This is a genomic window from Algoriphagus locisalis (assembly GCF_900116615.1).
GTDB classification, from domain to species: Bacteria; Bacteroidota; Bacteroidia; order Cytophagales; family Cyclobacteriaceae; genus Algoriphagus; species Algoriphagus locisalis.
Genome location: NZ_FPBF01000012.1, coordinates 1 through 57671 on the forward strand (window position 1 = coordinate 1; position 57671 = coordinate 57671).

Genomic DNA, 57671 nt, shown 5'->3' on the forward strand with positions numbered 1-57671 from the left:
AACAGACTGGAAAGGGAACTACCGAGACCAGGTACTATATAACTTCCCTGAAAGCGGATGCAAAGCTGATCCATGATGCGGTAAGGAGTCACTGGGCGGTGGAAAACAACCTCCATTGGAGTCTGGACGTGATCTTCAGAGAAGATGCCTCACTAAAGAAGAAAGACCACTCAGCACTCAACTTCAATATAATCGCCAAAATGGCGCTTACACTGATCGATCAGGAGAAATCAACCAAAAATAGTAAGCCCTCCAAAAGACACCTGGCTGCACTGGATGACGGGTATAGAGCTAAAATCCTTAAAATCTAAAAGCGATTTCCCTGCCTAGAGCTCCCTTTCAACCGTAAAGGAATAGTATTCTTTGGCGTTCAGAATCAAATGATCTCTATCCCCCCGAGCAACCGCGTCCTGACTTACTCTAATGTTTTTACTAGTGACAGTTTGTAATTTATCGGCAGTAGTTCGTGTATTTTCTGGATGTTTGTATCCATAATATTGTAGAATACGTGCTTGAGCCATTGCTGTGGGTTTACTTCTTCGATTTTGCACGACCTGTCCCGAATATCGGGATGGCGAATAACGAGTAGAGCATTGCTGATCGCTGTGGGGCATCATGTGACCCTGCTTGTGTCAAATTACAAAATGGCATTACAAGTTATTTTCTTCTGGGCATCAAATTGTGGGTTTCTACAATATACAACCTGATAGATCTAAATTGATTGCTTGATTTTGTTTAAGCCTCCTTTAAGCGCAATTACCTCACCATTGTATTCCCAAGTACCATTTAAGTTTTTTGGCAATTCTATGCTTGCATTTAATTCATTCCCGGAAATTTCATACGTAACGGAAATAAGCCCTTCAGTATGAGGCATAGTAGCTTTCACCGAGGTTAAAGATCCCAAATGAGGAGAAATCACCACTGATTTAAAACCGACTTCAGCTGGTTTGATTCCACAAACTGAGTTGAGCATATAATAGGCTGGATGCGCACTCCAAGCATGACTGTCTGATCTATCATGAGTAGCAAAGCCTGTTTCCCCGGTTGTAGTTAGTCCTCTTGCCAGGAAATCGTACCAAAAATCCAGATTTTCCAAAAACAAATCTTCCTGATCGGTTTTCTGCATGGCTTTAAACAAGAAAAAAGAAAAATAGGAACTGGCCATTTCATCAAATCCGTCATAGCTCAAAATTCTATTCAACAATTCTTTTTGCTGATTTTCAGGCACGACATCGCAAAGAATCGCAAGAATATTGGTTTGCTGAGAAAAAATATCTCCGCCAGGATAGTCCGTGAATAGTTGTTTTTGCTCATCCCAACTAGCTTTGAGAACAGATGATTTAATTCCTTCTGAAAGTAAAGCCCAACGTTTTGACTTCTCTTCTAATCCAATTTCATTGAAAAGTCTAACTGTACAATCCAAGGTATGAGCAAAATATAAGGTCAACATAGTGGATTGGATCATTTCCTTTTGTTCGTTTGATCTGGGAAGACTACCCTTACCAATGCTCCAGTCAATAAAATTTTGGTTATTCACCACTCCAATTAAACCTGTTTTTTCATCTAAATGTCTGTCGTAGAAACTTAAAATCTTTTCAATATTTTCGACAAACGGAATAATGAAATCATCATCCCCTCGAATTAAGTAGTAATCAAGTAAGGTCTGTATCCAAGCCATCGACCAACTTCCTTGGTCAAAATCAAATGTAGAAGGATATGCTGATTTGAAAAGACTAGTTTCGGTGTTCTCAGATTGAGCATACAATCGCAGCATTTCCCTCAAAAGCCTATCATCCAATGAATTATAAGTAGAAATACTTGCAATTGGCCTATTATCCCCACCATAATTCAATTGTTCATAATATGGAGTATCATAGTACGTCTCAGCAGAGCACATTTGAAAGGTGCGTTGGCTATTAGTAAATATCTCATTGAGAGTTTGATCATTACTTACAAAAGTTGCCATTTCAGGATAAGGATATCCAGAATATTCATTTAAAAAAGATAAGATATCCAATGGTTCCTCCTTGGTTTCAATTTCCAATTTAACGTACCGAAAAGCACGTTTCCACAAGGGTCTAAAGGTTCTTGATCCATTTCCATCCGTTTCAAAGATATCCCAAACCCCAAACATGGTTTTTCCTGAAACTGAATCTCGATGCGCTTTCAAGTTGACCCCTTCGTATAATGCTTCTGCATATTTAATTTTAATGGAACTGTTTTCACCACCCGAAACAGTTAATTCAGGGTATCCCATCGTCAATAGGTCAAAATCTATCAGGATCGATGCTGTTAGGTTTGCAGGAATAGTTATTTTACTGGATCCATTCCAAGCTCCAACTATTTCAGTGAAGCCCGTATTCTCTCTAATTCTAGCAGGATAAACAATATGGTCAGCCATAAATGGAATATTTCTGGGTACCAGATTCCAGGGAGCACTTCCTTCAAAATGGAGTCTTTCAGCATTTAACCAGCCACTTTCGTCAAATTGAATCTCTTCCCAGCCCCAAGGGTATTGATTCCCATCCAAATGATCCCCGCCACCACAAGCGTAAAAGCCATAAAACCATTGATCACTAAAAAGCATTTCATCATAGGAAATAACTGAATAAGCCGGATTTTTAAAGACTTTCCAGTTAGTATCAGTCCTCAAAAAAGCATATTCTGTATTCTCGACATCCAACATAAAAGCCGTTTGAACAGATATAAACGCCAACGGCCTATCTTTGCCGCCATTATATACCAAAGCTGCAATCACATTCTCACCTTGGACAAGGTACGGTGCTATATCAACTATATCATATTTATACGTTTCCAAATCTCCCTTTGCAGGCCCGTAGGAGACACGATGTCCATTCACAAAAAGGTTATATCTGTTATCAGCAGAAACATGGATATTCAGATTGGTAGGAATTTCCTTTAGGTCAAATGCTTTTCTGAAGTGATACACTCCATAGTCTGTCACATTCGCTGAAGGATAGGAAATCCAGGGGGCATCCTCATTGGTTTGAGATTGAACCACAAATGGTATCAAGAAGAGGATAAGAATTGAGAGATATTTTTTCGCCATTTTGAATTACGTTTAACTGTAGTTTAAAGTGAGTCTGTTGAAGTGAAAAACAAGGTGTTATTGTATTAAATAGATAACTGAAAATTGTCCTATCTTTTTATCAGAATATTAGAATAGAATCTAACTCTAGCCATAGACCTATTTTTTTAGTAAAATTTTTATCAAAAAATTCCTTACGGGTAATTATCATGAGTTCAATTTTTATGATGCATTATAAATTCACTAGTGGGAAAAAAATATCTAATCCCGGTTCATACTATCAAAATTTAACCTGTTGGTTTTGGAAAACATCCCCGGCAATCACTTGCTTAATAAAATCATAGACAGGCTTTTGATTACGATAAAAGTGAGCCCCCGCCACGCTATGAGTACCCCCGACATAGGTTAGTAGAGATGCAGCTCCGTCCAAACTAAGAATATGGTCATAGATAGATTTAGAGCCAAAAAGCATCAACCAACCACTGGCATTGGTGGGGCAATAGTGATGTGCCGCAGTCGCATACGGAACAGTTGGATCTGAATCCCCATGAAACATCATCACCGGAACCAAGGATCCTGCTGTGATTAGATTTAAGTCCATAATAGCTCCTGCACCAGATATAACACCAGCGTATTTGAATTTTTCAGGCAAGCTATTTTCGTATAGGTTCATCATTTCCCTATCCCAAAAAGCAGCATGTAAGGCAGCTTCAGCACCGGCACTACTTCCTGCCACAAAAATCTTTTCCCTATCAATAGTAAACTTATCATGATTATTAAGGAAGAATTCTGTGCTCAGCCAAATCTGATTTGCAGCCAGCTGGATAGCTTTTATCTTTTCGGGAAGCTGCCCATCACAACTAAAATTCTTATCCTTCATGTAAAGCGTATAAGAAATGGATGCAACTGCTACATTTTGCTCCTTTAGAAATCTCCCCAAATCATGACCGCCAGTTCTATTTCCAGTTGAAAAACCACCTCCATGAACATAAATCACCAGGGGTATTGCAGCATTAGTCTCAGATTCGGGAAGGAATAAATCGAGTTCCAGCTTAAGGGAATCGTCTTCATAATAAGTCAAGGTTTGAAATTCTTGCGCGCTTAATAATGTGTATGTATTACTAAATACAATCAAGCTTAGTATTGTAAAGATTTTACTGGTCTTCATAGAATAGAATGTGTTTTTTATCTGAAATAATTTTTTATCCTGAATTTCAAGTAGTTAAGTATTTAATTCATAGATATTTAGGCTCGGAAAAAAATAACTGAACTATTGAACCCAGCTAATTTTCATGCTCCCAAACTAACTCATAATAAAAAGTTTGATGAACCATTCCCGACAGCTTTGCATATCCGTGGTTCATTTCTAAAGTTTCTCCAGTCCTTATACCTGTGTGGTCTAAGATGTGGATTGTTGCATTGCGCGCTGACTTAAAGTTCAGAGTCAGCTCTACTGGTTCTAAAAGTATAGGAGACGTTCCTACTTCGATTAACTCACTTTTTTCAGTACCGTATTTCATACCGGTATTCCGGCTTCGGGCCAGGGTGGTAATCAAGATAGATTTCGACTCTTCTATTCCTAGCTTTCTATCCAGACTAGTTAGAAAAATCACAGCATATGGGGTATCAGTTTCTATGTCGAGTATATCGTATTCATACGTTACATCCTTCTCTAAAAATCCCACTAATCCAACTGTCGCAGAAGTATTGACTTTAAAGAAACCCTTCTCAGAAGTGTGCCAAGTCAATTCTCCAGTCGCTGAGACAATTTCTTTCCCTTCTATTTTTTCAGTATCAAAAGGAATGGTTGTTTCAGGCTTTTCAGTGAAATCTACCACTACTCTCCCATATGCTAAAGATTCAAGCGGAAGATCACTTTTAAAAGATTTGACATCATGCTCTTGGATAACCTGTTCGGAAAAACCTAAGTCACCAGACGCTAACTGCATTAAACTAACGTTTCTAGTATGAATGACCGGGCTTTCTTTAATATCTCCTCTATAAATCATTCTGGCTAACGCCGGATAAAGTCCAATTTGGGATGGAACATCAGTGTTATATACACCTCCTCCGGGAGAATGTATTGTTGGTGTAAAATAAGGATGATCAGAGCCAAATGAATACGAGGCATCCCAACCCTGTAAACCCATGCCATACACAGCAATCAAAGGAGAGGCCTCTATCGTAAATTCGTTCGGAATCAGGCTCATCCATTCTGAAAAGGCAAAAGGTCGATCTAAAACCTGCTGAAACCCTGTACTTAATAAGCCCGATCCAGGTTTTGTCATCATGGACTCGGATTTATATTCTCCTACCTGCATTCTATGCCCTCCTACCCCTCCTCCAAAATAATTGTGGCGATCAATGAATCCTGTTTTGTAGTCAGCATATAAATTATAGAAATGTGTCAGTCCGCTACCTGCCTGCCAGCATGATCCTACTATGGTGCCTTTATATCCTGTGTTTCGAATAGCTTCTACAAACCGATTGTAAAAATCCATCTGCTTGGTGTAAAGAAACTCTGCTTTGTCCAGGTAATGTTGAGGTAACTCCTTTCCACTATTTTCAGCTTCAAAATAAATTGCGTCAAATTTTGAATGATTTGGAACTGGGTAAACAGTCCCTTCTTCCAAGGACTCATGTGAGGGCAGGTTCTCAACTCCCCAACTCTCTTTAAGTTGTTCTGTTGATTTGTATTTTATTAACAACCAATCTGAAAACTGCCGGCAAAGTAATTTACGATAGCTGGGTGTTTGATTTAATGTCTCTTCCATCGCTCCCCAATAAATGTTATCCTCATTCTGAAGCTCAATAAAAGTCAAAGCTGGGTCTTCCGCATATCTAAGCCCCGTGTTAGGATTGACATGATTCAACATGTTCACAGTCAATTCAATATTCAATGCCTGCAAATCAGGGGCAAAATTGACAAGACTTGCCGAGGTACCGTTGAGATGAGACCATGGGAATTTTGTGTTCACTATTTCCTCATATGCCAACACACGGTTTTTATCTGCAGGGCCCAACTTATGCCCATAGATATGTGACCATCCATAATAAATTCCGTTCTCTTTGAGCGCAGCTAAGAAATAATCCATTTTTCCATAGAGATCTTGCCTGATCACAGTAGAGGAATCCCCCTTAGAAGCATACCAGGTAAATTTGTGAAATCTAACTGCGTTTACTCCGTATTTTGTGAGGTAAGAAACGTACTGATCAGCTATTTCAGCATCAGAAAATATTCTTTCCGAAGATATATTCACTCCCCAAAACTTTACAGGGGTACCATCTTCAAATTCAAAATCAGAACCTCTCATCTTTAGGAAACCGTGCTTCCCAGCAGGTTTATCAAGCCAATCTTTCATTCCAACGACGGAAGGAATATGGTGCTCATCGACCGAATTAACTAAAGGATACCAGTTGGTTTCAACCTCTTGCGAGTAAGTAGCTTCTTCAACAACCATAAAGGTTGATAAGAAGAGGCAAAGCGTTTTTATATAAATCCTATTCTTCATTTTACTTTGGGTCATATCTTTATAAATAGACACTGGGATTCGAAGATTATGAGTTAACATAACATTTAAGAAAAAAGCTGTCTCCAAGCAGAGACAGCTTTAAAGAAATAATAAACCTCTATTTATTTAGTATCCAGGATTGTTGTTAGTAAAAGACGAATTCCGGTCCATTTCAGTCTGCGGGATAGGAAGCAACATGTGCTTTGGATATTCAAATTGCATAGTCGCTGATAGGTCTGTACTAAAATGTTCTATTCCACCTCCCCAGTTCTGAAGGCTAATATCACCTCTGGCATCCCATCTTTTGAGATCATTGAAACGCATATTTTCCTCACCGCAAAGCTCTACGAAACGCTCGTCCATTATCCATTTCAGAACTTTTTGAGGATCAGATTCCGAGGTAGAATAATCTGCAGGAAGTCCGGTAGAGAATTCAATTGATTCTGCCCAATTTCTTGCGCGTGTTCTCACCCGATTTACCAATTCAATGGCCTCAGCATTTGATCCACCAGACTTTACAATAGCCTCTGCAGTAAGCAAGATCAAATCTGCATACCTTAAAATCCTAGGGTTGTTAAGGGAAGTAGGCATAAAGGAAGTAGCCGGTTCATCGAAAGGAGCTTTTCCATATTTGGTGAAATAACGATCGCCATCAATGAAAAAAGAGATTCTGGGATCATCACCATACATATTGAACAGCTTCTCTGTCACTTTCCAGGTTTGTCCACCAATATTATTGTTGCTTACGTTATTCCCAGTATCGAAGAATCCCCAGTAAGCAGCCATGGATTCTACACCTCTCCATGCCCCGTCATTTTGGAGATATGCATTACTCAAGCCTCCGGGAGGACGTCCTGATTGAAACTCAAACAGAGATTCCTCATTATTTACTTCAAAAGCGGAGAAGTTATCAGTGTATGCATCTGTAAGGTTTCTGGAAATAGATCCGAATAGTTGAATTGCTCTGGAGTAATCAGCAGAATTCCCAGTATAGTCTCCTCTGAAAACCAAAGATTTAAGCAGGAATCCATTCGCAGAATTTCTTGTAGCTCTGCCATTGTCTTCTGAAGGCCAGGATTCCGGAAGCAAAGTAGCAGCTTCCTCGAAATCCAGAATTGCCTGATCTAATAATTGAGTTCCTTCGGAAGGTGGTGTATTCACCTTGTCTCGTTCAGATATACGCTCGGTGACCAACGGAGCTTTGCCATACAGGTTATACAAGTTGAAATAGGCCAAACCACGCAGAAAAAGCGCTTCACCTTTATTTACCTGCACCATATCTGGATCTTCAAAACCACTTGTATCAATTGTCTCAGACTTTTCTATAATGACATTGCATCGTTGAATCATTCGATAGGTACGCTCATAGTAATAGGTGACCTTGTCATTAGAAGCCGTAAGTCCTGCAAAGAGCTCAAATGCAGTTCTATTTCCCCTATCTTCCGTGATATCGTCACCACGCATGTGATAGATTTCATGAAGAAAGTTGTTTCCACGGAAAAAGTAATAGTCCGTCAATGTCGCGTACGCACTGATTACAGTCAGTTCAAACTCCACATTGTTTGTGAAGAAATCATTTTCTGTCACACTAATAGGCTGAGCATCGATTCGATCAATATCACAGGAAGAAACTGAAAGTGCCAATAGAGCACTTAGCATATAATATTTTATTGATTTTTTCATATTCTTAGAATTAAAAGCGTGCATTAAGACCAAAACTGTAGCCTCTAGGCAATGGATAGGTATCATTCAGCGGATCTATTCCCTGCCAGTTTGTAAGCAGAATGTTATTTTGTCCGCCGAAGTAAATTCTACACCTTTTGATGACATTAGATTTCTCCAATAATTTTGAAGGAAGGGAATACCCCACCTGCCATGTATTTAATCTAAGGAACCCAGCCTGATCCACAAAACGATCAGAATACCGGTTATTTCTGGCAGGATCTCCTGCTACAGCCCTTGGAATTTCTGAATTTGGATTCTCCGGGGACCATGCGTCCAATACAGTCGGCCAGTAATTTGATCCTGCACCACTTGCACTCTCAAACGAGGCTCTAACTCCATTGTATTTATCTACATCACCCTCTCCATAGAAATTGGCAGATACATCGAAATTCCAGATGGTCGCCGACAAGTTTATGCCATAGACATGTCCCGGAATAGTGTTTCCTATCTCGGTGCGGTCATATTCATCAATAAATCCGTCAGGAGTTGTGCTATAGTAGGGCTCTGTTTCAGTTCCTTGCCCACCTATGTCTCTGAAATACAAATCACCTGGAGCTACATAATCAGCGTCCGGGATATTTCTGTCTTCAAGGTTAGAATAGTACTCCTGTATTTCCGCTTCACTCAAAAACAAACCACCTACTTGATATCCCCAGATATGGCCAATTGACCTCCCTTCTTCTACTCTACCAAATCGGGTATCCAGTGGCTGCCCTTCGTATAAGCTCAATACCTCATTGTTTAGGAAAGTAATATTCCCAGTCAAATTCACAGAAAAATGTTGATTGAACTGGTGCGTGTAGCCCAGGTCCAGCTCCAAGCCTCTATTTCTCAAAGATCCCACATTAAATGCTGGTGAATTAGTCCCCACAGAAGGCGGAAGGTTTACATATTGAAGAATTCCGTCAGTTTCCCTGTTGAAATATTCTACTGTAGCATTTACCTTATTGTTTAAGAACAAGCCTTCAAATCCAATATTTGTAGTTGTTACCACTTCCCAGGTAAAGTTCCGGTTTGGGAAGCCAGGCACAGTTCTACCTGTATTATAATTTCCATAAATATTGAATGGGTCCTTTCCTAAAGTATAAGACCCTTGATCTACGACGGTAGATAAATAAGCAAACCTGCCTACTACAGCCTCATCATTACCTGCTTGTCCCCAGCCTGCTTTAAACTTCAAATCATTGATCCAAGCTACATTACTCATAAATTCTTCTGAACTGATTCTCCAGGCTCCGGATATTGCATAAAAATTACCCCATCGCAAATCCTTATCATCTGGAAAACCAGAGCTACCATCTCTTCTAAAGGATAAATCCAAGTAGTATTTACTGTCGTAATTGTAGCCTGCTCTTCCCACATACCCATACCAAAACCGCTCATTGTTCCTACTCGCAAATCCACTTACATATTGTACCTCATTTGGAATGCTTGCCCTATAAAAATCGTCTGTCCCAACATTTGTGGTAGCCAGATCCTTATTAAACTGCTTGATAAACTGCTCTTGAATCCCCACTAGGAAATCAACATTATGCTTACCAAAAGCCTTTCGGTAGGATGCGGTGAAATCTCCTTGGAAATTAAAAAACCTATTCATCCTATAGCCTAAAGTCGCATAAGAAGCACCATTTCCAATTGAACTAGGATCTTTTCCATTAATTTGATAATACTCAGCATCCACAGGTTCAAAGTTTGTTCTTGTCTGGTCGGTCAAGTCCAAACTCAATCCACCTCGTAATACTAATCCTTCAAATGGAAGAATTTCTACATAGCCCTGTGCAAGGTTTCTGAGCAATTCAAATTCCTTTTGTTCAATTTCCAACAAGGCAGGAAAGTTATTCCGGGTTCCTGCTCCATAAAGTCTCACTGGACTCCAGGTATCGTCTCCATCAGGATAGGGATCGGAAGGTCTAGCATAGCCATATTCATCATTCGGATCATAAATAGGCTGCCAAGGCAAATAAGCTGCTGCACCAGTTAGATCACTTCCACCATTGGTGGATTGTGAGGTCTGATAGGACCCTCGATATGTGATACCAACATTTATGTAATTTCCAATCTTTGAATTAATGTTAAACGTCAGGTTAAATCGATCAAAATCACTTCCCTTCAACACGCTTTCCTGGCTATTGTAGCCAATCCCCACCATATAATCAGTATCGTCATTAGCACCGGAAATCCTCATATTGTAAAGCTGGTTCAAGGCATTGATTTGTCTTATTTTTTGCTGCCAGTTGTAGTCTCCTGGATTTTCACCGATGTAGAATTGGCTCATCGGATCCAACTGCGGATGAAAACCATTCCTTTGGTTATTTACATTGCTTTCATTTCTCCCATAAAGGTTATTCTCCAGAGTTAAGTCTGGATTTGAGTTTGCACTAAACATCTTTCTATAAAAAGGAATGAGTTGCTCTGAGGTCAAAACATCGAATTGCGGAATATTCTGAACTGTAGTAACTGCATCAAACTCAACCACACTTTTACCCTTTTTTCCTTTTTTTGTGGTAATCAACACTACACCATTTGCTGCCCTACTTCCATAAATAGCCGATGCTGAAGCGTCTTTCAAGACCGAAATACTTTCTATGTCTTGTGGGTTGATCATGGAGAACGGATTGATAGATCCAATTAAATCCGTATTTCCGGCAGTAGGTGTAGATAAGATTTGGCCATCTACTACATAAAGTGGCTGAGAGGCGCCGTTCCAAGTACCTATCCCACGGATGAAAACCGAAGGAGCATCGGAGGGATTACCACTCGTATTTACTACCCGTACGCCGGGAGTATTTCCCTGCAGGGCAAATTGCGGGGAGGTAAAGGGAACTCGTTCAATTGCCTCTGATTCTACTATACCAATTGATCCGGTAATATCCTTTTTCTTTCGCTCTCCAAAGCCCACTACCACGACTTCCTCAAGGGCCTGGGCATCTTCATCCATTGTGACATCAATAACAGATTGAGCCCCAATTGTCATTCTTACTGTCTCGTATCCTATAAAAGAAAATACCAAGGAACTCCCTTCTTCGGCATTGATTTCATATTTGCCGTCAATATCTGTGACAGTCCCATTTGTGGTTCCTTCCACAAGTATGGTCACGCCAGGAAGTGGCATCCCTGTAGCATCCCTTACTTGCCCAGTGATAGAAATTGCATATGGTTCTTTTATTGCCACATTTTGATTATTACCATTCGCGTTATTCTTAACATGGATATTATTGTTGACTTGAACAAAACGTAACCCCGTTTGCTTAGCAATGTCTTCCAGTGTTTTATATACACTCTGTGTATTACTTTTTGTAAGTACCTCTAAAGAGATATCTATATTGGAAGAGTTGTAAGTAAACTCAAAACCAGATTGCCTTTCTATTTCCAAGAAGACATCCCGTAAGGCAGCCTTCTGCATACTTACAGTTATCTTTACTTTTTCGATATTTTTTCGCTGAGCATTGCCAGTATTTGCAAGTAGTACTGTGCAAAAAACTAACTGGAAAATGAACCCATATAGTAATCTTTTGGATATCATGATGAGTTGTCCCCGTATATTTTTTTTCATACTATTGTAATGGTTTAAGTGATGATTCGCTTGAATTTTTGCCTGAAATGGTTAGCGCTACTACAGGCAAGTGGAATTAGGCAGTTAGGAATTCTCCCCAGAATTTCTTCTGCCTTTTTTTAGGGGCTATTCGTAGAGTATGACATGTTTTTTAGGTTTGGGTTAATTGTATATTTCGACTTTTTTACCATCTATCCGAAAGCGAATATCAGATGTGAGTTCTATTCCTTTGAGCACATTTTCTAGACTCTCGTCGTAGTATTTTCCGGTATATTTCCAGCTATTTTTAAAAGTACCTTTCACCTCTATATCAATTCCGAACCAGTTTCTCAGCTTGGATTCGACGGTTTTAAAATCATCGTTATTGAAAATCAAGTAATTATCCTTCCAACCAATTACTTCCAAGGAATCGAAAGAGCTCTTAAAAAACTCTCCATTGTTTTTCATCACCAGCATCTCCTGCGGAGCTAGCATTACCTGATTGCCGATCTTATCATTGACTTTTACTTTCCCTTCCAATAGGGCAATTTCTACATGATTGTCAATCGATTGATTCACATTAAAACTGGTACCTAAAACCTCAATTTTTGAATTAGCTAGTTCTACTATGAAAGGTCTAATTCCCTTCTCTACTTCAAGAAAAGCTTCACCTTTTAAAAAAACGGTACGAATGGAATCACCAAAAACTTCCGGATATGTAATCTCAGAATTAGAATTCAAATGAATTTTTGTCCCATCAGAGAGACCGATGATAGTTTTCTTGCCTCCAGGGTTAACGCTTGTCACCCACTCAATTTCAGAATTAGGAGTGAGCAAATCCTTGTTGAAAACAGAGAACAATACAAAAGAACAGAAACTTAGTAGGATCGCCGCAGCTATATTGCGAAGCGAAAAAAAAGATTTCCACAAGGTTCTCTTTGGGCTAGCTATCTGGATCTCCGAATCTGAATTTAAAATAGCCTCATAAATCTCAATATAGGAGTCATTACCAAACTCAAGTTTTTCTTTATAGTGGATAGCCCTAGCGAAATTAGCGGCCTGAGTCACTATTCCTCTTTTATTAGGGTTTGAACTCAACCATTTCTCCCAAAAATGAGAATTGTTTTCATCAGGTGACTTTACCCACTGAACAAAAAACTCATCAGCGAGAAGGTCCTCGACATCAAAATCCTCGTATTTTTTATAATTGTTATATTTCGACATAGCTTTATTCTCCCGTTGTTTTAATATATTCTTTGAGACTAGCTAAGGCTCTATAAATTAATTTTCTGGCAGTCTTCACTTCACTGAAATTCATAATTTCCGCTATTTCCTTGTAGCTAAGTTCTTCCTCATAGAAAAGGAGGATAGCCATTCGTTGCTTTGTGGTTAATTGATCAATCCCATCTTTGACCAGTCTATTACGCTCAACTTCTGATTCATTCTGAATTAAGCTTACTTCCGGAGAAACCTCAATTTCAAATTGGCCTTCTAAAAAATCATCTTCAACGCCTTTTAATGAGGTATTTGCCTTGACATTTTTTATGATCTCTCGCTGGATCGAACGGAACAAATAGCCCTTGATATTAGTAACCTCACTCAACTCCCCCCTTTTTTTTCTGAGATAAATAAAGAGATTTTGAATGCAATCTTTAACTAAGCTGGGGTCACGGGAATATTGACTACCAAATTGATAGAGCTCTTGTACATAGGTCCTGTACAAATAATTAAATGCCATTTCATCTCCCTTGTTAAATGCATTCCAGATGTCACAATCAGATTTCTTTTCAAAAACTTTGATTGTTTCTAAATGCTTAACTGGAATAAAAATGGAATCAGACTGTTTTTTTGGGTTATTGTTCATTGAAAATCTGAATTCCTTCTTCTTTCTAAAATAAAGAGGAAGTAAATGACCAATATGACCCCATAAAATTCTAAAAAATTTCTCAAACGAAGGGAATTTGAGGAAATTATCAAATTATCGCCTCCCAAGATTATTAGAAGGCTATTAGCCTAAAAAATATAAGGATCACTCAACTACCCCTCTTTCGGATTCCTACTTTAAGTTCACCGTCTATGCCCCTCGCTTCGCCTACCGTATCCAAGGGAAGAAGTATAAACGGGTCAAATTACCAACTACAAAACATACTAAGAAGCTTCCGGTCGTGCCCAGCCAGGAGGATTACACAGATTCCTTAAAGCCCTCAAACTTCTTAATTACCGAGTCCTGATAGCCAAGCTTTACGGCTGTAGACTTCCCTGCTTTGAGGTCAGAAATCTCAGGATTGCCGATTTGGATTTTGAAAAGGGCTGAGCGTAAAAAGAATATCCTGCGGACATATTTAGCAAGCAGCCAGAATGCAGGGGAGCTTCACGTAAGTGATGGGAAAGGAAAGAAGTACCGCTATGTTTCGATACCAGGTAACCTGACACGGGATTAAGACTTAACTGGAGGCCGAACAACCCATAGAGTGGTTGTTCAACAGAAAGGTGAGCAGATTATCAGTCGTGCCGGAGGACACTTTGACGGATCATATACCGTAGGTCTTTAAGCTTTTTTAGGTTCTACATGAAATTTCTAAAGAATACCCTGCTAAAACAGTAAAAAATTACCACTGAGAAGTATCATGTTTTGGTACAAATCCAAAGCCCCTAGTTTAGGCAAAAAGAAGAACCTCCCATTTTATAAGGAGGCTTTATAAACAATTCTACTGTATTTTTTGATAAACCCTCACGTAATCAACTTGATAGTGCCTTGGAAAGTTAGTGTTCTCAAGATTTCCACCGTTAGAACCCAACGCTAAGTTCAAAAGCAAGTAATGCGGTTGCTGGAATGGGTTGAATCCATCAGGGTTTGTGGTTTGAGAGAGATCGACTTCATTCAGCAGCTCTCCATCCAGGTAGATTTTGATGTACTCAGCTGTCCAGTCCATTTTCCAAGTATGGAATTTTGATGGCCATTCCGGATCTTTTGCCAGAAAATCAGCAAAGGGAATCTTTGCTTCATCCCATTCAGCACGTTTTTGCGCATGTGCCCAAGCTGCATTCGCCAGAATAGTCGATTGTCCTTTCACCATGTAATATTCCATGATATCAATCTCACCATTTGCAGGCCAGGGTTTGGAAACTCCCAGCGTCCAGATGGCTGGCCACATGCCACTGGCAGTATCGATCTTCGCCTTAACTTCAACTATGCCATACTGAAATTCAAATTTACCCCGTGTATTGATACTGGAAGAGGTATATTCTGCATATTCCCTGCTTTTTCTCCAATCCTTACTATTGCTTTCAAAAGTAGGGTTCTTCACATGTTCCCTGCGTCCTTCTATCACCAGCAGACCATCTCTGACACTTGCATTAGCAGATTGATACCATTGCATTTCATTATTACGCTGGAATCCTTCTTCATGTGACCAAAACTTTTCATCAGGCACACCTTCCTTGTCAAATTCCTCTGACCATATTAGATTATACCCTTCGAGCTCAGCTGCATTCGAACCGTTTTCTTTCATGGATTTACAACTCCCCAATGTCATTGAAAGGATAAGGAAGCTGAAAATAGAATACTTCATATAATTATAATTTATCTTTTTATGCCAGGACGAGCTATTGAAAAACAACCTCGCGCGAGCCACATTCATACGCTGTCGCGAGGGTATCTTTCATGCAATTCTGCCTCAGGCAGGCTGGATTTATTTAATAAAGTGGAAGGGTAAGGCCTGTAAAGACCTTACCTAAATGATGTTTAATTATTGGATTTTTTACTTATCAAAATAGCTGAGATCCCAACTGTCCTGCCATTCTAATACTGGTCGCCCTTCTTTCATCTGGATAGGAAGCCACACATAGCGCCCATCGATTGCATTCTCTGGTCTCCAACGGTCTGCCATAAAAATAAAAGCATCGGTTTTACCCTGAACAGGAACAATAAAGGTACTCTGGGAATCAAATGTGAGATCTGCCCCTTCTCCTACGGCAGGATTTCCCAGAGATGTCCAAGGTCCCATCAAGTCATCAGCAACAAAAGAACGTGCAGCGTTAGGATCCCAACCCGTACAACCTGACGTGATAAGGTAATATTTATCATTCTGCTTAAAGATCGCAGGAGCTTCATTGTGGCCTGCAGGTTCAATAACTGCCCATTTCCCTGTAAAACCTAGGTAATCATCCGTCAATTCTGCAATATGTAAGGTGAGGTTTTCTTCGGCTGAGTAAATGTGATAGGCTTTCCCATCATCATCAACATACAAAGTCATATCTCTTGCCATCTGACCGGTATGAAAATCACGTCTGATAAAAAGACCCTCTGCTACCTCCTTTTTCCATTCCTCAGACCAGCCTTCCAAATCCTTTTCAGTTATGGATTTCTTTTTCCAGGACTTCTCAAAGTTAACAGGCCAGGTTCCGGGATTTGGCCGAAGGGATTTCTGAAATTCATAAGGGCCTGTAGGATGATCACTGGTAGCCAAGGCAGTTCTGGCAGCATTGTACCCTTGGCCTTTCAGTTCCAGATGAAACCACATGACAAACTTCCCAGTCTTTTCATTGTAGATTACCTTCGGACGCTCGATCACACTACCTTTCTCTATGTCCGAGCCACTTCCTTCTTCATGTACTGCCAGTGCTACCCCTTCTCTTTTCCAGTTGAGTAGATCCGTGGAAGAGTAGCAGCTTACCCCTACCATGGCACGGTTTCCTGTCCTACCACCGGTTTTATGCTCACCAAACCAGTAATATTTACCCTCATGGAATAATATTCCCCCACCGTGGGCATTGATATGGACACCATCAGTATCAGTCCAGACTTCTCCTGGCTGAAAAGCCTGATGACTCTCTGAGGTGGATTGTCCCAGTACACAGGTAAGTGCACCGGCAATAATTACTATAAAACTTACTAAACGTTTCATTACAATTTTTCTATGTTTATGCTAAAAGGGATTTACCAAAGAGGAGTCTGCTGAAGAGTCCCTCCTGCTTTATTAATCTCCTCTGCTGGAATAGGGTAACGGTTCATTTTTTGTAGAAAAACGCGTTCCTCAGCGTTTTGATAAGAATACGAAAACATTCCGTCTGAATTTTTCTCAATCACTGCAATCCTGATTGGCTCGGACAAAACTTCCTCAGCATCTTCCCAGCGACGAAGGTCCCAGAATCTATGTTCTTCAAAGGCAAGTTCGACTCTGCGCTCATTCTTAATTCTCTCTCTGAAGTCCTGGGTTGAAGAAGCCGCAATATCAGGCATGTTGACGCCTGGTCGCTGACGCACTTGGTTCACAACCTCTCTAGCTGTCATGGGCAATCCTTCTGCGGTAGCATCCGGACCAAAAGCCTCATTCATGGCTTCGGCGTAATTCAATAGGATTTCAGCATAGCGGAAATAAATCCAGGTATGAACGCTTGATCTATTTTGGAGCAGATCCAATCCTTCATCCACATATTTTTTTAAATAGTACCCTGTCTTGGTAGCTCTTGCATTCCCGTAACCATCGATTCCTCCTACGAAGCTTTCCACTTTTCTACCTTTGTAGTCAGAATCATTGACAATGATACTCATCTGCAGCCTCGGGTCACGATTTACATAAGGGTTCTGTGCATCATACTCCGGATCTTCCAGTATGGATAATCCATTAATCGTCTCATAGGCATCCACCAGATTCTGGCTGGGATTCGTACCACCCACTGCACCTGTAAACCCAATCGGGAAGTTGTTTCTCTCCAAGCCGTTGGATGCCGCATAGCTTCTGCCGAAGATTATCTCACTGTTATTGATTGATCTGAATAAGTTGCGGTAATTATCCACTAAGTTATACTGGTTCAGGGCAATCACTTCGTACGCTGCTTCTGCTGCTTTGATCCATTTACTCTCATCCCCCGAAGGATTGTTCAGCGGGCTGGCGGCATAAAGCAGAAGTCGGGATTTCAGGGAAAGTGCTGCACCTTTGGTCGCTCGCCCGATCAATCTATCTCCGTCGAATCCTACCCAGGTTTCACGTAGGTCCGGCATAGCAAGCTCCAGTTCAGATTCGATGTAGGCCACCACCTCGTCGAAACTGCTGCGGGTGTAGTCAAAGCTACTTTCCGCATCCAGCACCTCTGTTATGATAGGAACTCCTCCATATCTTTTCAGCAATTCAAAATAGAAAAAGGCGCGAAGAAAATGGCTCTCAGCCCTAAGCCACATCAAATCGTTGCTTTGGGTAAGGTAAGCCTGTTTCCCCTGCTCTGTCACCGTATCCTGTACAATGATGGCTCGATAATCCGCAGAATTTTCCAAAAACAGGTTTGCTTTCCGGATTCCTGAATACATCCTTGACCATTGATCATCTGGATTGCCAAAAGCTCCCCAGTTGCCGTTCCCCAGTTTCTGTACTGTATTATTGGCTCCTGCGTGAGCTGCGTCATCAGTAGCAGCTGCCAGCATCCCTCCACTAAAGCGGTCGAAGCCATGTGGAAGATTGTCATAAATCCCGATTCCGAAGTTCCTCATTGTCGTGTAGGAGGAAAATACCTGTTCTTCGGTATAATTGGTATCCATCCTTCTGTCCAAAAATTCATCCACACAGGAGGAAAACAGGACTATCATACTGATAAATAATAAGCTATATTTTTTCATCTTGCTTTTCAGTTAAAATTGTACACTAAGTCCCATATTCACTGACTTCAATGGTGGGTATCCGCCATAAGCTTCTGCATCCACCATTTCCATTTTGTCCCAAGTGAACAAATTCACAGCATTCACAAATAGCCGAAGATTTTCTACTTTAATCTCCTGCGTCCAATTGGAAGGGATAGTATAACCCAGTTCTATATTTCGCAGCCGAAGCACGTTACCGGATTTCATCCAGAAAGTGGATGGTCTAAAATTGTTTTCGTTTGGCATGGTGGTCAATCGGGGAAAGGTGGCATTTTCCTGATTTTCAGGTGTCCATCTATTAAGTGCATTGACGCTTAGATTTGCATCATTCTGCAATCCCCAGAAGTAAGTTCCGTTCAAGTTGACAGAGCGATTGGTCAATCCATAAAAGAAAAGCTCCAAATCAAATCCCTTATACTGAGCACCGAGATTGAACGTATAGGTGAATTCAGGTTGCCAGGTCTTACCGATTGCTGTTTCATCGTTTTGATCTATCACCCCATCACCATTCTGATCGATATATCTGATATCACCAGGCTGCACCTGACCGAATGAAGATACTGGAAGTCCATCCTTCAATTGACCATTGGCATCAAAATCCTCCGGTGAGTAAAACCCGTCAGCTTCCCATCCAAACGACTGACCAATTGAATGGCCTGTTCTGTACATATAGGATTCAGGGCGCATCATTTCTCCCATTTCGAGAATCTTATTCTTGGCATAGAACCCACTGGCTCCTACAAAATATTGGAATGAGCCGATCTGATCCGTATAGCGTAGATCAAGTTCAAAACCCCTGTTTTTAACCTTTCCTATATTTTCATACGGGGGAAGCACACCGATATAGCCAGGGAAAACATCCGCCATATTCACCGGTACATCCGTTCTTCTGTTGAAAAACAAATCCATTACTACTTCGAGTTTATCATAAAGTTTGGCCTCCACACCTACATTGAACTTGAGGTCTTTTTCCCAGGTGATGTCCGGATTTCCTAGTTGCCCGTAAGTGATGATCCCATTGGAAACATTCTCCAATCCTAAGCGGTAATCCCCAGAGTAGTAGAAATCCTGTGTATAGGCAAATCTACTTCCGCCAAAGTTATCATTACCTGACAAACCCACTGATGCACGTGCTTTCAGGAAATTCACAGAACTACTGTTTACCAAAAAATCCTCTTTACTCAATACCCAGGCCCCTGACAAAGTAGGAAAGAATCCAAATCTATTCCCTTCAGGGAATCGCTCAGAACCACTGTAAGCCATGCCCAGTTCGGCATAAAATCTAGACTGGTAGTTATAAGTAAACCTACCCATCAGACTTTGGTTGGCGTAAGGGACATTATTACCTGAGACATTCAACACATCCTGATGATACATGATCATCCCGGTGAATCCATGATCACCGAGCTGTTTTTCGTAATCAAAAGCCGCCTGAATATTGACGCGGTTCCATTGGTCATTCCCCCCCTCATCTACACTGAAACCGGTGTCAAGACCTCTCTGATAATAGATATAAGGTTGTTCGCTACCGGGATCGCCTGCTCCAAGCTGATAGTAGGCCAGCGATCTTGTTCTGTTATAGTTACCCCGGTGCCAGTTGTTAATACCTATGGCCTGGGAAAAACGCAATCCCGGAATCAGATCACTTAGGTTTTCCGAAAGCCTCAGGTTTGTCATGATGTTGCGATCATGGGAAGAAGTATATCCCCTTCCAAGCACAGATGCAACAGGATTATCAGGATAGCTGGAATTCCCTCCCCAAGATCCGTCAGGATTAGTAACAGGAAATGCATTGGCAGGATATCTGGCCATGTTTTCCCAAAGTGCGGGACCACTGAAGTTAGGATACGATCTGTTTTCTATCCTTCCTCCAAAATCCAGGGATGCACTTACTTTGGGGGAAATAGCCACATCTATATTTGAGCGAAAATTCACTCGGCGAAAATCCGCATTGGAACTCTCCTTTCTCTTGGAATCTGTGTTAGCATATAACCCCTGATCCTGAAGATATCCGAGTAGAATAAAATATCGGGTAGTCTCTCCACCACCAGAGAAGGTTAGGTTAAGGTCGCTCATCGGTGCATTTTGCTGAAGCACCTCATCGTACCAATTGACGTCAGGGTAGAGAAAGGGATCACTGCCTGTACGGTAATTATCCAGATCTGTTTGACTATAGCGTGCGGGGAGGCCATCATTTGCCAACGCCTCATTATATAACACACCATAATCGTAGGCATTTACAAACTCAGGCAAACGTGTGGGCTTTTGAAAGCCTGTTCTTGCAGTAAATCTGATTTTAGTCTCTCCGTCATGTCCTCGTTTGGTAGTAACCAAAATCACCCCGTTTGCACCGCGTATTCCATAAAGGGCGACTGCAGCGGCATCCTTAAGTACCGAGACACTTTCGATTTCCTCCACTGAGAGATTATCAAAAGAAGCTTCGAATCCATCTACCATTACCAGGTAGTCGGCACCATTGAAAGTACCCATACCCCGAATCAGCATACTGGGCTCGTCAAAACCCGGTTCTCCTGATCCGCTCATCACTGTCAACCCAGGCAGCCTGCCAAACAGCGTATTGCTAAGAGATGGAGTAAACGTCTTACTCATTTCATTTCCACCAACTGTGGAGATAGCACCTGTAACAGATTCTCTGGTTTGACTACCATAAGCAACATTTAGCATTTCATTGTTGGAATTCCCAACAGCTTTCACACTGTCCACCATCAAAGGCTGTTGCTCGGCTACTTTGGGAATCAGAGACTGGGCCTGCGCTGCCTGAGAAGAAAAGAAAATCCCGAGGGCGCAGAATTGCAGCTGTCTTAGCAGGTGAGATTTCTTGTTAATATATTTTATAAATAGTATCATTTGTAGCAATTTTAAATACAGCACTCTTGTATTGTTTATCGTCTTCTGGAACAGAAGTACACTTACCAACCTGGGTTTTGAACCAGATACCCTTTATCTATTTCTGATTGCGGAAGAGGATACAGGTACATTCTGTCATCCCATACACGGGACTCAAAAGGCTCCTTTCTATACACATACTCATCATCTGAGAGTTGATAGATATTCAATCCCCACATTTCTCCTTGCATCACACCTTCTTCTCCTGCAATCCTCCATCTTCTGACATCAAAAAATCTATGCTCTTCAAAAGCCAGCTCCACTGCTCTCTCCCTTCGGATCGCTTCCCGCAGTTTTTCCTGTGTATTATATCTCGGATCATTGACTGAAATTGGTTCAAGGCCGCCTCTTTGCCTGATGGCATTTAGCGCATCGAAAGCAGCAGCATCTAAGGGAGAAGCTTCATTAAGTGCTTCAGCATAGTTAAGGTAAAACTCTGCAAGACGGAAAATAATCCAGTTGAACTGACCCCCATTCCAGTTGGCTCTCCCCAGAAACTTCTTCATGTATCCCACGCCGTTTACAGGAGCCCCATCAGACCATGACCCATTGCTGTTCTTATAAAAATTACGTACACCGATTTCATCATTCCACTTGGAACCGGAATAGAAAACCGAATATTGGAATCTTGGCTCCATGGCCTGCATTTTTTCCAGGAACTCACTTCTTGGCCCTTCTTCCGACCATTCTTGATCTGTTCCATCGACCGTATGATACTTTTGGGCTTGCTGAAGTGTAACCCCATGGCCATACCATCCGCCATAAATGCCGCGGGGCATTACGAATTGTTGAAACATAGGATTCCATGCACCCCACCAGCCATTTGACTGGTTGTAAAGCAACATTTCAGAGTTTCCCTGAGATTCCACTGCCGTCTGATAATTCACTGCAGGATCATCAGAAGAGTTTACCAGACTTACTCCTGCCGATGCAGCCCAGTCAAGGACAGCTTTGTTGGCATTGGCAGCACTCATCCATCTACCTGCATCGTAATTCCCGTAACCGGTCAGTTCTGGATTCTCAGGAAGGTATGGAGTAGTGGTATTGTGCAATGGACTGGCTGCATAAAGTAATACCCTTCCCTTCAGAGCCAAGGCAACTCCTTTGGTGATTCGACCTGTGAAACTGGTAGGGTAAGTATCCGGTAACACGGCTGCTGCCTCATCGCAGGATTGCACAATAAAATCGACGACTTCCTGATAGGTATTACGGGGAAGCATGATCTCTCCTGTAGAAGTCAATACATGATCCACAATAGGTATTGCTCCATATCGCTTCATCAGTTCATGGTGCTGTAGCCCTCTGAGGACTTTGGCTTCAGCCTTCATTTGGTCTTTTTCCGCTTGGGGAATGTCTTCGACCATATCTATGTTTTCCAGAAAGATGTTTGCATTACGGATGCCTTTATAGTGGGTTCCAAATTCATCTTCCCGATTGCCTGTAGGCCCCCAAACACCGGTATTGTGATCATTGGAAGATGGCCAGGTGTCATACACGTCTCCTTCGTCGCTGGCTGCCATCACCATTGATGCATACATACCATTATGTAGACCCCAATCTATTGGAAATCCCAACGGCATACTGGTTCGGTAGCTCTCCCAGAGGAAAGATTCCGCAGTTGCCCTTTCGGAGAAAATATCTTCTACAGTCACGTCATTGCTTTCCGGTTTTCCCAGAAACTCATTGTCACAAGACATAAGAAGTATGGATAATCCCAACATCGAACGAGTCAGGGATTTATAGGATAGTATCATTTTTTTTTAGATTTTGGGTTTAAAACTGGACGTTTACACCTAGGTTGTACACACGCATCTGCGGATAAAAACCACCTCTTCCTGCCGGAGCTTCCGGATCATAGTTTTTCATATCACTCCAGGTAAGTAGATTGTTTCCGTTTACAAATACCCGAAGACTGCTCACTCCGATTTTGCTTAGCAAAACCGGTTGAAAACGATAAGCAACCTCCATGTTTTTCAACCGGATATAGCTTGCGTCCTGAAGCCAGAAATCAGAAGGTCTGTAATTATGCTTACCAGCAGTAGGCGACAACTCCACCCTTGGATAGGTGATCGGCAGCCCTTGCTCAAATCGCTCCGGAGTCCATCTTTCCAGGTGGCTCGTGGTGGCATTTCTCCAGTCGGTATCAAATGCCCATGCTCCCATTTCACCTATGTAAGTGGACACTTTATCGGCTCCTTGAAATAAAATCGAAAAATCAAATCCCTTATAGTCACCGCCAAATGAAATCCCGTAGATCACCTGGGGGAAATTGGAATAACCAATAGGTACCTCATCGTTCTGATCGATAGTGTTGTCACCGTTTTGATCTACATACCGGATATCTCCAGGCCTAACTTCAGCAGTAAAGGCAGATGTGGGCGCTCCGTTAAGCTCTTCAGCAGTATTATAGAAACCGTCACTTACCAATCCCCAATACTGACCTACTGGCTTGCCTGTACGCTGGAGCCAAGGATGTGCCCTATTGGGCTCATCCATATACTCTATGTTATTCTTGGCAAAGGAATAGTTTGTTTTTACCCAGTAGTTAAACTCTCCAATGTTATCATTGTAGTTTAACTCAAGTTCGAAACCATGATTCCGCACCTTTCCGATATTTACCGGAGGAAGATCAGCCTGGACTAAAGCTGGAATTGTTCCCAGATACCAGAGTATATTGTCTCTGTTTTCATTGAACACATCTACATTAAACCGAAGTTGATCATTGAAGAACCCAGTCTCAATGCCGATATTGATCTTCTTGGCACGTTCCCATGTCACATCGGGGTTTCCCACACGCCCTTCCTGAGCTCCTGCATACCACTGGTAATTTGAGCCATAGTTTCCGAAGTTATATCCTCCGCTATTCGGGTAAAATACGGAAGGCAAATACAGGAATCTGGCACCGCCAATCTTGTCATTGCCCACTTCCCCGTAGGATCCGCGGATTTTGAAAAAAGATAGTACACCGTCTTTAGGCATAAAATCTTCCTGTGTCAGAATCCAGCCCAATGAGAAGGATGGGAAGAAGCCATAGCGCTTGCCTTCCGGAAAATTTTCTGAGCCATTGTAGCCCATGTTCACTTCAGTAAGATACTTCTCCTTGTAGTTATAGGTCACTCTTCCCACAAAGCCTTGGTAACCTCTCGGTACATTGTATTCCTGGCCTGGAGCAGTGTATCTTTCCTGCATATAAAGGCCCATAGCTGTCAGACTGTGTACCCCAAAAGTTCTGGCATAATCAATCGCGCTCTCCAAATAGACCTTTCTGTTGCGCCCAAAACTTTCACCAAAGGAAAAAGGTGCATCCAGCCCCTCTCTTATAAAAACTGGTTCAGTAGGGTCATTTGGATCCTTTACAATTCTGTAGGTTTCGTTTTGCTTGTTTCTCCGAACTGAATGCTGGTAGTAATTATCGTAAGCCAGCATACCACGGACACTTAGTCCTTCGGTCACAAAGTCCAATTTATGCTTTAAGGCAATGTTTGAATTGATGGTACTGTTGAAGTTTCTTTGGTACCCATTGTTTACTATCGCACTAAGCGGGTTTCCTGAACTCGAAGGAAGTCCTTCTACACCTGAAATCAATCTACCATCAAGTACACCAGGATTCATGAGTGGATTGGAATTCAGAATCCTGAAAAATATCTCGCCTGCCCCGAATCCCGGATAATTGGAATCGGCAAACTGGGCACCTACTTTCACTGAGGCTGAAAAATTCTTATTGAAATCTATATCAAAATTAGACCGGAGGTTGTATCGCTGATATTTCGGATTTGCTGAATACGCTGTAGCCAGATCATCCACATCATATGCCCCGTCCTGTCCAAAGTAGCCCAGGGAAATGAAATAACGGGTATTCTCTGCTCCACCACTAATATTAAAATTATGTTGCTGCTGAGCAGAAAAATCCTTCAGCACCAAATCAAACCAATCCACATCAGGATGAAAGTAAGGATCACTGCCATTCCTATAGAGTTCCAGAGATTCCTCAGAAAAATAAGGAGACTGCCCTGAATTTATACTGGCTTCATTATGCAAAGAAGCATAGTCGTAGCTGTTCAGCATCTCCGGCAGACTGTTCGGGCTTTGCACACCATAGTTAGCGGTATAACTTATGGTGGGCTTCCCTTTCGACCCTGTTTTTGTAGTGATCAAGATCACTCCATTTGCTCCTCTCACACCAAAAACTGCTGTTGCAGAGGCATCTTTTAAGATACTTAGCGTTTCGATCTCGTTAGGGTCGATTAAGTTTATGCTGGAACGTTGTACCCCATCCACCAAGATCAGGGGATCGGATTCCGCCCCGGTATTTAATGTTGCTATCCCGCGTATTTTCAGGCTGGACTGATCATACCCCGGTTCACCGCTTGACTGTACTGCTATCAGTCCAGGTAACCTTCCGACCAGAGAATTACTAATATTGGAAACCGGCGACTGGATGAGTTCTTTGGTCCCCACACTGGAAATCGCACCTGTCATAGTAGCCTTTTTCTGCTCCCCGTATCCAACTACCACAAACTCATCCAAGGCCTGTGTGTCTTCCGCCATGGTAATATCTATGGTTGTCTGGTTGTTCACGGCAACTTCAGAGGAAACAAATCCAATAAAGGTAAACAGCAAAGTTGCTCCACTGGAAGGCACAGAAATAGAATAGTTTCCATCTATATCCGTCACAGTTCCCTGACCTGTTCCCTTGATCAGGACATTAACACCTGGTAAACCCAACCCGTCCTCCTGAGCTGTCACCGTTCCTTTAATCAATACCCCGCCACTGTTCTGTGCATGGGCTGAACCAAGGAAGCAACAAATCAAAAGAATAAGGGTGAGCCACCTTTTCCCTAACGTTTGTAAAGTTTGTTTCACGAAATGTTTTTTTAGGCTTGTTGATAATTTATTTAGTTCGCTATCCTTCCGATACTGAAGAATAAGGAGCTTCAAATAAGTCACTTTGCCATGCATATACACGGGGCAAATTCATACCATGAGAGGGGTAAATTCATTTAGGGATAATTAAAAAATAACCTTTGGGTAACTCTAAGGAAGAAAATCGGGATGGAGGGGTGCTATTCACAGTACTGCCGGAGATCAAAAATCCGATTCACATCTATTCCCGACCGACATGTTCCCAACATAAAAAATGTAGCTGTCGCCTTACCCTTAGAAAAATGAAATGTATGTGGAATACTGATGATAGATTGTCAAACATACTAAGAGCTACCCTATCAAAGGGGATGTATAATTTTGCTGGTGCAAAAGCTCACCAGATTATACTTGGAGAAAAATGTGGATACAATCCAAAGTAGATTCTGAATCCCAAACTTCGATTAGTCCAGAATTCTACTACTGTTTTTATCCCGCTGTTATTTGTCAATAATCCGGATCAAGTTATAATTCTTTTCCTGAAAGGATCCCTTGTATTTTTTCTGAAAATCAGAGGGATTCATCTCGTATAGTAGTTGAAACTGCTTCCTAAAATATTTCAGATCATTAAATCCTGTAAAAAACGCTGCCTCGTTGACCTGCATATCTGAAGTAATCAATAAAATAGCAACTTTCCTCAGCCTAATAAAACGAATCATCTCGTTGATTGACTTACCTGTCAACTGTTTGATCTTCTTATATAACATAGAATGGCTCATCCCCATCTGTTCAGTCAATGATTTTACGGTAAATGAATCGTCGTTAAGGTGCGTCTCGACCAAATGCTCTAACTGCTCCAAAAATTGTTTGTCCTCCTCTGAAAGTTTGAAATCTGAAATCTTCTGGGTCACCCCGTCCATCAGATGATCCTGAAATACTTTTTGCTGTTTTAATATCCCTTTAACCCGGGCAACAAGGTAGTCCTTATCGAACGGCTTTGTAATGTAATCATCGGCTCCCACCTCTATTCCCTTAAGTTTTACCTCTTCTGAATTCGTACCCGTGAGCAAAATTACCGGTATGTGAAGATAACTGGAACTGCTCTTAAGGAATTTACAGAACTCCACTCCCGTCTCTCCCTCCATGACCACGTCGGAAATAATCAAATCCGGTAACAGGTTCTTCAAAGTCTGCCTTGCAGCTTCTGCACTGTCAGTTTCTATTACTTTAAAAGAATCGCTTAGAATACCGGATAAATAACTGCGGATTTGCTGGTTATCATCCACTACTAAGACAGTCTTCGTCTGATCAAGTAATGGTAACTGGGCATTTGACTGCTGTTCTTTTATCGCTTGTGCAGCGGACGGCTCTTGTGCACCCAACAATTCTTCAAGAAAGACTGAACGTTCATTAAAGTCCTCATGAATCAATAGATGCTGTAAATGCGCCCTCCCCGTCAATAGCCTTAGTGTAAACACGGTGCCCCCAGATTCTTTTGAAGAAGAAGTAACCTGCCCTGCATGAAGTTGGACAAATTGTTTTACCAAATAAAGGCCGATCCCAAATCCGTTTTTATGGTTTTTATGGTTGTTTTGAGATTGGAAAAAAAGATCAAATACCTTATCTCTTTCATCTTTTGGCACTCCTGCACCATTATCCTCTATGGCAATGCAAACGCTCTTTTTTTCATCGGAATAAAGTCTCACCACTACTTCTCCCCTGGATTCATTGGCAAATTTCAATGCATTTGATATCAGGTTGAAAAGAGAAATCTCTACTTTCTGCCGATCAGCATAAATATGGCAATCCTCCATTTCAATATGTATATGGTAGCTGATCTGCTGTGATTCTGCATGGTGTAGAAAACAAGAGTACACCTCCTTTACCAAGGCAACCAGATCGATTCTCACAATCTTTAGCTCACCCAATTCACTTTCAGTTTTCCTAAAAAGAAGCAACTGATCCACCAAGCTCAGCAGTCTCCTTGAGTTACGATACACTACTTCTAGTTCTCCATTCCCCAAACCTCCGCCTTTACCATAGATCGCATCCTTCAATGGGTTAATGATCATCGTAAGAGGAGAACGGAATTCATGGGAAATGTTTGTAAAGAAATTAAGCTTCTTCTCATTCAGCTCTTTTTCCTTCTGGGCCAAATTTTTGGATAGCCTGATTTCATATTTCAATCTAGCTTGCTTACGCTGGTGACTAACTATAACAAAAACTACAACTGCAAGACATAATAAGTAGGATATATAGGCAAATGGAGTCATGTACCATGGAGGCAAAATAACTATGGGAAGCCTTGTGGTGGCCGTGTTCCATACGCCATCAGAATTGGTGGATTTTAAATGGAGAGTATAGCTTCCATCATTTAATTTGGAATAGTTCGCTACACGGGAATCTCCTACATATTGCCATTCTCTATCCCAGCCTTCGAGATAATATGCATAAGAAATTTTGTCCGGCAACGAATATTCAATAGCGGCAAATTCAAAAGTAAGCATGGATTTGTCATAAGGAAGCTCCAGCGTACCTAACGAAAATGGAGTCTTGCCTGTCTTTTCTATGGGCTCATTGTTTATCTTAATCCCCGTGATCAGCAATTCAGGAAAAGAATTGGAAGTATTTACGTTGTCAGGATCAAGAATATTGAACCCTCGGATGCCGCCAAAAAGCAATTCCCCGTCGGGTAATTTCAGTGCTGCATTATAGTTGAACTGGTTACTCTGCAATCCATCAGAGTCATAAAAATTGGTGAAAATCTTGGTAGTATAGTCAAATCTCGAAATACCGTTATAAGTACTGAGCCAGTACTGGTCGTCTTTTCCGCGCAGAATAGTAAGCACTGAGTTATTGGGTAGTCCCTGCTCCTCCAAAAAAGAGTTGACTACGCCATGACTTGGATTGAATTCCATCAGACCCCCACCTTCGGTGCCCAATAACATCCTGTCATTTGAGGCGGAGATGATTGACCTGACTGGATAGCCTATTTCAAACACCTCATGATCAAAAGTATCCAGATCCATTTTAACCAACCGATCAAAAGTACCTACCCAGATATTGCCAAAGATATCTTCAGCCATCGTAAGAATACCATTGATATTTGCATCCACGAACTCAAATTTATCTTTTTCGGGATGAAAAAGGTAAAGTCCCTCACCATCGGATGTAGCTGCCCAGACACGCTGATAGGAGTCCCGGAATAAAACCCATATGTTCTGCTGATACGTATTTATCTCAGGCTGAAACAGCGGATAGTCTTTAAATGTCTTTGTTTTATCATCGAACCTACTCACACCTCCCCCATACGTCCCTATCCAAACACCTTTATCGGCTCTGAGAATTGACGTCACAAAATTATTAGGCAAGGAGTTTGGATCTTCTGAATGGACGTAATTTGTAAACGTATTGGATGTTCTATCCCATAAACTCAATCCCCCGCCATCCGTACCAATCCAGATCTGATCGTTCACATACTCACAAAATGAAAGCACAAAATCGTTTACAAGACTGTTTTTATCTTGGTTTTTCCTAATCGTTTTAAACCGCAGATTTTCCTTTTCGACTACATTCACCCCTCCCCTAAGTGTGCCCACCCACTTATCTCCTTTATTATCCTGATAAAGTGCGTACACGGAATTACTGGTAATAGACCGATCACCTGAGCCTTCCTTCAAATATGATATTTTGCTAGTCTGGTTATTATAGATAAAGACCCCACTTCCATCTGTGGCAGCCCATATTTCGTCCTCCTCTTCGACATACATCAACCCTGTTACTTTATGACCGGTATGTTCACGTGAGTAAAATTCATGAGTAGTTGCCTTCATCGAATACTTCAAGAGCCCACTTTCCATTCCAATCCAAACCTGTCCATGCTTATCGCACACAATGCTGTTTGCATTGTTGGTTACTTGGGTGATAAACTTTAACTCCTTAGCATTATCATCCAGTCGGTATAAACCATACCCTTGTATAAATACCAGAAGATTTCCCTGTGTATCAAAATCAATTCCCTGCGCGTGATAGTTATAGATCAGTTGCCCATCTAACTCAAATGGAACCTGCGAAAAATAGCTTTGATCATGCTCTAACATAAACAGCCCCTTACCGGCTGAAGCTAAAAATAACTGAGATTCATTACCCTTTATCTGGTTGATATTAAAGGTGATTCTGACTTGCTCTCCCAGCTCCTGATCCAGTAGGTACCTACTTTCGAAGGCTCCCGAATTAAAATTATAAACACTCAGTCCTTTCTTGGTACCAACCCAAATTCCCTCTTCATTCTCATAAATGCTGACAATTCTGTTGTTGACAAGTGTGGTAGAATCATTTGGCTGATTACGGTAAACAAAAAAATCATACCCATCATACCTATTTAGTCCATCGTAGGTACCAACCCACATAAACCCCCTTTTATCCTGATAGATACTGGTGACCGCATTATTTGACAACCCCTTTTCAATACCAATGTACCTTACTTTATATTCATCAAGCTGTCCTTCCTTCTCGTCATTGGCAAAGACAGCAAATGAATAGAACAAAAGGCTGAAAGTTAAAACTAATCGTGAAAGCATGGATTTTCAATGGCTATTTGAGGGGCTTTCAATTTGGCATAATCTTTCAAGAAATCAAATGGGAATTTGATCAATGCTTCAAGTCAGTCATCCTACAATTCATTCCAACAATCCTACGGTTGGTAACATTCTGCTTTATCTCCGCCATGCTATCCTGCATATTTGAAGAGTAAGTAAGAAAATCTAAACAAACTATGAATACTTCTTCCAAAACTCATTTCATCTGGATCCTGATCGTGCTGCTATCTTCTGTTCAATTGCTACACGCCCAGTCCAGCACTACTTCCACCAGCAGAACCACTAACAGTAGCAACTTTGTCTATAAGGATGACAACCAAAAACTAAAAATAGAATCAAACGGAAAAATCGAAATCAGCAGTGATGAAAAATCGATCTCCTTCATTTCTCCCGGAGGTAGTTTGAAAATTGAAAAAACCATTTTCGGCAACTCCAGATCCATTACCATTAAAAATGACGGGGCTGGCTTGGAGCATGACTATAAGGAGGGTGGTAGAAAAAAGCCATTTGAACCTGATGGAAAAGCCTGGCTTGCCGAAATGCTACCCGAGATGATGAATACCACCACGTTGGGAGCTGGTAAAAGAGTGGATAGATTGTTCGCAAATGGAGGTGCCAAAGCCGTTCTCGCCAAGGTAGATCAGATGAAAAGCGATTATGTCAAATCAACTTACTTAGGTCTGCTGATGAAGAAAAATCTAAGCCCGGCAGAAACCTCCGCCTGCATAGATATGACTTTAGCGCAGATAGATTCCGACCATTACCAACTGGAAGTTTACAAATCAGTAAACCCTAGCTATTTCAAAGATTTCAACCAGTTAAACAAAGTAGTTGCTGCACTGGATTCTGATCATTTCAAAACCGAGCTATTGAAGCCTATTTTCAAAACCAATGTAACGGAGGGGAAAGGCCAGGAATCCATCAACTTGATCAAAATGCTGGACAGTGACCATTTCAAAACAGAAATAGCCAAAAGTATTTCCTTCAGTTCACTTTCTGACCAGGAGCTGAAATTTATGGTAAATGAGTTGGTTCCCACAATAGATTCAGACCATTTCAAAAATGACTTACTGAAAACTGCAGCCGATAAAGGAAATATGAATGAAGCCAGAGCATTGATCATTCTTGAAGGTGTAAAAAGCATAGACAGTGACCACTTCAAGGCAGATTTATTGACTCATATTTGCAGAAAGCAGGGAACTGAAAAGGTAAAAGCCAAAATCAGAGAAACTGCAAAAAGCACGATAGACTCTTCCCACTTTTTGGGCGAAGTAGCAAAATGCGCCTCCTAAGTAGAGTTTCAGTAAATTTCGAATTCAGTATCTAGCTACTTAGCATGTCAAGAACGCTTTCTCTTCTACTCTCTTTTCTATTAGTACTCAGTTTAGGCATCTATCTGTTATACAACGGCGGATTGATAGTTTGGCTAGGAACAGCCTCCTGGTATCAGGGGGCTTTCCTGCTCATCAGCCTGTTGGCTGGATTGGGAATCCACCTGGGTAGTCGTGTGCTTAAGAGGAATCCTTTATGGGAACAGGGCAATGAAAGCCTTTATATTATATTATTTCTACTGATCTGGGGAATTTTGTCAGGCTATTCCTATTTGCTGGAATTTCTGGTAAACGATGTACTGAAAGAAAGTATTGCCGAAAATGGTCGTGGATTGGTACTTAAAGGAAGTGTCGTAGGGCTGATTCTGGCAATTATAATTGTTTGGATTAATTATTCCTGGATAGCCTATGCCCAATTCTCAAAAAAAACAATCCAACACCTACGTAACGAGCGAAACAAAGAAGAACTGCAATACAAACTGCTCAGATCCCAACTGACCCCACATTTCCTTTTCAACTCCCTCAACACTGCTTCCAATCTGATCGCCACCAATCCTGATCAGGCCGAAAGTTTTATCCGAAAACTGGCCTATAACTTTAAGCACCTTATCAAAAACGGAATCCAACCGCTCAATTCACTGGAACAGGAACTGAAAATCGTGGAGAATTACATGCATCTGATGAAAGTAAGATATGGAGACAAAGTGATCTTGGAAAATCGCATCAAATCAGAGGCTCTTGATCATCAACTGCCAGCACTAGCCATTCAGCTTTTGGTAGAAAATGCGCTAAAGCATAACGTGGCGAGTCAGGAACACCCGCTTAAAATCACCATCACAGCAGATCGGGATAAGGTAGTGGTCAACAACAGCATCACCCGTAAACCAGAGCAAATCCCTTCCATAGGAATCGGGCTGAACAACCTGAAAGCCCGCTACAAACTTTATGGCAAACAGCAGATTTCTATCCAAGAATCTCAAGCATGTTTCTATGTGAATTTGCCGTTTATCTTTCCCGGACTTGCAGAATGACAAAGATTCTTACTCCTAACCCCCTGACTAGATTGTTGCTTCCTCTGGGAGTTGGGGCCTTGGTTTACTTAAGTGTACTTCTCGCTTTTGACACGGTTGGCACTGCCCTGCAGGATTTTTTCACCCAGGAACTCATCTTTTGCATTGTTTGCAGCTATTTGGTTCTGGAAGGAAACAGGTTTTTAATCCACCAGCTGGAGTCAAAGCTTTCCATAGCGCTGGAATTTAAAAAACAGGTAATCAGATTACTGATTCTCACTGTGGTCGGAAGTATAGTTTTAACCAGTGGAATGCTCATTGCTTATTTTTCCTGGTTTGAAAACATGAATGATCCGACGGTCTATTCCACTGAATTAAAGATTTTCAATGGACTGTTTATTTTTGTTTCCCTGATGTACCAGGGACATTTTGCCGGCTTTTATTATATCCACAACAAATTCCAGAAGGAACTGGAATCAGAGAAAAGAGAAAAAGAACTGTTGGAAAAAAACATAGATCTGTTTCACTACATGCTGAACCCTGAATTTCTATTGGTAGGATTGGAATCCATAGTGATCAGAATTAAGGAAAAGGATTTATTTATGGCCGACGAGGGCGTTCTTCTCCTCGCGGATATTTATAGGCATTCTTTGAAAGACCAGGAAGAATTGGTTCCGCTGAGCCAAGAGTTACAAGCCATGCAATGTACCCAAACTTTTTTCAGACAGTTTGTATCCAAAAACATCATTCTGAGTCACTTCCCAGATCCTGCAGGTCTGCTGATAGTGCCCCGTACCTTGACTAAAGTACTGGAAGCCATCGCATATTCTCAGCTTTCCTCCGAATCTATGCCACTATCGCTCAGTATGGAACTTTCTGAAAATTGCCTTATTCTAAAATTTGAATCCAATTTTTCATTGACCAAAAGCCACATACTAGAGGAAACACTAAAGGTCATCAAGTCGCAGTATGGTTGGCTTAACAACCGGCTACATTGGCAAGACCTCTCATTATTTTCTATTTATATCCCGTTAGAAAAGCCATTTAACGCCCAATCTGAAGTACAAATCTCCTAATTATGAAAGTTATCCTGATTGAAGACGAACTTCCGGCCATAGAGAAGTTAAGCCACTTTTTGCAAAAGTATAACCCGAATTCACAAATCCTTGGAGTGGCATCTTCCATTGCCCAGGCGGTGCCCCTACTGGGAAAATATGGGGAAGAGGCTGATCTGTTATTGGTAGATGTGCAGCTGGAAGACGGACTTTCTTTTCAGGCACTGGATCAGGTTTCATTTTTCAAACCGGTAATTTTCATCACTGCCCACAGTCAGTATGCTCTGGAGGCATTTCAGGCAAATGGAATTGACTACTTGGTAAAACCTATCCGTTACTCAGCTTTTGAAGCGGCCCTCGACAAATTCCGGCAATTAAGTGGAAATGCTCTGAATCAAAGCCAAAATACCCAGCTCTGGCAATATTTTAAAAAGCCCAGCTATAAAGAGCGGTTTATGGTAAAAATAGGAGAACACATTCATTCCATTGCCACCTCATCCATTCATCTGTTTAACACAGAAGGAAGGAACACCTATCTTATACTGGAAGATGGAAAACGTTTCATCACCGACTATAAAATGGAATCATTGGAAGAGATAGTTGACCCTGCCCTGTTTTTCCGGGTCAATCGAAGTTTCATGGTTCACTTAAGTGCAATCAAAGACGTACTGGTCTATTCCAATAGCAGACTCAAAATCAATCCTACTATCCCATTTAAAGAAGAAATCATCGTAAGTCGGGATCGGGTCAGCAGATTCAAAGAATGGTTAGGAGGAACTGGTGAAACTTGATGATTTAATAAGGAATGTTTTTCAATTAACTTTCGATTAAGAGTATTGAGCTACTGGTATTGAAGCATCACCTTGCTATACCATGGGAAATTTATAGTTGAAACTCCGTCGAATCCCGCATACGTCAAGGTAATGGATTCATGATCAGGAAATTTTGAGACCACCTGATCCCAAACCTCACCAGAGCAGAGCTACCAAATCCGGGAAGAAACAGGATAGGATGACCGGTACCATTCCTTTCTACACGGAATACTGATTGCGCTACAGAAACTGTCACTACGAGCAAAGCCATTATCAGGCAGCTAATAAGTTTTTGCAGAAGATCGGTTTTATCTCTTGGAAGAAAAAAGTACCGAATTATTACAGGCAATTAGAATAATTAAAAATATGAAGGATTGAAGTTCTCGTAATTAAGCCGATTCCCTGGCAAACAATGCTTTTTTAAGACGGAAGAAAAAAAACTCTGAAAGAATCGGATTGGGATTTACACCTAGGGAAAACTATTGAAGTTCAAAACTTACACCTCCTTGGGTATCATGTTCCTGCTCCTTTCCGATAGAAAGCATCCAGCGGTCATAGGTGGCCTTAGATAGCCACTGAACCTGAAAATCGTCAGTCAAATCAGTTTCAGAAGCAGCGGCTTGAGCCAATTCATGTGCCTTTCGGTATAGTAAACTGTCCTTTTCTGGATTGTGATGCAAAACAAAAGCTGCATAATACTTATCTCTGCCCTTGGCTATTTTACCCGCTCTGCTGTAGTCCAATACCTGATTTAACCGAACACTGTCTCTCCCTTTCATTTGACTGCGGAATGCAGGAATAAAAAACTTAAGATTCATGCGGTCTGCCTGGTCCATTCTATGGGCATATTCCAGATCCTCCGAAACATTTCCGGTGGTAGTTAGCGGTTCTTCCAAGGGTGCTAAAAATCCAGTGATTAGTCCCACCACAATTATACTCAAGAGCGCTAATGGAACATGGAACCACTTCCCTTGAATCCTTTTTTGAATCAACTTGATTACAAGTGCTAGTAACAAGTAGCATAAAATCAATCCCAATATCGCCAACAAAACAAATGAGAAGAGCGGATAATGATATGAAAGATATCCTACGACAAGTAATCCGGTCAGATAAGCTATGTTTTTCACCATGTGTCAACTAATTTTTTTTTAAAATCTGGATACATGGGGTAATGGATGGTTTTCAACTAATGCTCCCACACTTATGGTAAGTACGCTTCCGTACGTCAGGTGAACATTCCTGAACAGGTAATTAATGCTTTTAATTACGAGTCAATATTGACTTCATCTACAAAGGCTACACTTAATAGCAAATAACCCATTTCATTTCTCAGCCCCCCATACCCCAATTGATAGATGAAGCAAACTTTCCAAGAACAGTACCAATTGTAAGATGGGCTGAGCTAAACAGTGTATATCATGAGGAACGAAATGAGGCAAACCAGCCTAGTCCAGATATTTCAAAAAATGTATATTTATTCAGAAGTGACTTTATAAATTCCGGTCGGTGCTGTTTGTATCAGTTTTCCATCCGTAAACTTCTGATAGATATCCGATGATCCTTTTGGGCTTTGTGTACTGCGCCACTTGTTTCTTGCTAAGTCATTTCCATCTTTTCTCTTAGCTGATGTCTTTGCTGATGTTTTTGCTAGTGTCTTCATAGTCTTTTGTGTTTTGGTTTGACAAATTCTTATGAAGCTGCACCAGCCTGAGACCGGCACTACCCGCAAGAGGAAACGGAATAAACCAGCAGAGACAAGTGCGTGGGCTTTATGCCGTAAGCTCTTGCCTCGTGTGACGGGATCAGGCTAAATTGGCGGAAGAAGGAATGGGAAAAATAAGTTGTTTTAAACAAGCTCACAGAACCTATCAGGTTGTAAATAACCCTTTCCACTAAAGTAGGTTCGAATGTGAACAAACCAATGAAACATAATTGTAATATTTATTGTTACATATAAAGTAACTCTTATATTTGCATCAGTTATGAACAACACCAGATTTGCAACCGCCCTTCACATTTTAACGCTTCTTGCGTACAAGGAGCATGAGTGGCTAAGTTCAGACTGGATAGCCGGAAGCATCAACGTCAACCCTGTGATTGTCCGCAAAGAGCTTGGGGTATTGATGCATGCAGGGCTGGTGAAGAGCAGAAAAGGCAAAGAGGGCGGGTATGCACTGGATAAAAACAGCGTAGCTATTACCCTTGCAGATATATATCTTACAGTGAAGACCACGAATGTTTTAGGGAAAAAGAATTTATTACCCAATCCAAAATGTCCTGTCGGCAAGGATATTAACAAAAAACTTGAGGGACTAAATACAGTAATTGATCAATCGGTGATCAAAGAATTACAATGCAAAACCTTGAAAAATTTTGCAGAAAACTTTCACTGATATTTTTTGCCTTTTAATGTAACACAAACTATTACACTTAACTTTAAAATACAACAGGTATGAAAATCGGAATTACCGGGGCAACCGGTCAACTCGGAAAATTGGTAGTAGAGCAACTGAAAAGCAGAACAGATGCGTCAGACCTCATAGCACTGGTTCGCTCACCGCAAAAAGTAGAGGATATAGAGGCCAGGGCTTTCGATTACAACGCCCCTGAGTCAATGGAAGAATCTTTACAAGGCATCCATACCTTGCTCTTGATTTCCGGAAATGAAATCGGAAAAAGAGCCATGCAGCATAAGAATGTGATCAATGCAGCCAAAGAAGCAGGCATAAAATGGATAGTCTATACCAGCCTACTAAGAGCAGACACCTCCACACTCAGTCTTGCTGAGGAGCACTTAGCTACAGAAAAATACTTGAATGAATCAGGCATTTCATTCACTCTATTGAGAAACGGATGGTATACTGAAAACTATTCAGGTTCTATTCCGGGAGCTTTAGCAGCAGGTGCATTTATAGGAAGTGCAGGTGATGGTAAAATATCATCGGCCAGCCGGGCTGATTTTGCCGAAGCGGCAGCTGCCGTATTAACCGGTGAAGGTCACGAAGGTAAAGTATATGAACTTGCCGGTGACCAGTCTTTTACTTTAAAGGATTTCGCAGTGGAAATCTCTAAGCAAACTGGTAAAGACATACCTTACCAAGACCTCTCTGAGCAGGAATACAGCAAAGCACTTCAAGGTTTCGGCTTACCTGATAGGATCGCAGACGGTATAGCCTCATGGGATGTCAGTGCCTCAAAAGGGGATTTATATGCAGAAGATAAAACTTTATCAAAACTGATAGATCATCCTACAACTCCGATGTCAGAATCAATAAAAGCAATTTTAAACTCATAGAATAGAAATAAAGCAAAATGCCACTTCACTCTAGTGGCATTTTGCTTTTGGTAAATTTGAAACTGTCTTATACAGAATCAAAACAAACCTGTTATTAAGCTCAAATCACCCCATAAAACACGCATTTCTAACGAGTGGACTTGGACAGTTTAGCTCCTAATAATCAAATGCCCTAACTCCGGTGTATCAAATACCCGTTCCATTTCCACTCTGATAATCTCCTCCACTTCACGCTTGATTCTCCTGTAGTTTTCCTCCACCTCCTCCTGGGTGATTTCCCGTGCTTTGGGGATTGGTCGATACCTTTCTTCCTCCTGCTTCAAGGATTTATGATCATTGATGATCTCAGCATGAAACGCTTTCAATTCGATCTTCTGGTCTGGTGTGTCTGCCACCATTCCCACAAATTCACCAGAGGAAAGTGAAGCTATAGTAGAAGGAGGAACCGCCTGATCCAGTTGGGTGGATTTGCTAACTGATGTCTCTGAACTGTTGATCGATACACTCTCCCGGTTCTGGATAATCCTTCCAAACCGTTCTGAAAGTTGCTTTGCCGTATCCCCCAATACCTGTCCGCTGATAAAATTCCCCACCGTATTCATAATCACATCAGCCTGCTCCCTTCCATAATCCTTTCGAAGCTGGCTGTAATCCTGTACTCCCAAGCAGGTAGCTACCTTGTTGGACCGTGCGGTGGCAATCAGGTTATCAATGCCATTGAAATAGATCGTAGGAAATTCATCAAACACCAGACTGGATTTCAGCTTGCCCTTCTGGTTGACCAGCTTGACCACCCTGGAAATATAGAGCGATAAGACAGCCCCATAGACCTGCTGCTTTTGGGGATTGTTTCCCATGCAGATGATTTTAGGCGCATCTGGATTGTTTAGATCCAGCGTGAATTCACTCTCGGAAAGCACATAATACAGTTGGGGAGAAGAAAGTCGTGCCATGGTGATCTTGGCACTGGCCACCTGACCTTCCAACTGATCAAATGCCTTTTTAACCAAAGCAGAGACAAAAGGATTTACCAAAACTTCTATTTCCGGCTCAGTTCGTAATACAGTAAACAGTTTCTCATAATCGGCCTGCATCAGTTCGATGACATGGGGCAGGGTACAGTATTTGCCTTGTCTATGCTTTTTAAGAAACCAGACAATAGCTGTGAGGAAATTAATCGGGCTTTCCACAAAGAAGTCTCCCTGCTTTTTGATCCACTCCCTGTTCAGACCAAGCATAATGGTGCGGGCAACTTCCGAGGCATCGGTAATGTCCAGCATGGTCTCCGGGTCTAAGGGATTGCAGCGATGGGTATGGGAAAGTCTGTCAAAATTGATGGTATAGAATTCAGGCTTTACAGGATAGGCAGAATAATTCTTTAGCAGCGTATTGTAAGCGATACGGGAGAGATCATCGTACTTGAAATCATAGACAAACATGGAAAAGCCCTTACTGATGTGTTGGGTAATCACATGTCGGATCACAAAGTAACTTTTTCCGGAACCTGGAGTACCGGCCACCAACAATGCCCTAAAGGGATTGATGATGTTGATCCATGACTTTCTGATCGTATCCTTAAGCCGGTATTGTGCCGGAAGATTAACCGAATATCCATTTTCCAGGTAGCGCTCTTCCTGGGGAAATGTCTCGTTCAAATGATTAAACACCCCCTGATCAAACCGGTTCTTCAGCAAGCGGCTTAGCAGCCCTCCTCCCCTCAGAATAAGAATAAATCCAAGACTGGTGACTGTTATGTAAATAATGTTCAGCGTATCTCCCTTAACTGGAAGGTAAAAGACAAAAAAGCTGCCCGCATAGAGTACCAATCCATTGATCAGTGGCAAGCCTATCTGAACCATTCTGAGTTTATCATCCTTCTTTCCTTTCGCTCCGATCAAGGAAATCAGCAAAAGCCCCAATGCGAAAACTTTGGATAGATAGAATTCATTAAACAGACCGGTATCCTGAATATTGACCAGAAGTCTTTCTGAAATAGGATGCGTAAGCCCCCATTGATCGAAGGAATGATAACAGTAGTAATAGCAATGCAGACCCAGCATTCCAATACTTGCCTTTCTGGTCAGGTCGATGATCTTCCTTAACCCCTCGGTGTTTTCTCCGGTTTGCATAGGCTCTGTTTATTGGATTCGCTTCCTGCGTTTTTTCTTCTTCTTTTGCCTTAGCTCATAAGGGGTTGGATCTTCCGGTTGGTAAGAAGTTAAAGAAATCTCAAGGCTAGGAATTCTGGTGCCTTGCTCAGTTTCCTGCCCAGTTATTTTTATTTCCTGCTTTACCTCCTGCTCTCTTTCCGATGGATCGGAAAGTATATACTCTTTCGAAAATCTAACAGAAAGCGCATTGGCAGCTAACTCCTTTCCCAAGGCTGAACCGTTAAACACGCATCGGTTTACGTTATCTATGTAGGTCACCCCATACAGCCGTCCTTCTTCACTGAACCTGACTAGCGGCTTGATTCCTTCAATCCTGAGTTTGGAAGTAAACTCCTCCAGGGAACTGCTATTTTGCAACACTCCGTGAATTACGCCAAGGAGCGTTTCCCGGTGTTGCTTTCTTGCTTCTTTGTTCCGTAGGAACAGCTTTTCAAGTCTGGCTAAGGTAGGCCTGCAATACATTGAACTGGCCTTCACAGGAACCCCTACCCGGTTGCCTGACGTATCCAAAACCGAGTACACCAGTCCCTTATTTTTAAACATGTCACTTTCCTTTTCACCCCGGTAAGCACCTACATTGAACTGCCCCAACACAGCATTCAGCTCAGGCAGGGAAGTAAATTGATACGAACGTGTAACCTCCTGAACAATATTGGAGATAGAGGCTTTCGTTTCCCGTTTGCCATACACAGCTTTCTCCAACGGCTGGAGCAAATTGACTTTTTGCTTCCGCTGCTCTTCTGCCTTTACAAGATCGTATCGCTGCTCAATTTGCTTTCGGGTCTGTTCTGACAGCACCTTACCCAGGTTATGCGTTTCAATCCGCTTTCCTGAACTTGAAATATTGGTGGTCACAATATGCACGTGGGGATGGGCAGCATCAAAATGCTGGTACAGCAGGTAAGGCTGGTTTTCAAAACCAATCCCTTTCAAATAATCCCCTGCAATTTTTTGAAGGATATACCCATCTACTTTATCCTCTGGAGAGAAATTCAGCGAAATATGGACGGCATTTGTTTTCGTCCTTGTATTCAAGTTCTGCACCTTTTCAAATGATTGGATCTTATCCCTGACAGTAAGATTTTTAACGGCAAACCCTCCCATCTGTACCAGTTTTGCCTGTCCGCTTTTCACCTTCTGTTCGTTGTATCGGATCACCCCTCCAATTGTCTTTCCTGTACTGATTTTAGCAACCAACTAGCTAAGCATTTTCAACCCTTCAATCAAGCGATGCAGCGCCTCTAATTTTACTTTAGTCCGCTCAAAGTGAGGGAGCATTTCATTCACAAAAAACTGACGCTCTTTTGGATCAGCCTGCATATGAAAATAGTGTGTAATCTGATTGATATTCACTCCTATTTTATTCAGTTCATTTCTGAGCAGTCCTAATTCCACCAGCGTGTTCTCCACAGATTCGTTTCGCGTGTTCACTGTCAATTTTCTTTTGAAAAGCATGTCCCTTACCAGCTCACTGATCGTCTGACAGTAGGCACTTCTTTTCAGCAGAATTTCCAGTTTCTCTAATTCAGTTGGAGTAAATCGGATCGACTTTCGTATTGGATAGTTGACAGTTCTCTTTTTCATATGCCTAGGATTATAAAATTCGACTTCGGAGAAATTTTATCCCACCCGCAACTCCGGCAGCGGTGTGCAAGAGCGGATTGGCGTCAGACAATCCTACATCTTGCTCATTGCCAACACGCAATGCCAAGCCTACCCTCAGTGGAAGGTCGTGTAGTTCAAGCAGGAAATTTGTATTCTTGGAAAAGCCTCAGTTTTCCAGATTCCAAACCCAGTCATCAGCCGCCATCACCCAGTCACGAATAGCGGTTCCCGATTCATTTCGCCAGTCCATCCCCTGATAATAGAAGTAGAAAACTTCCGATTCAGAAGTCGGAACATGAAGAGAGCTAAAGTAAGCTTGTACCTGTTCCAATGTTGGTGGAACATTTCTGGAAAAGTTGAGATTCTGAGCTTCTTGATTCATAACGATTATCGTTTTTGATGAAGCTCAAAAGTGTGGAAGCGTGGGGTGGAAAGGTCACACTGAAATCAGAATGGGGTTGGGAGTTTGGAGTGGTTCTACAGGAGAAAAATTACTGTCAATTTTGATAACTATTTGAGTTTGGAAAATATAGATTTGGGAAAAGGAGAACGCTCCTTAGTAAAAGACGCTATATATATCCAACTATCAAATCACTGTACCTAAAACATTAGCGAATTATAAGTGATTCTAAGCAACAGGGTACCGTTTTGTTACAGTTGTTACCCGAAGTAGCAAAAGAATCCGTTTTCGCATAATTTGGGGCCACAGCCATCACCCTTTTTACACGAGAAATGCCCAGATTGTCTATGGATAAAGGTGTATGTACCAAACCATTTTTTGGCGTCATCAACATGGTAGCTATCCCTATGGAGGAAAGCAGGATAGTAACTGGCACAGATTTGGTAAATATGCTGGTCTCTCCTACTGTTTCCTTTTCTCAACGGTGAATGTATTTTCAAGTGTACTGCTGATACTTGATTCTCTTTCGGCAGAGGTCCTTTTCGCACACTAAGGGAAGCGCCGAAGATTTCATCCTCATACTTTTCTGCAACTGTGAAATAGTGATTTCGGTATCCTGTCCTGATTCAGGCTATTCATGAAACTTCCTTTAGACTGCTATTTCAGGATTACATTCCTTCAGCAACTTTTTTGTTTACCTTTTTTAATCCCAAAAGACTAAGAAGCAGAAACAGATTATTAACAATCATTTACTGCTATGACGACTATACAAATAAAAAAGAGAGTCTTACTTTATTCAGCAAGTCTTTTAATTACCGTTTCTGTTACTCAAGCTCAGGTCAAGGAACGTGTGGTGAACCAGGCTAAGGAATCTACGGCAAGCAAGGCGGAGCGAACTGTGGACCAAACCATCGAATCGGTAGGTGATGGTATTATCAACGGGGTGAAAGGAGTCTTTAAGAAAAAAGATAAAAAGGAAAAAGGTTCGAAAAATGAAGCAGAAGTAGATTCTACTGCGATGGAGGGTGGTTACGCGGACTGGTCAGAAGATGGCAATCCTACGTATGGTATCAACGCACAGCAATCTCCTACTCTAGCTAAATATACCAAATTCTCTTTTATACAGGGCGAGGAAATCCTTGCCTATGATGATTTTATGCAAGATAAGGTAGGTGATCTTCCTGCCTCCTGGATCACCACTGGTTCGGCAGAAATAGTCAATTTTGACGGAATCGAAGGGAACTGGGTGTGGTTTGGCAAGACTTCAGGAAACTTTATACCGGAATATTTGACTGACTTTCCGGAGAATTTCACTCTGGAGTTTGACCTGATGTATGACTTTGAATTTGGGTCTTTTAGTTCTTCCAGAAATATGATGGTAGTATTCTCAGACATTGCCAATCCAGAAGCAAATCTCGGTTGGAATGGAAATGGTGATTATTTCAACCTACAGAAATTATCAGACAACTACCTTGGAATCCAGTTTTCCGGCAACAGCCATGACGGTGGACCTTATATTATAGGCAAAAAAGCTGTTCACACAGAAAAAGGACTGAATTTTAGAAATAATTTTGATGCCTCTCATCTCATTAATGCAGAAGGTGAAAATACGCCGATCCATATATCGATAGCCCGTACAGGAAGACGTGTTCAGGTATTTGCAAATGAAGAAAAAGTATTGGATCTGACAGCAGCCTTTCAAAAGGATGTTAAGCTTAGCAGTGCCCGCTTCTTTGTAGCAAATTCTGCTGATGGGGACAATTACTACCTCAGTAACATCCGCTATGCTGTAGGCCAACCGGATACTCGAAACAAACTTTTGGAAAGCGGAACTTACAGCACTTCTGCCATCACCTTCAATTCCGGTTCGGCCGAGATCAAACCCGAGTCTTATGCTATCCTAAAGGAGATTGCAGATGCGCTGAATTCTGAATCAGCTAAGTCAGTATCTATAATCGGCCATACAGACAGCGATGGGTCCGAAGAACTAAATCAGCAGCTGTCTGAAGAAAGAGCAGCTGCAGTATTACTAGCCTTACAAACAGAGTTTGGAGTTAGTAATGCCATGGAGGCATCCGGTAAGGGAGCTTCAGAACCCATTGCTGAAAACGACACCCCAACCGGTAAAGCGAATAACAGAAGGGTAGAATTCATCCTTAATTGATCCTCAATCCAACCACTGGAAGGCATTACTACCTTACCAATTGAGGAAGCTGATATCCATTTTTACAACCAAACATTTAATCACAATGAAACTACACTATTTACCTCTTTCGGTCTTAAGCCTGATAGCCGTCCTTTTACTTTCCAACTGCAAAGAAAAGGAAGACCCAGTAACTGACTTTTCTCAATTTGTCCTAGGTCAATGGACGCTAGCAGAAAGCAATTTTATAAACGATGAGGTCATCGATGAATGCAACTTCCAAACCACCTACAGATTTGGCAGTGATGGTAACTTAAACATCAATCCGGTTGCCACAGCCTATGATGAAAACAACATCCCCTATTGCACTGCTCCGATAAATGATGGACTTGGTTATGATCTAAATTACAGCATCAGTGGGAATCGAATGGAAAGTGAACTAGGAAATGCTACCCTAATGAAATCTTCCGAGACAAGTCTTAAGCTAACTTTTGATAATGAAGATTTGGGAATAGTAGATTTAATCAGGTAAGAGCTTCATTTGAACTACAATAAGGAATCGAAGTCTTTTAAAAGTATCAGGAGCAATCTTGATACTTTTTCTTTTTAGGAGTGATTTTTACCTGAGTTAAATCAACTATATATTAATTATCAATCTGACCGCCTCCATTCTCCTTCTAACTAGATTCAGCCTTTTCATTCGACTGCGGACAATACTTCGTCTCTGTCATTGGAGAAGAATTTCGATCAGACAAACAGTTAAAGATCATTTGCTATTTACCCTGATGGAATTTTCGCAAGGAAATCTTAAACTAGATTGGACTGGAGGATTGTGCCAAAACATTCTATTCTGGATGATAGAATGTTTTGGCTGAGTAAAATGTTTATCACTTTGTCTTATCCCAATCAACTAGTTGAAGTGGAAAATCTATCAAACGGAAGTGGATAAAAAAGTAGATTTTAATACTCTATAAGTTTTTAAACTTTGCTAGTTGACATCTTCCTGTAAAAGAAATAATAATAATAAGCCAGAGCTGCAGCAATGAATATCCCCAGAAGTAACCAGATCCAAAAAGTATTTCCATCTTCTGACACGTCTCCTACATAAATAAATGCTCCCCAGTAATAAGGGTGCGCCAAATTATGGTCTGAAGTGGACAGATAGTCCAGTTTAGCGTTTCTAATAGCATCGCTGTATTGTTCTCCATCATATATGTTGCTATAAAAAAGCTCCATCAATTTGCTTGTAGATTGGTCAGAAACTGCCCAAAGACTCATCAATACATTTGGAACATTCGCATACATAAAGCCTCTGGCAAGACTAATAGCGCCTTCGCCTTTTTGAAACTCGCCGGATCCAGAATTGCAGGCAGATAGGGTCACCAGATCGGCGTTCAATTTCAGATCGAACAGCTCATGGGTATAAAGCACCCCGTCATTCTGATCATCGGCAGATAATAATAATCCCGAGAATATAGGGTTCTTTGCATCTATGTAACTATGCGTAGCAAAATGTAAGATATTGGATTGAACTCCCTCGCTTTTGACCACGCTTTCTTTCGCTTCCACACCGTAATAACCTTTGCCTGAAAATTTTTCACTTATTTCTCCCACTTCTCGATCACTATATGGAAGGGGAGTATATGAAGCAAAATCAAATGTGGCTGTTCGCTCATCCTGAGCTATGTATTTTGGGTCGGCAATATTCTGATAAGGAGCAAAACCCATAAATATGCTGGACTTGCCGTTCAAGTTGGTCTGTTTGAAGTTTATCAAAGAGCCTGAATAATGGTAAGTGATCGTGTGGCTTTTGAGCAGATAGTTGAAGTCTTTATAGTTGGTTTTTTCTGCTATGGGATTGCTGATAAGAAGTTCGAAATTGATATAGCTCAGAGCTCCGTCTGGGATGATGATCAGTCGTGTGGAAGGTATTAATTCAAGGACGGGAGCTAATAAGTTCTGATATAAGTAATGGGCAGCGCTTTGAAAATCAATTGAGGTAGGCGTTTTAGTGTTATAGATAAACTCTTCAAGATTTTTATTGAATAAGTCGTCCTTATTGATATCCAAAACTCCTTGCTTTCTGCCCTTGACATATGTTAACACGTATTTATCATCCAATTCATGATATTGTAAGATCAGTCTATTCGACGCCCTCAACACGCTCAACCCGTCACTTGCCAGAATATTTTCTTGTTGAAAATCCAAGCCTCCATATTGCATTGCATAGTAGTTGGGATACGCTTTCTTATACTGGGACAGCAGTTTATTCATTTCCTCTTTCTTACTTACGATGAGTTTGAGCGTAGAATCGTTAGCGTTGGATTGGATAGCTTTGGAAAAGCTGTCTCGATACGCTTCTTTTTCCAATGAATTTATTTCGCTTTTCAATTCCAATTCTTTCACCAACAAAGCTTGGGGGATGGTACTTTGATAAGCTGAGGATTGCTGATTTAGGTGATTTTTAAGATTTGAGGATTTGTCAAAGTCTGAAAGTATAAATGCTTTTTCCCAGTAGGATTTATCCTCAGTTTCTTGAAATAGTTTGATTGCAAGTTGGATAGCTTGTGAATAATAAATGCTCTTTTGTTGCCCATATTGAGCTTTCGAGCGTAAATTGAAGATCGCACTTTTGCTTTTATTCAGCAATATGGTACCGATAATATAGGAGTCCAATGAAGATTTCAATAAATCAGAATCCTCATTTTTCTCCGCGATTTCCTTGCTGATTTCTGCCTTTTTTATAAAAAAGAATGCAGATTGATAGACCTCTGGTATCAGTTCAAAAGGAGGATTATCGGCGATTCCTTGGCTCCACTTATAGGTAGGAATAAATCCTTGCAGCGCTTCCAAAAGGGTATTCTCAGCTTCAGGTATTCTCTCCGAAAGCAAATAAAAATCTGCTTTTTCAAAAAGGTATTCTACATAGTCATACGTTTTATTCTGCCTCGGATCATCGTATATTTTCTTTATACGATTGAAATAAAACTCAGCTGAGTCTATGAAATTCAATTTATAGTTCACTCTAGCTAAACTTGTCAACATTGCAGGCATGTCATCGTTGACTTCTCCCGCTAATTTTGCCTTCAAAGCCACAGCTTTACTATTATAGACTAGACTTTCTTTAAGGTTTCCCCTTTTCTCTTCAATATCAGCTAACACCAAATAAAAATAAGTCATGTAGAAGTGTTCTGAATTGATTTCATAGAGCATTTCATAGCCTTTATTGGCATAGGTTAAGGCATGTTCAAGGTCTTCAGGATATTCATTTTTGTGGGAATATACATAAGCATAATACAAAGAAGTTATAATTACGTCTCCCGGACTTTTGTCTCGACCCATTTTTACCAAGTTCAATTCGCTTTTTCTCAGGCTTTCCAGTGCTTCTTGATATTGTCCGATGTTTATCTTTGGCATGGATTGATTTAGGTACGCAGTGTAGGCCAAGGGAGTCCCTTCATCTAACCCTTGTTGCTTGAGGATGGTAAGGCAACTATCATAGTAGCGGAGTGACTGCTCGCTTTCTTTCAGGTTATTAAGTAATACGGCAAAATTATTATATGCCCTAGCCAAGCCAGAGGGGTCATTTTTCCTCAAATGGTCTATCTGCTCCTGGTATAGATCTTTGCTTTTTGTATATTGACCATCGTCATTTAGAAACGAGGCATAGCGATTGAAAAAGATGTTTATTACTTCTAGTTTATCTGATTTTTCGGGGCGTATTACCTCAGACATTCCTTTTTCTAGATAATACAAGTTACTATCCATATTTGCCTCAAAATAATACGAATAAGACAAGTGTAATAAGGTCTCTAAATAATTATCATAGGATTTTTCATTTTTGAAATAGTCTTTCAATTCTTTTAGGGAACTTCTATTCTTTATTTCACTTTTCGGCATTGTTTTGCTTTCATCCTTTATGCTTTCTAGCTGCGCTACTTTGGCTTTATATTCCGTACTGTCCATAGATTGGCTATAGCTTGCAAGCGTTATATAGACAAGAATAAAACTCAGGACTAAATACTTGATGTAAAAAATTTTCATACTAGTTTATTTAAACTAAAAGACTTCCTTTATTTTGATTATTCTATCTCCAATAAAATTCGCTCCACCTCATCCATCTTGTATCCGCTGCTTTTTCTCAGCCGGATCATCTCTTCTTTACCTCTGAGGGTGTCACCTTTTACCAGATAGCTAAGAGCCATGTACCATTTGGCCTGATCCCGAAGCTGCGTACCGTCACTATAAAGGTAATTGTCAAAATACTGGATGGCAGAGTCATATTGCCCCAGCTCAAACTTGGAAATACCTTTGTAGAACTGGACATAGTCTGTTTGATAAGAAAGGATTTTTGTAAACAAACTGTCTGAAAGACTGTAATTTTTACTTTCATAAGCTACGAATGCGGCTTTCTCCAGATCCTCTGGATTCAACTCTTCTCCACGTGTGATCGGGGAAACTACGTTAGGATAAGCGGTGTAATAGGAAAGAAAAGAATCCGTAGCAGGTGCAGCGGAAGGAGTACCCGTAAAGTTGAAGATAAGGACAGTGGCGGCAACCAGTAGTGCCACCCCTGCTGCAATCTTCCATAAATATGAATTGGGATGTATTTTCCTGATTTTTTGGCTACCGGTTATCTCCTCTTCTACTCCGCCTAAGAAGGCTTTGAGCTCCTTATGTTTATTTCGGATTACCGCTTCCCGGGTTGCCTGCTGCAACTCAAATTCTTCCCTGAATTCAGCATCAGAGCGAATCAATTCTTCCAACATGAGTTTTTCTTCTGCTGTCAGGCTGCCTTTAAAGAAACGGTCTAGCAGTTCGTTGCTTTCCATCAGTAATCAAATTTTTTGTGTTTGAACGACTCTTTGAGTGACTTCATACAGCGTGATTTATGGCTTTTCACCACGTCCGGATGATTGTAATCCATCAGCTGCTGGATCTCCTTCATGCTTTTGTTTTCATAGTAATAGTACTCCAGGATTTGCCTGCACTTCTCCCCAAGCTTAGCCAGGGATTTTCCCAGAAAGGACACTTTTGGATCAGGTTCTTCTATGAAGAGTTTGGCATCTTCATACAGTCCCGCAGACCACTCCTGCTCTTCCTTCAATTCCAAGCCAGGTTGCTCTCGTTTCAATCTGGTAAAGAGCATAAATTTACCCATAGAGAACAGGTAAGTTTTAATGCTGCTTTTTTCAAGTTCCAGTTTTCCGGAAACCGCCCTGTCAAATAAGGCAATACTGACATCCTGATAGATGTCCTGCAACAGCTCTTCTCCCTGATGATACCTTTTGGCAAACTGGAGGAATGGCTCCCTGTACAACTTATACACTTCTGCCAGAGCAGTTTTATCGCCAGCCTTAAGTCGCTCTATAAGAATATCACGCATTTACCCTTAGTCTTAAAAATTGGAATAAGGTAAACATATCCTTTTTTTCTCTAGTAACAACTAGTTAGTTAAACAATATGTAAAAAACAGCTTACTTTCTGTCAGGTAATCACTTAGCCACTTTTTTAACCTACCTATGAATAAGCGTATTCCTACCATAGGAATTGTGCTCCGGTACCGAGTCTTACGCAAATAATAAGTCAGTAAAAAATGAGAAGAAAAATTAAAACCATTTTCTGTTTACCATTTTCCTTTCCTCCAGACTAAGTCATAGCAAATAAAATCAACAGCTATGAAAAGATATTCAATTTCTAAAATTTCCATTCTAGCCTTCTCCCTGTTTTTTATGGTGAACGCAGCAGAATGCCAAATCCTGAAAAAAATCCGCGAAGAGATGGCCGTGAAACCTAATTCCGAATCCGCTGAATCAGACGGAGAAAATGGATTAGGCGGAATAGACCTGGCCGGAATGATGGGTCAGACCAAGGATTTCAAAGCACCATCAGAGTATAGTTTCGACTTTCAGGTCACCATGGAAATGCAAATGGAAAAAGGAAAGTCCATGACACAGGTATGGAAGTACAATACAGCCGATAGCTACTTTGGAATGGAAATGTCCAATATGCTGATCATCTATGACCTGGACAGTGATGTGATGGTAACCCTGAATCCCAAAGACAAAACCTACACAGCCATGAACACGGCTATGATGGGAATGTTTGGTAATGCCGCTGATGAAGAGGAAGACAACATACCTGAAATGAGAAAGACCAGCGAGACCAAAACTATACTAGGCTATACCGCAACCAAATATATCATGGAGAATGAAGATTTGAAGGGAGAATTTTGGATGGCTCCTGATGTGGAATTTGACCAGTCAGCCTTCGCCAAATCCTTGGGATCTTACTCCAAAAACCAGGTGCCCCTACCGGAGAAAATGCAGGGATTTATGATGGAAATGACGGCTTTCGACAAAAAAGGAAAAGTGACATCAACCATGAAAGTAGTGCAACTGGGTGAGATCAATGAGGTGATAGATTTGGGTAGCTATAAAAACGGTATGTCCTTTTAACATGAAGACAATTAGTATTTTACCTCACCTCGCTCTTTTTGTAGCATTAGCAATGTGCAGCCAACAAGCAGATAAAATTTACCACATTGAGGGAACCACTGTTGAAAGATCAGCCTACTCCTGCCTAAAAGAGTTCACTGGAGAAAAGGAGGGAAAGTTCTTTACTGAACAACTGATCAGAGATCTGGCAAATGGTAATGAGATCACTCCTGATCATTATGAACCAGCCCAACAATACAAATTCCACTGGAAGGAAAATGGGGTGATTCATTTCATAGGGTTTGAAGCAATGCAGACAGCCTCCGAGTTGCACATTCAGCAAAATCAAGCACAAGCGCAGAACTCAAACCCGCTAATCGACTATGCGAAAATGACCTATAGGGACAAAACCCCTGAGGAGCAACTCCGATTAAACCGACTGCTGGATGAGCAACTGGATAAATCAGAGGAACCTAGTGCCTCCAGCACCTCCGACAAATCGCTTCAGGAAAATGTAACGGCAATGGAAACCATGGCCTATGTCCCCTTAGAATCCGGGACGGATTATGCCGTGTACAACAGAAAAAGCTTTAGTCTGTATGTAGTCTTGGGAGATGCGCTCCTCACTTTGAATGCACAGGTGGGCCCATATGGATCTGTAGATGAGTCCCGCAGTATTGAACTTGCCAAAAAGCTGGCAGATAAACTCTCTGAATTATGCAATTGATATACTTAATCCTACTATACATCCACCCATACTTCGCAGCTACGGCTCAGTCAGATCCAATACCTGCAAGTAACCCTTCCACAGAAAACCTGACACACCTGGTCTATCTGCAGGTAGGGGATCGGATCGTTTTTGATTCTGTGGGAATGGCAAATGCCACCCTTTCGAACTATCCTAACCAGCTCATATTTAGCATTATGGATAATGAGGGACAAAACATCTCACTCACGTTTGCAGGCAAGGATATTTCTGCACGAAAACCGACAGAGCTGAAGTTTGACGAACCCGGTTTGTTCCATGGATACAGTGAGAAAGGCGATGTGTTTTTTATTGCCTATGGAAAATTTGATCCAGAGCGGGAGCCCGGTCAGATCAAGTACGATACTTCTTTTCCCACAGACATTATGGAAGGCCGATTGACGGTCATCAACTGGACCTCTGAAGAATTTGAATTTGCATTCGAAGGCAAACTGGGGAAAAGCAACGCAGTGGATAACCCGGAGAGTTGGCAGCCATTTTCCGGCTATGTCAAAGCAAAAAACTACCTGGAATTTCGCCTATAGGTTTCTGCTTCCCTTCTACCCATTACCAAAAGCTTTAAAACAGCCTATTGACACTAGTTATATCATTATTCAATTTCATTTAATACAATACTTATGAAAACATTTATTCGAATTATCGCTGTGGCCTGGTTCACCTTTATTCTGGTCGAATCCAATGCCCAAACTGTCAAAGGAGCCATTTCAGTCGGCAAAAAATCTGAATTGAAACTGGAAACCCGATCTGACAACCTGATAGATATTTTTATTGACTTCCGGAAAGACAGGTATCCCATCCTGTTTTCTTTTCAAGGAGACGGCATCAAATCCAAGGAAGGAAAGGAAATAATATTCTTCGAATTTATCACTGAGGTGTATCACAATGGCAAATTGATGGGCAAGACCTCCCGAAATCCTATGCCCTACATCCCTGGAGATATGATTATCGGTACGGAAGGGTTTGATTTCATCTCCCTACTCTCCTACAATGAAAAAAGCCGTGCTTTTCTAAAGGAAACGCCAGGAAAGCTTGCGCCGGGTAGCTATCAGGTGAAGCTCCTTGCCCGTCCATTGGAAGCCAAGGGACAGATCAAGCCTGCTACATTTTCATTCAACATCCAATAGACAGGCTATGAAGACTAACTTAATCAATCGGATTCTATTACTTACAGGTGTGTCATTACTGGCTTTTGCCTGCGGCGGATCATCCGAAGATCAGGCATTAGAAAAAGTAGCCGAAGACTTGGGAATCGACAAGAAAGAGCTCGAAAACAAATCCTTCTATTCCTTTGAAATTACAGGCGGCACACTAGACGGGCAGACATTCACCACACCTGTATATGCCCAGGGAGGAATTGATAGCCGATGGAATGAGAACACAGAAATAAGTGCAAGCACCATTGGTTTTGTAGATCCTCCACAAGGCAATAGTACGTTTAGGATGATTTGGGAAGGTGACAAAATAAGTCCTCTCAAGCCAGAAGAAAATCCCTTTGGGGAGAATTCCTTCATAGAACTGAAGGTGGAGAAAGATGATCAAAAATATACCTTCTTATCCGATGGCGGTTCTTATCAAGTAGTTTCAAAAAACAAGAAAGCCTGGGTGGACCAAATCACTAAGAAAGAGTATCCAATTGTAGATATCGAGGCTGAGTTTGAAGGCGATTTTACTGAAACCAACTCAGGAGAAAAAGTAAAGATCAAAGGCTGGGTGAAAGGCTTCGACCCACGTTAAGTGATCTTTCTTACGCCCTTTTCTCCAACTATCTAAACTATATGAGGCAATCAAATCTACGCTGTAGCTGAGCAATCAGCTGCAAACGGGATTGCTTTGGCCTTTTCTAATCCATAATTCTTATGGAAGTCATTAGTGAACCACTTCTGAGGATTGCTCCCACTAATGGACATTAGTCTGTACACATCGAATTAAGCAAAATCAATTTTTACCTAAAACTACAACTCATGCAAAAACACATGTATATCTCCCTATTCCTACTCTTTTTGGCAGGATGGGCCCAGGCGCAAAATTACACCGGTGTATGGAACGCCGCTATGGTGAATGACAAAACAAAAGTGGATACAAACATAGAGTACCATCTGACCCAAATTGGAAACACGGTGACTGGAGAAATTATCCACAAGAAGGAAAACATGAAGGCTACCCTCACAGGAACACTTGCCAATGGTGAGGTGACCGGCACCTTAAAGTATGATAAAAACCAATGGGCATCTCTGGATCAGAAGTTCAGGATTTTTATCCGGCCAAATGATAACGCAACCATGTTTATGCATGAGAGCACCAAAGGTGCGCGGTATTTCGGAGGACCACTCTTTAAAAACCAAACCCTGACCAATCAGCAAGCCAGTAAGGCACAGGCAGCAACTTCACTACAAAAAGGTGCATTTTCCGCAGGAAGTGGAACGGTAGTGCAGCAGTCAACCGCTAAACCCAAAGTTGGAGTAGCAATGGCCACTACACCAAAAAAGACTGCCAGAAATATCGGTGGATATTACCGAATCGAAGGGATGACTGATGCCAGCGGAACCAAAAGAAACCTCTTCGTGAATGTCAGGAATTTCCCAGACAGCAAAGACCGAAGCAAAGCGTATGGGGAAGCGTTGATACTAGGTGAGGCATATGGAATAGGTTCCTCAGGCGGCCGACTATTTGGATATGAAACAAATGGCGATGATGTCACTGTCATGTTTGACACGATTTATGAACTGAATAAGAAGAACACCATGGCCAACGGGCGGATAGAAGGTATCTATCTGATAGCCCCAAAACTGGGCTACAAAATGATTAAAATCAGTCAGGCAGAAGCTGAAAAAAATTCAAAAGCCACCGACTATGAATATAAAGTTACCGTCGTGGGGGTTTTGATCAAAAGTGAATTTAGAGAATCATTACCTAAACTTTATGGGAATATTAGAGTGAATGGAATTTTGGAGACCAGGACAGACAGGAAAAAAGTAGAAAACAACCAAAAACAATCCGATTTGATCTGGAATGTATCGAAGGCAGGCTCGAGACCAGCCCAAAGGAACATCAAATCTTACCAGGATAAGAAGAAGAACTTGTTTTTCGCAAATGGTATGAAAGGCGTAAAGTTTTATAAGTTCAGTGCTGATGTTAATCCGGTAGAGGACACCTATTTTATACCCTTAGAACTTTCAAGGACATTTAGTGTTAGGCCCGAGTGGCTTTCTGGCGAAAATCAAAGATTTATGTTTGAAGTATATGCTGAACTATTTGATGATTCTGGAGCTGTATTGACTTATAATTTTGGTAAGAAAACCCGGGGTGTTTATCTTCATGAACTAGATGATTTTAATAAACTTTGGTCTTCTGAAAAGTCAGCCAATAGAGTTATTAATTCGAGATCAGATACTGAGGGAATTGCAATTTCGGCTCCTTTTTATTTTCAAGTCAATGGTTCCGATGAAAGAGGGATTGGGATATTCGGAACCGAAAAGTGGTCAACATTAGTTTTTAAAATTGAACGAATTGAAAGATAAGCTAATGCGTAAAGAGTTTATTTTCCTTGAGCTTTTAAGTTTATTATGCGTCACTTTGTCTTTTGGTCAAGAAGCCCAACTAGCCATATACGACAGCAAAGAAGAAGGGCTTTACTTCGATCAAGCCCTGATCTATTCCTATTCCGATCACACTGGTTTGAAAAAAGAGATATGGATCTACCACAGCTCATGCAGCGGGCGATTTCTGTTCGACCATGCGGCTTGGGGAAGAGAGGATGAGATGATCCACTACGTCATTGCCCAGCCAGACGGCAGTTACCTGACCTTCGGCACAGAAGCCGAAGGGCCAGGTAATGGCAAGATCGTCGCCGTGGACTCTGTGTATCTGGAATCCAAAGACGCCAGAACTGCGATTCCTCCAAATGACGGTTATATACAGTTTGTAGCCCTTCCTGAATCCAATAAAGTAATTGCAGGACTGGAAAGCAGAGCATATAAAGTTCGAAAACTAAAGGAGGCGAATGGAAAGGAGGTCATTCATCTAGCCACAGTGGACTTTGATACCAGACTTATCTATGCTTTCAACCAACAGGCCCAGGAACTTCGTCTTCCTGAATTATTCAGCGATGGACTTTCACTGGGTGCCGATCAGCTCATCACCCGAATCGAATCTTCCTACACCGATTCAAACGGTAAGAAGTATTGGAGCACCCTAAGCCTTGAGACAATAGATCCAACTACCTATTGGGCACCTTACAAAGAACACACACTACGGCAAAGGATTGGAGAAAAATTAATTACTAAACCTCTGCTCGAATCAATGGAGCTAACGGAGCCTTGTTATTAAAAAATGGTAGTTTGTCCGCACCTGCTCTTGGATTCTTTAAGGATCATCAGATCATGTGGACTTGTAGAATAAAGCAATACTTTTTCCAAGACAGTTAATCTTAACTCCTTAGAAGCTTTTTTACCCTATTTTTAGAAGCCCAAATGAAAAATAAACTGAAAGATGCGATTCTATCCCGGATTCAGAGATAAGTTGGGCTAATTATTATCAAAATAACAAATGAAGGAAGGACTAATCAAAGATGCTTATGAGGCGCTGATCAAGGAATTGCAGACGATTTTGACGGTTGCTTACATTTTTTCAGTTGCCGTCGGAATGCTCTTTACCCATCATAAATACAAGGAATTTAATATCAATATTTTTGATTATGCTGATATCCTGGATTTTCTGATTGCTCCTTTTTCAGATTTTGCTATTCTCTGGTTTATCATTGCCTCCTCGGCACTTATCGGCCTATTGCTCGTGGGCGACACATACTTTAGAAAAAAGTATCCCTATGCCTATTCCCGGTTTAATTTCGGAATAGACAAAAAGCAATGGTTTAGCCAGTATAGGGTCATTTCCTTCATTATCTTATTTGCACTCTATCTGGTATTAGCAGCCCAAGCCTATGGCAGTTATTATAAAAAACAGGTAATGGAGAGCAGCCCAATTGAAATCAGATTTGCCGATAACGAAACCAAAAGAGGATTGCTAGTTGGTAAAACAAAGGACATTATTTTTCTGTTGGACGGAGAGCGGATCTCAGCTATTCCAATCACCTCGTTTTTGAAGGAATATCAGCTGCCAAAGAAATAAGAGACAAGGAACCATGATTGCATTTAAACAATCCAGACTTCTAGTAAAGATTGAGCTAAACCATCTAAAAGTAGGTTAGCAAAAAGGAATTGAAAATTAAGGAAGCTTAAAAACCTCCTTTTTGCAGTTTTAGAAAGTCATTAACTTTTTGCGACCAACCCAAGGCTACCTCCCACTCATTTACCAAATATCCACTCTTATTTTCGTCATAAAGTTCAAGCTCTTTTGACTTCTTTTGCTCCTCAAACTGATCGAACACCAAACTGATTTTACTGATGATCTGCTTCCGCTCCTCGGCATTTTCCAATTCCCGGAAAACTCTAACCGGTTTGCAGAGCCGTATCTGATCCAACTCAATCACCTGAAAAAAGCTGGAACTCTCCTGCAAATGCAAATAAAGAAGCTGTTGTTTCTCTGGGACCAAGGCTAGGCAATAGCCCTTACGCCAGGTGGCAAAATCATTTTTCTTTAACTGGCTATGCGGTGCTAGTTCCCTGAGTTTATCTTTCAGGATGTTGCGCTGTTTATTTTGTTTAAGAAAAGAAATATATAGGGGTAGCATCATCATCAAGGCCAATAGGACCGAGAAGGCAATTATTAGTAAATCACTCATGAATTTTGAATTGGTAAAATGGAATATTCATCCTATCCGACCCTGAGCGTCAGTAGGAAGTAGCAAAGACTTGAAGAAATGCTGTCCTTTTT

Annotated in this window: 46 protein-coding genes (1 of these 46 running past the window's edge); 19 read left to right on the top strand and 27 right to left on the bottom strand. The window is 41.3% G+C overall.

All coding sequences use genetic code 11. The features are described 5' to 3' along the window. The coding region (locus tag BM386_RS22540; RefSeq protein WP_139235972.1) for an ISAs1 family transposase at positions 1–311 on the top strand (311 nt) is incomplete at its 5' end. Positions 312–415: 104 nt separating this feature from the next. Here BM386_RS22540 and BM386_RS24190 read toward each other — a convergent pair. From BM386_RS24190 to BM386_RS22580, 8 genes are all read right to left on the bottom strand, one after another. Then, the gene (locus BM386_RS24190) at positions 416–601 is read right to left on the bottom strand and encodes a transposase domain-containing protein (protein WP_091698433.1); all 186 of its coding nucleotides are present in this window, start codon (positions 599–601) and stop codon (positions 416–418) included. A gap of 111 nt (positions 602–712) precedes the next feature. Next, positions 713–3070 (bottom strand): family 78 glycoside hydrolase catalytic domain, encoded by a 2358-nt coding sequence (locus BM386_RS22550; RefSeq protein WP_091698307.1) that lies wholly within the window; start codon positions 3068–3070, stop codon positions 713–715. A 259-nt stretch (positions 3071–3329) separates the two neighbouring features. Further along, positions 3330–4217 carry an alpha/beta hydrolase fold domain-containing protein gene (locus BM386_RS22555; protein WP_091698308.1) on the bottom strand — a complete coding sequence of 296 codons (888 nt, stop codon included), beginning with the start codon at positions 4215–4217 and terminating at the stop codon, positions 3330–3332. A 115-nt stretch (positions 4218–4332) separates the two neighbouring features. Beyond that, a complete protein-coding gene (locus BM386_RS22560; protein WP_139235973.1) occupies positions 4333–6561 on the bottom strand; it encodes a hypothetical protein in 2229 nt (742 codons plus the stop codon). A gap of 126 nt (positions 6562–6687) precedes the next feature. Next, the gene (locus tag BM386_RS22565) at positions 6688–8244 is read right to left on the bottom strand and encodes a RagB/SusD family nutrient uptake outer membrane protein (RefSeq protein ID WP_170857160.1); all 1557 of its coding nucleotides are present in this window, start codon (positions 8242–8244) and stop codon (positions 6688–6690) included. 10 nt (positions 8245–8254) lie between these two features. Next, positions 8255–11839, bottom strand: a complete 3585-nt coding sequence (locus BM386_RS22570) for a SusC/RagA family TonB-linked outer membrane protein (protein ID WP_091698314.1) — start codon at positions 11837–11839, stop codon at positions 8255–8257. Positions 11840–12001: 162 nt separating this feature from the next. Then, on the bottom strand, positions 12002–13042 hold the full coding sequence (locus BM386_RS22575) for a FecR family protein (RefSeq protein ID WP_091698315.1): 1041 nt from the start codon (positions 13040–13042) through the stop codon (positions 12002–12004). A 4-nt stretch (positions 13043–13046) separates the two neighbouring features. After that, positions 13047–13682: an RNA polymerase sigma factor gene (locus BM386_RS22580; RefSeq protein WP_091698317.1), complete on the bottom strand. Its 636-nt coding sequence runs from the start codon at positions 13680–13682 to the stop codon at positions 13047–13049. 400 nt (positions 13683–14082) lie between these two features. Between BM386_RS22580 and BM386_RS23755 the strand changes: the two genes are divergently transcribed. Next, complete coding sequence (locus BM386_RS23755) at positions 14083–14259, top strand: hypothetical protein (RefSeq protein WP_170857161.1); 177 nt, start codon at positions 14083–14085, stop codon at positions 14257–14259. A 267-nt stretch (positions 14260–14526) separates the two neighbouring features. On the opposite strand, the gene BM386_RS22585 is transcribed toward BM386_RS23755, so the two are convergent. From BM386_RS22585 to BM386_RS22615, 7 genes are all read right to left on the bottom strand, one after another. After that, positions 14527–15390, bottom strand: a complete 864-nt coding sequence (locus BM386_RS22585) for a glycoside hydrolase family 16 protein (RefSeq protein WP_091698318.1) — start codon at positions 15388–15390, stop codon at positions 14527–14529. A 189-nt stretch (positions 15391–15579) separates the two neighbouring features. Next, on the bottom strand, positions 15580–16725 hold the full coding sequence (locus BM386_RS22590) for a glycoside hydrolase family 43 protein (protein WP_091698320.1): 1146 nt from the start codon (positions 16723–16725) through the stop codon (positions 15580–15582). A gap of 32 nt (positions 16726–16757) precedes the next feature. After that, complete coding sequence (locus BM386_RS22595; protein WP_091698321.1) at positions 16758–18431, bottom strand: RagB/SusD family nutrient uptake outer membrane protein; 1674 nt, start codon at positions 18429–18431, stop codon at positions 16758–16760. Positions 18432–18443: 12 nt separating this feature from the next. Next, positions 18444–21320 (bottom strand): SusC/RagA family TonB-linked outer membrane protein, encoded by a 2877-nt coding sequence (locus BM386_RS22600; RefSeq protein WP_091698323.1) that lies wholly within the window; start codon positions 21318–21320, stop codon positions 18444–18446. Positions 21321–21382: 62 nt separating this feature from the next. Next, positions 21383–23113 (bottom strand): RagB/SusD family nutrient uptake outer membrane protein, encoded by a 1731-nt coding sequence (locus BM386_RS22605; protein ID WP_091698324.1) that lies wholly within the window; start codon positions 23111–23113, stop codon positions 21383–21385. Between the two features lie 19 nt (positions 23114–23132). Continuing rightward, the gene (locus tag BM386_RS22610) at positions 23133–26222 is read right to left on the bottom strand and encodes a SusC/RagA family TonB-linked outer membrane protein (protein ID WP_170857162.1); all 3090 of its coding nucleotides are present in this window, start codon (positions 26220–26222) and stop codon (positions 23133–23135) included. Positions 26223–26719: 497 nt separating this feature from the next. Beyond that, the gene (locus tag BM386_RS22615; RefSeq protein WP_091698328.1) at positions 26720–30799 is read right to left on the bottom strand and encodes a hybrid sensor histidine kinase/response regulator transcription factor; all 4080 of its coding nucleotides are present in this window, start codon (positions 30797–30799) and stop codon (positions 26720–26722) included. A gap of 194 nt (positions 30800–30993) precedes the next feature. Here BM386_RS22615 and BM386_RS22620 point away from each other — a divergent pair, with 194 nt between their 5' ends. From BM386_RS22620 to BM386_RS22635, 4 genes are read left to right on the top strand one after another with little or no spacing between them, the layout of a single operon-like run. Next, positions 30994–32109 carry a hypothetical protein gene (locus BM386_RS22620; RefSeq protein WP_091698330.1) on the top strand — a complete coding sequence of 372 codons (1116 nt, stop codon included), beginning with the start codon at positions 30994–30996 and terminating at the stop codon, positions 32107–32109. A gap of 44 nt (positions 32110–32153) precedes the next feature. Then, entirely contained in the window at positions 32154–33179 is a 1026-nt protein-coding gene (locus BM386_RS22625) for a sensor histidine kinase (RefSeq protein ID WP_091698332.1), read from the top strand. Beyond that, positions 33176–34234 carry a sensor histidine kinase gene (locus BM386_RS22630; protein ID WP_091698334.1) on the top strand — a complete coding sequence of 353 codons (1059 nt, stop codon included), beginning with the start codon at positions 33176–33178 and terminating at the stop codon, positions 34232–34234. The genes BM386_RS22625 and BM386_RS22630 overlap by 4 nt, the downstream gene beginning before the upstream one ends. Before the next feature lie 2 nt (positions 34235–34236). Then, positions 34237–35004: a LytR/AlgR family response regulator transcription factor gene (locus tag BM386_RS22635; protein WP_091698335.1), complete on the top strand. Its 768-nt coding sequence runs from the start codon at positions 34237–34239 to the stop codon at positions 35002–35004. 124 nt (positions 35005–35128) lie between these two features. On the opposite strand, the gene BM386_RS23760 is transcribed toward BM386_RS22635, so the two are convergent. The 3 genes from BM386_RS23760 to BM386_RS22650 form a co-directional block, all read right to left on the bottom strand. Next, positions 35129–35296: a hypothetical protein gene (locus tag BM386_RS23760; RefSeq protein WP_170857163.1), complete on the bottom strand. Its 168-nt coding sequence runs from the start codon at positions 35294–35296 to the stop codon at positions 35129–35131. A gap of 208 nt (positions 35297–35504) precedes the next feature. After that, positions 35505–36155, bottom strand: coding sequence for a hypothetical protein (locus BM386_RS22645; protein ID WP_091698338.1), 651 nt, complete (start codon positions 36153–36155; stop codon positions 35505–35507). Between the two features lie 344 nt (positions 36156–36499). Then, entirely contained in the window at positions 36500–36685 is a 186-nt protein-coding gene (locus BM386_RS22650; RefSeq protein ID WP_091698340.1) for a hypothetical protein, read from the bottom strand. 322 nt (positions 36686–37007) lie between these two features. On the opposite strand from BM386_RS22650, the gene BM386_RS22655 reads away from it, so the two are divergent. Together BM386_RS22655 and BM386_RS22660 are read left to right on the top strand one after the other, a co-directional pair. Continuing rightward, on the top strand, positions 37008–37418 hold the full coding sequence (locus tag BM386_RS22655) for an Rrf2 family transcriptional regulator (protein WP_091698342.1): 411 nt from the start codon (positions 37008–37010) through the stop codon (positions 37416–37418). A 59-nt stretch (positions 37419–37477) separates the two neighbouring features. After that, entirely contained in the window at positions 37478–38320 is an 843-nt protein-coding gene (locus BM386_RS22660; RefSeq protein WP_091698343.1) for an SDR family oxidoreductase, read from the top strand. Between the two features lie 149 nt (positions 38321–38469). Here the strand turns inward: BM386_RS22660 and mobC are convergent, their stop codons facing one another. The 4 genes from mobC to BM386_RS22680 all read right to left on the bottom strand — a co-directional run bounded on the left by mobC (position 38470) and on the right by BM386_RS22680 (position 42478). Continuing rightward, positions 38470–40449 (bottom strand): conjugal transfer protein MobC, encoded by a 1980-nt coding sequence (gene mobC / locus BM386_RS22665; RefSeq protein ID WP_091698345.1) that lies wholly within the window; start codon positions 40447–40449, stop codon positions 38470–38472. A gap of 9 nt (positions 40450–40458) precedes the next feature. Continuing rightward, the gene (locus BM386_RS22670; protein WP_091698347.1) at positions 40459–41688 is read right to left on the bottom strand and encodes a relaxase/mobilization nuclease domain-containing protein; all 1230 of its coding nucleotides are present in this window, start codon (positions 41686–41688) and stop codon (positions 40459–40461) included. Then, positions 41689–42075: a plasmid mobilization protein gene (locus BM386_RS22675; RefSeq protein ID WP_091698349.1), complete on the bottom strand. Its 387-nt coding sequence runs from the start codon at positions 42073–42075 to the stop codon at positions 41689–41691. It lies immediately after the preceding gene. A 187-nt stretch (positions 42076–42262) separates the two neighbouring features. Next, positions 42263–42478, bottom strand: a complete 216-nt coding sequence (locus BM386_RS22680; RefSeq protein ID WP_091698351.1) for a hypothetical protein — start codon at positions 42476–42478, stop codon at positions 42263–42265. A gap of 350 nt (positions 42479–42828) precedes the next feature. Between BM386_RS22680 and BM386_RS23765 the strand changes: the two genes are divergently transcribed. From BM386_RS23765 to BM386_RS22690, 3 genes are all read left to right on the top strand, one after another. Beyond that, entirely contained in the window at positions 42829–42984 is a 156-nt protein-coding gene (locus tag BM386_RS23765; RefSeq protein ID WP_170857164.1) for a hypothetical protein, read from the top strand. A gap of 269 nt (positions 42985–43253) precedes the next feature. Then, positions 43254–44660, top strand: coding sequence for an OmpA family protein (locus BM386_RS22685; RefSeq protein ID WP_091698353.1), 1407 nt, complete (start codon positions 43254–43256; stop codon positions 44658–44660). Between the two features lie 85 nt (positions 44661–44745). Further along, on the top strand, positions 44746–45171 hold the full coding sequence (locus BM386_RS22690; protein WP_091698354.1) for a hypothetical protein: 426 nt from the start codon (positions 44746–44748) through the stop codon (positions 45169–45171). 446 nt (positions 45172–45617) lie between these two features. Here the strand turns inward: BM386_RS22690 and BM386_RS22695 are convergent, their stop codons facing one another. The 3 genes from BM386_RS22695 to BM386_RS22705 are packed head-to-tail and all read right to left on the bottom strand — an operon-like array spanning position 45618 to position 50025. After that, positions 45618–48683 carry a CHAT domain-containing protein gene (locus BM386_RS22695; RefSeq protein WP_091698356.1) on the bottom strand — a complete coding sequence of 1022 codons (3066 nt, stop codon included), beginning with the start codon at positions 48681–48683 and terminating at the stop codon, positions 45618–45620. 38 nt (positions 48684–48721) lie between these two features. Beyond that, entirely contained in the window at positions 48722–49471 is a 750-nt protein-coding gene (locus tag BM386_RS22700; RefSeq protein ID WP_091698358.1) for a tetratricopeptide repeat protein, read from the bottom strand. Continuing rightward, positions 49471–50025, bottom strand: a complete 555-nt coding sequence (locus BM386_RS22705) for an RNA polymerase sigma factor (RefSeq protein ID WP_091698359.1) — start codon at positions 50023–50025, stop codon at positions 49471–49473. Before BM386_RS22705 ends, BM386_RS22700 begins: the two co-directional genes overlap by 1 nt. A gap of 292 nt (positions 50026–50317) precedes the next feature. On the opposite strand from BM386_RS22705, the gene BM386_RS22710 reads away from it, so the two are divergent. From BM386_RS22710 to BM386_RS23845, 8 genes are all read left to right on the top strand, one after another. Next, on the top strand, positions 50318–51097 hold the full coding sequence (locus BM386_RS22710; protein WP_091698361.1) for a DUF4412 domain-containing protein: 780 nt from the start codon (positions 50318–50320) through the stop codon (positions 51095–51097). A gap of 1 nt (position 51098) precedes the next feature. Then, complete coding sequence (locus BM386_RS22715; protein WP_139235974.1) at positions 51099–51803, top strand: hypothetical protein; 705 nt, start codon at positions 51099–51101, stop codon at positions 51801–51803. Then, the gene (locus tag BM386_RS22720) at positions 51794–52366 is read left to right on the top strand and encodes a hypothetical protein (protein ID WP_091698365.1); all 573 of its coding nucleotides are present in this window, start codon (positions 51794–51796) and stop codon (positions 52364–52366) included. The genes BM386_RS22715 and BM386_RS22720 overlap by 10 nt, the downstream gene beginning before the upstream one ends. A 93-nt stretch (positions 52367–52459) precedes the next feature. Next, positions 52460–52966: a hypothetical protein gene (locus tag BM386_RS22725; RefSeq protein WP_091698366.1), complete on the top strand. Its 507-nt coding sequence runs from the start codon at positions 52460–52462 to the stop codon at positions 52964–52966. A gap of 7 nt (positions 52967–52973) precedes the next feature. Then, on the top strand, positions 52974–53576 hold the full coding sequence (locus BM386_RS22730; RefSeq protein ID WP_091698368.1) for a hypothetical protein: 603 nt from the start codon (positions 52974–52976) through the stop codon (positions 53574–53576). Positions 53577–53803: 227 nt separating this feature from the next. Beyond that, positions 53804–55360, top strand: coding sequence for a hypothetical protein (locus tag BM386_RS22735; protein WP_139235975.1), 1557 nt, complete (start codon positions 53804–53806; stop codon positions 55358–55360). Further along, the gene (locus tag BM386_RS22740) at positions 55350–56168 is read left to right on the top strand and encodes a hypothetical protein (RefSeq protein WP_139235976.1); all 819 of its coding nucleotides are present in this window, start codon (positions 55350–55352) and stop codon (positions 56166–56168) included. Before BM386_RS22735 ends, BM386_RS22740 begins: the two co-directional genes overlap by 11 nt. 219 nt (positions 56169–56387) lie before the next feature. Beyond that, positions 56388–56966, top strand: a complete 579-nt coding sequence (locus BM386_RS23845) for a hypothetical protein (RefSeq protein ID WP_211482946.1) — start codon at positions 56388–56390, stop codon at positions 56964–56966. Between the two features lie 106 nt (positions 56967–57072). On the opposite strand, the gene BM386_RS22750 is transcribed toward BM386_RS23845, so the two are convergent. Both BM386_RS22750 and BM386_RS22755 read right to left on the bottom strand, forming a co-directional pair. Continuing rightward, positions 57073–57579 carry a hypothetical protein gene (locus BM386_RS22750; protein WP_091698372.1) on the bottom strand — a complete coding sequence of 169 codons (507 nt, stop codon included), beginning with the start codon at positions 57577–57579 and terminating at the stop codon, positions 57073–57075. Positions 57580–57669: 90 nt separating this feature from the next. Continuing rightward, a protein-coding gene (locus tag BM386_RS22755; RefSeq protein WP_091698374.1) for a hypothetical protein crosses the window boundary here: on the bottom strand, positions 57670–57671 show a 2-nt sliver of it. Its footprint extends 376 nt past the window's final position; just 2 of its 378 coding nucleotides fall inside the window; the start codon falls outside the window, past its right edge — the gene reads right to left on this strand; the stop codon is cut by the window's right edge — 2 of its three bases fall inside, at positions 57670–57671.

Excerpts from the sequence above, each read along its gene's own strand:
- BM386_RS22730 (WP_091698368.1), top strand. The coding sequence starts at position 52,974 with ATGAAGACTAACTTAATCAATCGGATTCTATTACTTACAGGTGTGTCA.
- BM386_RS23845 (WP_211482946.1), top strand. The coding sequence starts at position 56,388 with ATGAAGGAAGGACTAATCAAAGATGCTTATGAGGCGCTGATCAAGGAA.
- BM386_RS22635 (WP_091698335.1), top strand. The coding sequence starts at position 34,237 with ATGAAAGTTATCCTGATTGAAGACGAACTTCCGGCCATAGAGAAGTTA.
- BM386_RS22615 (WP_091698328.1), bottom strand. The coding sequence starts at position 30,799 with ATGCTTTCACGATTAGTTTTAACTTTCAGCCTTTTGTTCTATTCATTT.
- mobC (WP_091698345.1), bottom strand. The coding sequence starts at position 40,449 with ATGCAAACCGGAGAAAACACCGAGGGGTTAAGGAAGATCATCGACCTG.
- BM386_RS22690 (WP_091698354.1), top strand. The coding sequence starts at position 44,746 with ATGAAACTACACTATTTACCTCTTTCGGTCTTAAGCCTGATAGCCGTC.
- BM386_RS22655 (WP_091698342.1), top strand. The coding sequence starts at position 37,008 with ATGAACAACACCAGATTTGCAACCGCCCTTCACATTTTAACGCTTCTT.
- BM386_RS22650 (WP_091698340.1), bottom strand. The coding sequence starts at position 36,685 with ATGAAGACACTAGCAAAAACATCAGCAAAGACATCAGCTAAGAGAAAA.
- BM386_RS22750 (WP_091698372.1), bottom strand. The coding sequence starts at position 57,579 with ATGAGTGATTTACTAATAATTGCCTTCTCGGTCCTATTGGCCTTGATG.
- BM386_RS22565 (WP_170857160.1), bottom strand. The coding sequence starts at position 8,244 with ATGAAAAAATCAATAAAATATTATATGCTAAGTGCTCTATTGGCACTT.
- BM386_RS22630 (WP_091698334.1), top strand. The coding sequence starts at position 33,176 with ATGACAAAGATTCTTACTCCTAACCCCCTGACTAGATTGTTGCTTCCT.
- BM386_RS22585 (WP_091698318.1), bottom strand. The coding sequence starts at position 15,390 with ATGAAGTATTCTATTTTCAGCTTCCTTATCCTTTCAATGACATTGGGG.
- BM386_RS22620 (WP_091698330.1), top strand. The coding sequence starts at position 30,994 with ATGAATACTTCTTCCAAAACTCATTTCATCTGGATCCTGATCGTGCTG.
- BM386_RS23760 (WP_170857163.1), bottom strand. The coding sequence starts at position 35,296 with ATGGCTTTGCTCGTAGTGACAGTTTCTGTAGCGCAATCAGTATTCCGT.
- BM386_RS22695 (WP_091698356.1), bottom strand. The coding sequence starts at position 48,683 with ATGAAAATTTTTTACATCAAGTATTTAGTCCTGAGTTTTATTCTTGTC.
- BM386_RS22575 (WP_091698315.1), bottom strand. The coding sequence starts at position 13,042 with ATGTCGAAATATAACAATTATAAAAAATACGAGGATTTTGATGTCGAG.
- BM386_RS22685 (WP_091698353.1), top strand. The coding sequence starts at position 43,254 with ATGACGACTATACAAATAAAAAAGAGAGTCTTACTTTATTCAGCAAGT.
- BM386_RS22570 (WP_091698314.1), bottom strand. The coding sequence starts at position 11,839 with ATGAAAAAAAATATACGGGGACAACTCATCATGATATCCAAAAGATTA.
- BM386_RS22605 (WP_091698324.1), bottom strand. The coding sequence starts at position 23,113 with ATGATACTATCCTATAAATCCCTGACTCGTTCGATGTTGGGATTATCC.
- BM386_RS22580 (WP_091698317.1), bottom strand. The coding sequence starts at position 13,682 with ATGAACAATAACCCAAAAAAACAGTCTGATTCCATTTTTATTCCAGTT.
- BM386_RS22550 (WP_091698307.1), bottom strand. The coding sequence starts at position 3,070 with ATGGCGAAAAAATATCTCTCAATTCTTATCCTCTTCTTGATACCATTT.
- BM386_RS22555 (WP_091698308.1), bottom strand. The coding sequence starts at position 4,217 with ATGAAGACCAGTAAAATCTTTACAATACTAAGCTTGATTGTATTTAGT.
- BM386_RS23765 (WP_170857164.1), top strand. The coding sequence starts at position 42,829 with ATGCCCAGATTGTCTATGGATAAAGGTGTATGTACCAAACCATTTTTT.
- BM386_RS22735 (WP_139235975.1), top strand. The coding sequence starts at position 53,804 with ATGCAAAAACACATGTATATCTCCCTATTCCTACTCTTTTTGGCAGGA.
- BM386_RS22595 (WP_091698321.1), bottom strand. The coding sequence starts at position 18,431 with ATGAAAAAATATAGCTTATTATTTATCAGTATGATAGTCCTGTTTTCC.
- BM386_RS22725 (WP_091698366.1), top strand. The coding sequence starts at position 52,460 with ATGAAAACATTTATTCGAATTATCGCTGTGGCCTGGTTCACCTTTATT.
- BM386_RS22660 (WP_091698343.1), top strand. The coding sequence starts at position 37,478 with ATGAAAATCGGAATTACCGGGGCAACCGGTCAACTCGGAAAATTGGTA.
- BM386_RS22720 (WP_091698365.1), top strand. The coding sequence starts at position 51,794 with ATGCAATTGATATACTTAATCCTACTATACATCCACCCATACTTCGCA.
- BM386_RS22675 (WP_091698349.1), bottom strand. The coding sequence starts at position 42,075 with ATGAAAAAGAGAACTGTCAACTATCCAATACGAAAGTCGATCCGATTT.
- BM386_RS22625 (WP_091698332.1), top strand. The coding sequence starts at position 32,154 with ATGTCAAGAACGCTTTCTCTTCTACTCTCTTTTCTATTAGTACTCAGT.
- BM386_RS22600 (WP_091698323.1), bottom strand. The coding sequence starts at position 21,320 with ATGATACTATTTATAAAATATATTAACAAGAAATCTCACCTGCTAAGA.
- BM386_RS22715 (WP_139235974.1), top strand. The coding sequence starts at position 51,099 with ATGAAGACAATTAGTATTTTACCTCACCTCGCTCTTTTTGTAGCATTA.
- BM386_RS22700 (WP_091698358.1), bottom strand. The coding sequence starts at position 49,471 with ATGGAAAGCAACGAACTGCTAGACCGTTTCTTTAAAGGCAGCCTGACA.
- BM386_RS22710 (WP_091698361.1), top strand. The coding sequence starts at position 50,318 with ATGAAAAGATATTCAATTTCTAAAATTTCCATTCTAGCCTTCTCCCTG.
- BM386_RS22590 (WP_091698320.1), bottom strand. The coding sequence starts at position 16,725 with ATGAAACGTTTAGTAAGTTTTATAGTAATTATTGCCGGTGCACTTACC.
- BM386_RS22680 (WP_091698351.1), bottom strand. The coding sequence starts at position 42,478 with ATGAATCAAGAAGCTCAGAATCTCAACTTTTCCAGAAATGTTCCACCA.
- BM386_RS22560 (WP_139235973.1), bottom strand. The coding sequence starts at position 6,561 with ATGAAGAATAGGATTTATATAAAAACGCTTTGCCTCTTCTTATCAACC.
- BM386_RS22705 (WP_091698359.1), bottom strand. The coding sequence starts at position 50,025 with ATGCGTGATATTCTTATAGAGCGACTTAAGGCTGGCGATAAAACTGCT.
- BM386_RS22645 (WP_091698338.1), bottom strand. The coding sequence starts at position 36,155 with ATGGTGAAAAACATAGCTTATCTGACCGGATTACTTGTCGTAGGATAT.